Source organism: Variovorax guangxiensis, assembly GCF_003952165.1.
Classification (GTDB): Bacteria; Pseudomonadota; Gammaproteobacteria; order Burkholderiales; family Burkholderiaceae_C; genus Variovorax; species Variovorax guangxiensis.
Genome location: NZ_RXFT01000004.1, coordinates 1 through 55,954 on the forward strand (window position 1 = coordinate 1; position 55,954 = coordinate 55,954).

The following is a 55,954-nucleotide window of genomic DNA, read 5'->3' on the forward strand; positions in this document are numbered from 1 at the left end:
GCCTTGTCCTGCGTCTGCGAGAGCTGGCGCAGTTCTTCCGCGCTGAAGCCCGCACGCCCGCGCGCCTCGAAGTTGAAGGGCGGCTTGTGCCGCGGCGCGTCGTAGCGCGCCACGAGCCCGGGGTAGGCCGCTTCCGGGTCGACGCCCTCGCGCTCGCACAGCCAGCGGTACCAGTGGTTGCCGATGGCCACGTGGCCCACCTCGTCGCGCAGGATGATGTCGAGGATCTCCACCGCGCGCAGCGCATCGGGTGTGTTCACGCGCTTGAGCTTGCCCTGGATGAGCGGCGTGGCGTCGAGCCCGCGCGCCTCCAGCGTGCGCGGCACCAGCGCCATGCGGGCGAGCACGTCGTCCTTGGTCTTCTCGCACATGTTCCACAGGCCGTCGTGGCCGGGGAAGTCGCCGTAGCGCCAGCCCATGTCCTGCAGGTGCGCGTGCAGAAGGGTGAAGTGCAGCGCCTCTTCATGGGCCACGCGCAGCCAGTCGCGGTAGTAGGCCTCGGGCATGCCGTCGTAGCGCCAGACGGCGTCGAGCGCGAGGTTGATGGCGTTGAACTCGATGTGGCAGATCGAATGGATCAGCGCCGCGCGTCCCTCGGTGGTGAAGGGCGAGCGCTTCTGCACGGCGGTGGCGGCCACGCGCAGCGGGCGTTCGGGGCGGCCCGGCACGCCGAGATCGTCGCCGGGCGTGCGGATCGCCTGGGCTGCTATGGATTCGGTAGCGCCGTCCAGCGGGATGGCACGGGTGGCGGCCACCTTTTCATCGGGGTCTGTAAGGCGAAGCGCGGCCAGCGCGCTCAATCGGGGGTGCATCCCTACAATTCTAGGTTTTGACCTTGCAGGGACCGGAACAATGGCGCTCTACGAACTCGACGGCGTGGCACCCCAGGTGGGCGAAGGTGCATGGGTGGCCGACACCGCGGAGGTGATGGGCAACGTCAGGCTGGCGGAGAACGCCAACGTGTGGTTCGGCGCGGTGCTGCGCGGCGACACCGAGACGCTGAGCATCGGGCGCAACAGCAATATCCAGGACCTGTCGGTGCTGCACGCCGACATCGGCTGCCCCCTGACCGTGGGCGACAACGTGACCGTGGGCCACCAGGTGATGCTGCATGGCTGCACCATCGGCGACAACACGCTGGTCGGCATCCAGGCCGTGGTCTTGAATAACGCGAGGATCGGCCGCAACTCGATCGTTGGCGCCGGCAGCGTGGTGACCGAGGGCAAGGAGTTTCCCGACAACTCGCTCATCATGGGCTCGCCCGCCAAGGTGGTGCGCACCCTTGACGACGAGGCCGCCGCCAAGCTGCGCCAGGGCGCGGAAAACTACGTGGCCAACGCGCGGCGCTTCGCAAAGGGCCTGAAAAAGATCGCCTGACCATCCCGGTCGCAGGCACACACACAGAAAGAAGACGTTTTGAGCGAGCTGCACAAATTCCTGTTCGATGGCCTGCCGGTGCGCGGCATGATCGTGCGCCTGACGGACGCGTGGCAGGAGATCCTCGCGCGGCGCGCCTCCAATACCGCCACCGGCGCCTATCCGCAGCCGGTGGTCGAACTGCTCGGCGAGATGACGGCGGCTGCCACGCTGATGCAGGCCAACATCAAGTTCAACGGTGCGCTCATCCTGCAGATCTTCGGCGACGGCCCCGTCAAGGTGGCGGTGGCCGAGTCCAAGCCCGACCTGAGCCTGCGCGCGACCGCCAAGGTGATGGGCGAGCTGCCGGCCGACGCGCACCTGCCCGACATGGTCAACGTGAACAACAAGGGCCGCTGCGCCATCACGCTCGACCCCAAGGACAAGCTGCCGGGCACCACCCCCTACCAGGGCGTCGTGCCGCTCTTCGGCGACGACGGCGAGAAGCTCGGCAAGCTCAGCGACGTGCTTCAGCACTACATGCTGCAGAGCGAACAGCTCGACACCACGCTGGTGCTGGCCGCCGACGACAAGGTGGCCGCGGGCCTGCTGATCCAGCGCCTGCCGGTGAAAGGCGAAGGCAACCTCGAGGGCACCGCCGACAAGGATCACGATCAGGCCAACGAAGACCAGATCGGCCGTAACGAGGACTACAACCGCATCTCGATCCTCGCGTCGAGCCTCACGCGCGACGAACTGCTCACGCTCGACGTCGAGACCATCCTGCGCCGCCTGTTCTGGGAAGAGAAGCTGCTGCGCTTCGAGCCGCAGGCCGGCATGCTCGGACCGCGCTTCGCCTGCACATGCGGCCGCGAGCGCGTGGCGCAGATGATCCGCGGCCTCGGCGAGCAGGAGGCCGAGAGCATCCTCGCCGAGCGCGGCAACATCGAGGTGGGCTGCGACTTCTGTGGCAAGCAGTACCGCTTCGACGCTGTGGATGCGGCGCAGATATTCACGCCGGCGGGCGACAGGGCTCCGGGCAGTCAAGTGGTGCAGTAAGAACCTGAAGGCGGCCGCCGGGCCGCCGGGTTTCAGCGGGCGTCGTCGAACCCGCCGAACGAGATGTCCGGCGCGCTCGTGTTGTGCTTCGACGGCAGGCTGCGGCCAAAGCGCACCTGCGTGGCCTGGAGGCTCTTAACCTCCGGCAGCGGCAGCACCTGCTGCGCGGCACCGGGCGATGCCTGCCAGCGCACTTCGCTCACGTCGGCGTTGTCGGGCGTGACGTACATCGAGCGCAGCACCGCGAAGGGCTGGGCGCTCGCGGTGGGCTTCGACAGCGTCACGTCGAGCGCGGTGCGCGCGCGGCTGATCTCGTCGACCTTCACCGCGGCACTGCCGCCGTCGGTGAAGCGCACGTGGATGGCCAGCGGGCGCGGCACGATGCGGATCGACGCGATGTTCACCACCGGCCGCGCGGCGGCCTCGACCGGGCCGAGCAGGAAGGACGAGCCGTACACCCCGTCGCCGAAGCGCGGCTCGGGCAGCGGCTTGATGCGCCAGTAGCCATCCGACGGATAGAGCACGATGGCTTCGAGCGGCTTACCGTTCTCCTTCCTGAACACCTGCAGCAGATGAAAGCCGCGGTCCTTGCGCTTGCCCACCTGTACGGGCACGCGCTGCGGGCGCCAGAAGCTCGGCAGGGTCATGCCTACGATGCGCCACTGGGCGTTGTCCATCAGCACCACGGTGCGCTTGCGGAAGCGATAGGCCGGGTCGGTGGGATGCTCGCCGCCGTCGAAGTTGCAGCCCGAGAAGTCGGGCGCGGTGACGTCGTTGCCGATCTTGTCGAGGTAGTCGGGCTGCAGCGCCTCGATGCGCATGCGGCGGATGCCTTCGCCGCGCAGGGTCAGCGAGACGTTGTCTTCCTCGGCGCAGGCGGTGGTGGTGGTGCCGTTCTCGACGGTGGCCGCGACAGGTGCCGCGTGGACCGGGCCGGTGGCCGACAGCAGCAGGGTGGCCAGAGCGGAAGGAAGAAGCGCGATGCGCGCGGCGGTCGAAAGGGGCATCGGGTCTCCGGTAAGGGGAAAGGGAGGGCCGCTACTCGCGGCGTGCGATGAGATCGCTGAAGAGCCTATGTTCGCATTCCGGGTCGGAGCATTTCTCGCAAGGCCACGACCAGGAGGCGGGTTTCGCGTCGGACCTGGCGCGCGTGCGCGGCCGGCCCTCGTTGCCTGCGATGGAAACGAGGGCGTTCCACGCGTTGGCGAGCCGCTCGCCGCCGCTGCCGTGCACCACGGCATACGAGAGCTTCGCGCCCGCGAGCGCGGCGCGCACCAGCGTGTCGGTCGGCTGCTGCGCATGCGGTCCGTCGCGCATGTCGTCGGCCACCCAGGGCAGGTCGAGCGCGGTCAGCAGCGTGATGGCGTAGCGCCGCTGGGCGGCCAGCGCACGGTCGTAGAGGGAGGTGTCCGCGAAGAGCTGCTCGCTGTAGACGGCCGTCATGAGCGCGGTGGTGTCGGCCACCACCACGCCGGTGGCGGCTGCGAGCGCTATGCGGCGGGTCTGCTCGTCGGCGATGGCCTGCTGCTCGTCGGGGCGCGGCGTGCGGCCTTCGCGCTCGCACCATTCGCGCAGGTACTCGCTCACCAGGGTCGTTGGCACGTCTCGGTCCTGCAGGCGCTGCGCGATGGCGCGGGCCAGCTCGGTCTTGCCGGTGCTTTCGGCACCCACCAGGGCGATGACGCAGCCCGTCGGCAGCACGGGTGTCATGCGCGCACGGCCGCTGCGGCACTGGACGGCATACGCTGGCGCCAGGCAAGGTAGCCGGCCACGCTGAGCACGGCGAACACCGCATACAGGCCTACCGTGAGCCACAGGCCCTTGTGGATGAAGAGGCCCACGCTCACGACGTTCACCGCCAGCCAGATCAGCCAGTTCTCGATGAACTTGCGCCCGAGCAGGAACTGCCCGACCAGGCTCAGGCCGGTGGCGAAGCCGTCCCACCAGGGCACGTCGGTGTCGGTGAAGCGGCGCAGGAAGAGAGCGACCGCCGGCCATGCCAGAGCGCAGGCGAGCAGCGTGAGCGCGATGCCGCGCGATGAAAGGCGACTCACATGCAGCGCACTGCCGTCAGCGCGGTGCCCGCGCAGCCACTGCGTCCACCCCCAAAGGGCGACCAGCGCGAAGAAGATTTGGAGCGAGGCGTCGCCGTAGATGCGCGCCTTGGCGAACACCGCCACGTAGAGCAGCGAGCTGACGATGGCCAGCGGCCATCCCCAATGGATCTCGCGCATGTTGCAGCCCACCATGGCGAGCGCCAGCGTCGACGCGACGAGTTCGAGCCAGCTGACAGGAGAGCCCCAGAGCAGGAATGCGGGGGCCGAGAGAAGCTCGGTCATCAGCAGGCGGAAAGATGAAGAAGGGTCAGTGCGCGATTTGTACGAACACTTCGTTCGGTTTCACCATGCCGAGCTCGGCGCGCGCGCGCTCCTCGACCATCTCCAGCCCGTCCTTGAGGTCGTTGACCTCGGAGCTCAGGCGCTCGTTGTTCAGCGCGGCCTTGGCGTTGGCTTCCTTCTGGTCGGCCAGCTTGGTCCGCAGCTGGGCCACGTCGCGCACGCTGCCGCGCCCGTTCCACAGCTGCCACTGCAGGATGGCCAGCAGGAGCAGCAGGACGATCGGTGGAACGAGGCGGGCGCGCATGCCGCGTGGCGTCCGGCGTTACTTCAGGTTGTAGAACGCGCCGCGGCCGGGGTAGACGGCGATGTCGCCCAGGTCTTCCTCGATGCGCAGCAGCTGGTTGTACTTGGCGATGCGGTCCGAGCGCGAGAGCGAGCCGGTCTTGATCTGGCCGGCGTTGGTGCCCACGGCGATGTCGGCGATGGTGCTGTCTTCCGTTTCGCCCGAGCGGTGCGAGATGACGGCGGTGTAGCCAGCGCGCTTGGCCATCTCGATGGCGGCGAAGGTCTCGGTCAGCGTGCCGATCTGGTTGATCTTGATCAGGATCGAGTTGGCGATGCCCTTCTCGATGCCTTCCTGCAGGATCCTGGTGTTGGTGACGAAAAGGTCGTCGCCCACCAGCTGCACGCGCTTGCCCAGGCGTTCGGTGAGCAGCTTCCAGCCGTCCCAGTCGCCTTCGTGCATGCCGTCCTCGATGCTGATGATCGGGTACTTGTCGACCCAGGTCGCGAGCATGTCGGTCCAGCTCTCGGCCGTGAGCGAGAGGTTTTCGCCCGACAGCACGTACTTGCCGTCCTTGTAGAACTCGCTGGCCGCGCAGTCCAGGCCCAGGGCGATCTGTTCGCCGGCGGTGTAGCCGGCCTTGTCGATGGCTTCCAGGATCAGCTGGATGGCTGCTTCGTGGCTCTCGACGCTGGGAGCGAAGCCGCCTTCGTCGCCCACTGCCGTGCTGATGCCGCGGTCGCCCAGGATCTTCTTCAGTGCGTGGAACACTTCGGCGCCATAGCGCACGGCCTCGCGGAAGCTCTTGGCGCCCACGGGGATGATCATGAATTCCTGCAGGTCGAGGCTGTTGTTGGCGTGCGCGCCGCCGTTGATGACGTTCATCATCGGCACCGGCAGCTGCATGCCGCCCATGCCGCCGAAGTAGCGGTACAGCGGCAGGCCCGATTCTTCCGCAGCGGCGCGGGCCACGGCCATCGAGACGGCGAGGGTGGCGTTGGCGCCCAGGCGGCCCTTGTTGTCGGTGCCGTCGAGGTCGATCATCGTGCGATCGAGGAAGGCCTGTTCGCTGGCGTCCAGGCCGAGCACGGCTTCCGAGATCTCGGTGTTGATGTTCTCGACGGCCTTCAGCACGCCCTTGCCCAGGTAGCGGCTCTTGTCGCCGTCGCGCAGCTCGATGGCTTCGCGCGAGCCGGTCGATGCGCCCGAGGGCACGGCGGCGCGGCCCATGGTGCCCGACTCGAGCAGCACGTCGCATTCGACGGTGGGGTTGCCTCGGCTGTCGAGAATTTCGCGGCCGACGATGTCAACGATTGCACTCATCTTCTGTCTTTCTCTTTCTGGTCTCTTTGGGCGGATGAATAGATGGGGGAACGGGGCAGGAGATCAGAGGCCCTCGACGGCGATCATGTTCATGATCGCGGCGCCGGCACGCGCCTCGCGCGCCTTGAGGTACTCGGGCGTCTCGTAGAAGGCCCGGGCCTTCTCGAAGCTGGGGAACTTGAGGATGACGATGCGCGTGGGCTTCCAGTCGCCCTCCAGCGGCTGCACCTGGCCGCCGCGCACGCACACCTCGGCGCCGTGCGCCTGCATGGCGACGGTCGACCACTTCTTGTATTCCTCGTACTGCGTCGGGTTCGTGACCTCGACATGTGCGATGACGTAGCCGCTGCTCATTCGAATACCTCCGTGCTCCGCACTGCGGTGCGAGCTTGCTTGGGGCGGCCCGGCGCGGCGCTCATGCAACCGCCTTCAGCGTCTTGTTGGTGCTGCCCGAACCCTTTTCCTTGTGCTCGAGCGCAGCCTTGATGAAGGCGTTGAAGAGCGGGTGGCCGCCCCACGGGGTCGACTTGAACTCGGGGTGGAACTGCACGCCCATGAACCACGGGTGCACGTCCTGCGGCAGCTCGACGATCTCGGTGAGGTGCTCGCGCTGGGTGAGGGCGGAGATCACGAGGCCGGCCTTGCGCAGCTCGTCGAGGTAGTTCACGTTGGCTTCGTAGCGGTGGCGGTGGCGTTCGGTGACCACGTCGCCGTAGATGCTGTGGGCCAGCGTGCCCGGCGCCACGTCGGAGCTCTGCGCGCCCAGGCGCATGGTGCCGCCGAGGTCGGACTTCTCGTCGCGGATCTTCACGGTGCCATCGGCGTCCTTCCACTCGGTGATCAGCGCGATCACGGGGGTGGGCGTCTCGGGGTCGAACTCGGTGCTGTTGGCGTTCTTCAGGCCGGCCACGTGGCGGGCGTATTCGATAGTGGCCACCTGCATGCCCAGGCAGATGCCGAGGTAGGGCACCTTGCCCTCGCGGGCGAAGCGCGCGGCCGAGATCTTGCCTTCCACGCCGCGCTGGCCGAAGCCGCCGGGCACCAGGATGGCGTCGTACTTGGCCAGGCGCGAGACATCCTGCGGCGAGATGGTCTCGGAGTCGATGTAGTCGATCTTCACGCGGGCATGGTTCTTCATGCCGGCATGGCGCAGCGCCTCGTTGAGCGACTTGTAGCTGTCCGACAGGTCGACGTACTTGCCGACCATGGCGATCGAGACTTCCTTCTGCGGATGCTCGACCTCGTAGACCAGCTCGTCCCAGCGCTGCAGCTTGGCGGGCGGGGTGTTGATGCGCAGCTTGTCGCAGATCAGGCCGTCCAGGCCCTGCTCGTGCAGCATGCGGGGCACCTTGTAGATGGTGTCCACGTCCCACATGGAGATCACGCCCCATTCGGGCACGTTCGAGAAGAGCGAGATCTTGGCGCGCTCGTCGTCGGGGATCGGGCGGTCGGCGCGGCACAGCAGGGCGTCGGCCTGGATGCCGATCTCGCGCAGCTTCTGCGCCGTGTGCTGGGTGGGCTTGGTCTTGAGCTCGCCGGCGGCGGCGATCCAGGGCACGTAGCTCAGGTGCACGAAGGCCGAGTTGTTCGGGCCCATGCGCAGGCTCATCTGGCGAACGGCCTCCAGGAAGGGCAGCGACTCGATGTCGCCCACGGTGCCGCCGATCTCGACGATGGCCACGTCCACCTCGTGCGCCGTGCCGATGCCGGCGCCGCGCTTGATGTATTCCTGGATCTCATTGGTGATGTGCGGGATCACCTGCACCGTCTTGCCGAGGTAGTCGCCGCGGCGTTCCTTCTCGAGCACGGTCTTGTAGATCTGGCCGGTCGTGAAGTTGTTGGCCTTGCGCATCCGCGTGTTGATGAAGCGCTCGTAGTGGCCGAGGTCGAGGTCGGTCTCCGCGCCGTCATCGGTGACGAACACTTCACCATGCTGGAAGGGCGACATCGTGCCGGGGTCGACATTGATGTACGGATCGAGCTTGATGAGGGTGACTTGGAGGCCGCGCGATTCGAGGATCGCGGCGAGCGAGGCGGAGGCGATTCCCTTGCCAAGGGAAGAAACGACACCACCGGTGACGAAGACAAATTTGGTCATGCCAGTTCCGGACGCTGTGAATCCGGGCAGTGGGAAATTGCGATTATAGGTGTGCCCTTCGCGACACCTTTCGAGAAGGGCATCTTTCGTGGGGGCCGCCGCGCACGGCCGCCCGAAGCGGCCGGCCCGCCCCCGGTCGGGGGGGAGGCGAAGACACGAAGTGCGAAGCCTGGGGGTGAGCAACAATACAGCCCATGCAAGACCTCGCCGGCAAACACATCGTCCTGGGCCTCACCGGAGGCATCGCCTGCTACAAGTCGGCCGAGCTGTGCCGGCTGTTCGTCAAGGCGGGCGCGACCGTCCAGGTCGTGATGACCGAGGCAGCGGAGCAGTTCATCACCCCCGTCACCATGCAGGCGCTCTCGGGGCGAACCGTCTACACCTCGCAGTGGGACACCCGCGAGCCCAACAACATGCCGCACATCAACCTGAGCCGCGAGGCCGACGCGATCGTGCTGGCCCCCTGCAGCGCCGACTTCATCGCCCGGCTGGTGCAAGGCCGCTCCGACGACCTGCTGAGCCTGATGTGCCTGGCTCGCCCGATGGACCGCATCCCTCTGCTGATCGCCCCGGCCATGAATCGCGAGATGTGGGCCCATCCGGCCACGCAGCGCAACCTGATGCAGGTGGCGGCCGACGGCGCGACGGTGCTGGGCGTGGGCAACGGCTGGCAGGCCTGCGGCGAGACCGGCGACGGCCGCATGCTGGAACCGGCGCAGCTGCTGGAAGATGTCACCGCCTTCTTCAGCCCCAAGCTGCTGGCGGGGCAGAAGGTGCTGGTCACGGCCGGCCCGACCTTCGAGGCGCTGGACCCGATCCGCGGCATCACCAACCATTCGTCCGGCAAGATGGGCTTCGCCATTGCCCGGGCTGCCCGCGAGGCAGGCGCCGATGTCACGCTGGTGGCCGGGCCGGTGCACCTGCCCACGCCGCGCGGCGTGGCGCGCGTCGACGTGCTCTCGGCGCAGGACATGCTCGAAGCGACCACCCGTGCGGCCCAGAGTGCTAGCATTTTCGTAGCTACGGCAGCCGTCGCAGACTGGCGGCCGGCCACCCAGAGCAACCAGAAGATCAAGAAGGACGGCAGCGGCAGGACGCCGGTGCTGAACTTCACCGAGAACCCGGACATCCTCCTCGCCGTCGCGAAGAGCGAGCGGGCCCGGTCGAAGAAGCTCTTCTGCGTGGGCTTCGCCGCCGAGAGCGAGAACCTCGCCGAACACGCCAAGGCCAAGCGCGAGCGCAAGGGCATCCCGCTGCTGGTGGGCAACATCGGCCCGCTGACCTTCGGCCAGGACGACAACGCGCTGCTGCTGGTGGATGCCAACGGCGTGCGCGAGCTCCCGCGCGCCCCCAAGCTCACGCTGGCGCGCGAGCTCATGACCGAGATCGCAGCGCGTCTTCCCGACTGGAGGGTCTGATGAATCCCCAATGGAACACACCGCCGAATGGCGATTTCGCCCGCTATGTGGAGCGGCTGTCCGCGCAGGCGGCGCTGCCGAAGCGGACCGCCGCGGCGCCCGGCGAGCACGGGTTGGACATCGGCATGACGCCGACCTCCGGTCCGCAGGCGCAGGGGCCCGTCACCGCCGCGATGCAACGCGCCGAGCTCCCCAACGGCGAAGTGCCCAGGAAGCAGCCTGGCTCCTTCGATCCGGCGCTGCTCAAGGTGCTGGGCATCTTCGGCGCGGTGGTGTTCCTCGTGCTCTGGGCCGCGGGCGTGCCGTTCGGCGTGCTGATCGTCCTGGCGGCGCTGGCCGCCTGGTTCGGCAGGAAATTGAAGGGCCTGAAGCTCACACCCGGTGTCGCCAAGTGGCAGCAGGTGCTGGAAGAAGCGGCCCGAAAGCAAAGAGAACAGCAACAGAAGCAAGGCAATAACTAGTGAAAGTCGACGTCCGCATCCTCGATCCGCGCATGGTGGATCAACTGCCCGCATACGCCACCCCCGGAAGCGCCGGCCTCGACCTGCGAGCCTGCCTTGATGCCCCCATCACGCTGGAGCCCAACGGCTGGCAGCTGGTGGGCACCGGCATCGCCATCCATCTGGCCGACCCGGCCTATGCGGCGCTGATCCTTCCGCGCTCGGGGCTGGGCCACAAGCACGGCATCGTGCTGGGCAACCTCGTCGGCCTGATCGACAGCGACTACCAGGGCGAGCTGAAGATCAGCGCCTGGAACCGCAGCGACACGCCCTTCGTGCTGAACCCGATGGAGCGGCTGGCGCAGCTGGTGATCGTGCCGGTGGTGCAGGCGCAGTTTCGAGTGGTCACAGAATTTGCACCCACGCAACGAGGCGAGGGCGGCTACGGCTCTACCGGCAAACATTGAGCGAATCCTGAAGATCGGCTGAGTTTCCGGGCGGTAAAGAGCGGAACCGGCACGGGCCGTACGGCCTCGAAGGTTTCAGTGTGTGAACGGCGTCATCGCGGCCGATGCTGCGGCGTTAGTCAGGCACACGCAGGGTGCATGCATTCATCATCCTTGCATCGTTCTTTCCGAGGAGCCTCCAACATGAAGATCTCAATGCGCTTTGTTTCCGTCACGGCTTCCGTGCTGGCCGTGGCCACGCTCACGGCGTGCGTGGCACCGGCGCCGGTCTACCAGACCTCGCGCTATCCCTACCAGGCGCCTCCGCAGGCCATTCCCTACCAGGAAGCTTCCTACGTCGAGTACGGCCACGTGGCCAACATCGAGGTGCTGCGCAGCGAAACCGCCGGCACCGGCACCACGGGCGGCGGTGCCGTCGCCGGTGGCGTCATCGGCGGCGTGGTGGGCAACCAGTTCGGCCGGGGCAATGGCCGCGCCGCGGCGACCGCGCTGGGCATCGTGGGCGGCGCCCTGCTGGGCAACACCATCGAGGCACAGCAGAACGGTCCGCGCGTCTACGAGATGTACCGCGTCTCGGTGCAGACCGACCGCGGTGGCTATCGGGCCTTCGACGTGCAGAGCCCCGGCGACCTGCGCATCGGCGACCGCGTGCGCATCGACAACGGCCAGATCTCGCGGATGTAAGCCGCGCTGTTTCAGACGTGAAAAAGCCGGGCATCGCCCGGCTTTTTTCGTATGCGCAGCCTCCGGCCGGATTCGGCGCGTCAGTGCAGCGTCTGGTTGCCCGGCGCCATCGGCGCAATCTTGAAGAAGCCCGTGCCCGCCGTGCCGCGTCCCACTTCTTCCTCGGTGGCCTCGCGCACGGAACGCACGGTGATGTCGAGCCGGATCGCGATGCCCGCCAGCGGATGGTTGCCGTCGAGCACCAGGTGGTCGGGATAGATCTCGGCCACGGTGTAGATCGTGTCCTTCGGAATGTCGGCATTCACGCCCTTGGGCAGTGCGGAGCCGTCGAAGGTCATGCCTTCCTCGGTGCCTTCGGGGAAGAGCGAGCGGGGCTCCAGGAAGAGCAACTGGTCGTTGAAGTCGCCGAAGCCCTGTTCGGGCTCGATCTGCAGTTGCACCCGGGCGCCGGGTTCATGGCCCTGCAGGGCCGCTTCGATCACGTCGAAGAGATCGTCGCCGCCGACCAGGAATTCGACAGGCTCGTCGAGCACATCAAGCACGTCACCGAGCGTGTCTTTCATCGTCCAGGTCAGGCCGACCACGCATTGTTCAGAGATTTCCATTGCAGAATTCTCCCATGGAGATCAACAAACCGCTGCCCCTGCTGGGCGGCCTGAGCGCCGCGCAGTTCATGCGGCGGCATTGGCAGAAAAAACCCTTGCTCGTGCGGCAGGCGATACCCGCGATGGTGCCACCGATCGAGCGTTCCGAGTTGTTCGCCCTGGCCGAGCGTGAGGACGTCGAATCGCGCCTCATCCGCCACGGCAAGGCCGGCTGGTCGCTCAAGCACGGCCCCCTTGCCCGCCGCGCCCTGCCGTCGCTGAAGCAGCCGGCATGGACGCTGCTGGTGCAGGGCGTCGACCTGCACCACGAGGGCGTGCACGAGCTGATGCGGCAGTTCCGCTTCCTGCCCGACGCGCGCCTCGACGACCTCATGATCAGCTACGCAAGCGATACCGGTGGCGTCGGCGCGCACTTCGACAGCTACGACGTGTTCCTGCTGCAGGCGCACGGGCGCCGGCGCTGGTCCATCGGCAAACAGAGCGACCTGCGGCTGCAGCAGGGCCTGCCGCTGAAGATCCTCGAGAACTTCGAGCCCGAGCAGAGCTTCGTGCTCCAGCCCGGCGACATGCTCTACCTGCCTCCGCGATACGCCCACGACGGCGTGGCCGTGGGCGGCGACTGCATGACGTATTCCATCGGCCTGCGCTCGTCGGCCCTGGGCGAGCTGGGTGCCGACCTGCTGGCGCGCATGGCGCAGGCCTATGCGGAAGACCTGGAAGACGCGGGCCCGGCCGAACTCGCGCGGTACCGCGATCCGACGCAGCCCGCCGTCGATGCGCCCGCCGCGATGCCCGCGGCCCTGCAGGGTTTCGCGCGCAAGGCCATCGAGGCGGCGCTACGCGATGCCGATGCCATCGACCGTGCCCTTGGCGAGTCGCTCACCGAGCCCAAGGCCAACGTCTGGTTCGATGAAAGCGGTGAGGCGCCAGCGGCCATGCAGCACGTGAAGCTCGACCGCCGCACGCGCATGCTCTACGACGCGCGGCACATCTACATCAACGGCGAGAGCTTTCGCGCGGGCGGCGCCGATGCGACGCTGATGCGCAAGCTGGCCGACCGCCGCGAGCTCGGCGCTCGCGAACTCTCGCGAGCGAGCGAAGGCGCTCTTGCGCTGCTGGGCGAGTGGTGCGAAGCAGGGTGGCTCCATGCCGGATGAAGCGCCCGGCCCGTCATTGCCCGAGGGCCGCTTCGATGGCCGGGAGGCCTTCGACGTGCTCCTGCGCAACGCACTCTCGGCCGCGGCGCGCGAAGGCTGGAAGGAGGTCGTCTTCAGCGACCCCGATTTCGCCGACTGGCCCCTCGGCGAGCGCGCGACCATCGAGGCATTGCAGGCCTGGGCCGCGAGCGGCCGCCGCCTGATGCTGCTCGCGCAGCGCTACGACATTCTCGAACGCGGCCATGCGCGCTTCGTCGCATGGCGCCGCATGTGGGACCACATCATCGAATGCAGGGCCGCAGGCAAGGCATCGGGCATGGAAGTGCCGAGCGCCATCTGGACGCCCTCATGGTTCGCGCATCGCATCGACCCAGAACGAAGCAGGGGCGTGAGCGGCGCAGACGCACGCGCGCGCAGCGAATTGCGCGAGGCCATCGAAGAGTGCTGGCGCATGGGCCGGCCCGCGTTTCCGGCATCGACACTCGGCTTGTAAGCCAATGCCGCGAATGCGGCCGCGAGACATATTCAGGCGGATATGCGGGTCTAGAATTTTTTCGTTCCAGACCTTCATTGCCAAAGGAGATTCCATGAAGAAGTCATCGTCCGTCCTGATCGCCTCTCTGATTGCCGCTGCCGCGCTCGTCGCCTGCGGCAAGAAGGAGGATGCAGCGCCGGCTGTAGTGACGCCGCCTCCTGCGCCCGTGACTGAACCCGCACCCGCGCCCGCTGCTCCCGCTCCCGCGCCATCGGCCGATCCGGGCGCATCGTCCTCGTCGTCGACCGCTCCTTCTTCGGGCTCGCAGTCGGCGCTCGATGCCGCGAACGCAGCCACCGAGGCCGCGAAGAAGAATGAAGCGCCGAAGCAGTAAGCAGCAAGGACTGCATCAGCCATGAAAAAGCCGCCATGAGGCGGCTTTTTTTCTTAGGAGAGCGTGAGGGCCCTGACGCTCAGACGTCGAGCCAGGGCGAGCCTGCGCTGGCCGTGGCCGTCAGCATCTCCGACTCGTTGCCGCCCAGCGCCTCGGCCATGAGGCGCCGCACGATCTCGGGCCGGTTGTTCTGCTCGCTCAGGTGCGCCGCGACCACGTGCCGCATGCCGTCGTGCAGCAGCGCGCGTGCGATCTCGGCCGCGGCGGTGTTCGACAGGTGCCCGTAGTTGCCGCCTACGCGGTGCTTGAGGAAGGGCGGGTAGCTCGAGTTCGCGAGCAGCTCGCTGTCATGGTTGAACTCCAGCAGCAGCGAATGCACGCCGGCCAGCCGGGTCAGCACGTGCGTCGTTGCATGGCCCAGGTCGGTCAGCACGCCCAGCGTGCGATTGCCGTCGGTACAGCGCAATTGCAGCGGTTCGCGCGCATCGTGCGGAACGGTGAAGGGCTGCACGCAGAGGTCGCCGACCGTGAACTCGGCATCGTCGCGCGCAAGGTGCAGCAGGCCCTCGAAGTCGCGCCCGCCGGTGGCGAGCCACGTGCCTTCGCTCATCCAGACGGGAATGCGATTGCGCCGCGACAGTGAATGGGCGCAGCCGATGTGGTCGCCGTGCTCGTGGGTCACGAAGACCGCGTCGATGTCGCTGGCTGCAAGGCCTGCCTGGGCCAGGCGCAGGTCGAGCTGCTTGAGGCCGAAGCCGCAGTCGACGAGGAGGCGGGAGGTGCGGCCGGCGCTGGTCGTCTCGACCAGCGCGGCGTTGCCCGTGCTGCCGCTGCCGAGGCTTCGGAAGCGGAGCATGCGGGTTATCTCAGGTCGTCGGCGATGACCTTGACGATGCGCTCGGCGTTGACCGAGGTTTCGGGTGCGCCGGCTTCGTTGAGCACCGACACCGTGGTCGATTCGCCCTGGCTCTTGACCGAGATGCGGAACTTCGCGGGCGCCTCGGCCTTGCTCGAGCCACCGAACAGCTTGCCGAAGAAGCCGGGCTCCTTCTTGTCGGGGTTCGGCGGCACGTAGCGCACGTAGTAGACGCCGGCGCTGCGGTCGCGGTCTTCCACGGTGAAGCCGGTGCGATCGAGCGCGAGGCCGACGCGGCGCCATGCGCGGTCGAAGCCTTCGCTGATCTGCACGACCGGCTGGTTGCCGACCTTGGCGATGGTGGCGGTCTTGGGCGTCGCGGTGGTCGCGGCCAGGATCTTCGACTGCTCCTGCGACACGCCGAGCTTGACCATCAGGCGGCGCAGGAATTCGGTCTCGAGCTCAGGATCGCTGGGGCGCGGCTGCCACACGGTCTGGTCCTGGCGGGAGTTGTTGTAGACCTCCTGCATGCCGCGATGGCTGATGAAGATCTCGGTGCCGGTCGAGGTGCGCTCCAGGCGGGTGCGGAAGCGGTCGAGCTCGCCGGTGGAGTAGACCGAGTCGACCAGCTTGCCCAGCGTCCCGCGGATGATGTCCTGCGGCAGCTTGGCGCGGTTCTCGGCCCAGTCGGTTTCCATGATGCCCAGGTTGCGCTGGTCGGTGGTCAGCAGGAAGCCGTTTTCCTGCCAGAAGTCCTTCACCGGGTCCCAGAGCTGGTCGGGCGTGCGATTGACGACGATCCAGCGCTGCGTGCCCGAGCGCTCCATGCGCACGTCGCCGATGTTGGCCACCGCGGTGGGGACGCCGGGCGCGTTGGCGATGCCCGCCTGGTACGAGTTTGCGCTCACGGCGCCGCCGGGGATGGCGTAGCGGTTGTCGCGCGAAAGCTGGGAGAGATCGGGCGGGACTTCGAGCGTCGGGGCCTTGCCTGCGCTCTTGTAGTCGATCTTGTCGCTCTCGAGGACGGAGCAGGCGGCGAGGCTGGCAACGAGGGCCAGCAGTGCAAGTCGCGAAAGGTTCTTCAACGTCGTCTTCCTTGTTGGAATGGTTCGGTCAATCTAGGGGCCGCAGTGCCCGCCGCCATCTCTGAGCGCGGTTCGGGCAAAAGGTTGCTTAACCTTGCTGTGGCCAGGGGAAAGGCAGGTCCGGGACGTGCTGGAGAGGAGTGCTCAGCCCTTCAGCAGGCCGGTGGCGCGCAGGGCGCCTTCGACCGCGGGGCGGCTCGCTTCGCCGAGTTCGGTGAGCGGCAGGCGCAGCGCGCCGCCACACAGGCCGAGCCGTGCCATCGCCCACTTCAGCGGGATCGGGTTGGGCTCGACGAACAGGTTGCGGTGCAGCGGCATGAGCTCGAACTGGATCTGCATGGCGCGCTTCACGTCGCCCGCCAGCGCGGCGACGCACAGCTCGTGCATCTTGCGCGGCGCGATGTTGGCCGTGACGCTGATGTTGCCCTGGCCGCCGCAGAGCATGAGCGCGACCGCGGTCGGGTCGTCGCCGGAATAGACGGCGAAGTTCTTCGGCACTTCGCGGATGAGCCACTGGGCCCGCTCGATGTTGCCGGTGGCTTCCTTGATGCCGATGATGCCGGGCACCTGCGCCAGGCGCAGCACGGTGTCGTGCGCCATATCGGCGACGGTGCGGCCGGGCACGTTGTACAGCACGATGGGCAGGTCGCCCACGGCCTCGGCGATGGCCTTGAAGTGCTGGTACTGGCCCTCTTGCGTGGGCTTGTTGTAGTAAGGCACGACCTGGAGCTGCGAGTCGGCGCCCACGCCCTTGGCGAACTTGGCGAGCTCGATGGCTTCCTTGGTGGAGTTCGCGCCGCAGCCGGCCATCACGGGCACTCGGCCCTTGGCCTGCTCGACCGAGACGCGGATGATTTCGCAGTGCTCCTCGACATCGACCGTCGGCGATTCGCCGGTGGTGCCGACCACGCCCAGGCAGTCGGTGCCTTCTTCGATGTGCCAGTCGATGAGTCGCCGCAGGGCGGGGTAGTCGACACTGCCGTCGTCGTGCATCGGCGTGACGAGCGCGACGATGCTGCCTGTCAGTTGCTCCAAGGGGAATCTCTTTGTCGGTGGACGAAAGCGCCGATTCTACTTACTCCCGCGTCCCGCCAGACAGCGGCCCCGGGCCCCTTAGTTTCCCTTAAGGAGGCGGCGCGCCGGCAGACCGGAATCGGCCGCGGGCGGGCGAACGGCCGCGATGCGCTGCACGAAGCGCTCCGGCTGCGCGATGAACCCGTCCTCGTAGGCCACCACGCTCAGTCCGGCGCAGGCCGTCAGCAGTTCGCCCGGCTGCAGCAGGAAGTCGGGCCGCGAGGGCTTGCCGACGGTTTCGTTGCCCGTGGCGAAGGTCTCGTAGAGCAGCACGCCGCCCGGCGCCACAGCGGCAACGATGTCGGCCATGCGCGGGCGCCAGAGGTAGTTGGTGACGACCACGGCACCGAAGGCCCGGCCGGAGAAGGGCCAGGAGCCGGATTCGATGTCGGCCTCGACCACCTTGCCGAACGCGCTTGCCGCCTCGACAGCCTCGGGAGAGCGGTCGACGCCGGTGACCGCGTGCCCGCGTCCGGCGAACCACTTCATGTGCCGCCCGGCGCCGCAGGCCACGTCCAGCACCGACGCGCCGGTCGCAAGCAGGTGCGACCACCGGACGATCCATTCGGAAGGTGCACCCAGGCCGTGCACTGGCGCTATCTCTTTCATAGCGATCCGGCGCTCAGAAGCAGGACCAGATCTGGTCGACCAGCGTTACCAGAAAGTCCGGATGAACGTACAGCGCGAACACGCCGCCCAGCACCGCCAGCGCGGCGGCCAGCCAGCCTGCGTGGACGATGTGATGGCGCATCCGGGGAGTCATGGCCCTGTTTTACACGCAACCGGCTGCGGATCAGCCCGCGGCGCCTACCGGCTGCGGACCGCGCGGAATGGCGCTTTCCTTCACCGGCAGGTTGACCACCGCCGCGAACACGCCCAGCGCGATCGCGATGTACCAGACGATGTCGTAGCTGCCCGTGGTGTCGTACAGGTAGCCCCCGAGCCACACGCCCAGGAAGGAGCCGACCTGGTGGCTCAGGAACACGAAGCCGCTGAGCATCGAAAGATGCGCCACGCCGAAGATGCCCGCCACGATGGCGTTGGTGGCCGGTACCGTGGACAGCCACAGGAAGCCCATCGCCGCGGAGAAGAAGTACACGCTCATCGGCGAGATCGGCGCCATCAGGAAGAGCGCTATCGATACCGCCCGCGCGAAGTAGATGGCCGCCAGGATCTTCCGCTTGGCCAGCTTCTGCCCCAGCAGCCCCACCGTGTAGGTGCCGAACACGTTGAACAGGCCGATCAGCGCCAGCGCGTAGCCCGCCACCTCGGCCGGCAGGCTGCGGTCGCGCAGGTAGGTCGGCATGTGGATGCCGATGAAGGCGAGCTGGAAGCCGCAGACGAAATAGCCCGCCATCAGCAGGCCGAAGCTCGGGTAGCGAAAGGCCTCGCCCACCGCCTGCATCACCGACTGCTCGCGGTGGCCGGCCAGCGCCGCCGTCTTCGGCTCGCGCAGCCCGAAGGCCAGGGGAACGATCACCAGCGCCAATACCGCCACCACCGCGAGCGCGGTCTGCCAGCCCAGGCTGCCGATCAGCCGGCCCTCGATGGGCGCCATCAGGAACTGCCCGAACGAGCCGGCGGCGGCCGCCACACCCATGGCCCAGGAGCGCCGTTCGGCCGGAATCTGCCGCCCGATCACGCCGTAGATCACCGCGTAGGTGGAGCCCGCCTGCGCCGCGCCGATCAGGATGCCCGCGCTCAGCGTGAAGAGCAGCGGCGTCGGCGAATGCGCCATGCCGAACAGCCCCAGCGCATAGAGGAGCGAGCCGCCGATCAGCACCCGGAACGCGCCGAACCTGTCGGCCAGCATGCCCGCGAACACGCCGAAGATGCCCCACGAGAGGTTCTGCACCGCCAGCGCGAACGAGAAGGTCTGCCGGCTCCAGTCCTGCGCCTGCGTGATCGGCTGCAGCCACAGGCCGAAGCCATGGCGTATGCCCATCGACAGCGTGACGATCATCGCCCCGCAGAAAAGTACTTGCTTGACCGAGAGGGCGGGGGCGGCTGGGGATTGCATGACTTCGAATGTAACTATTCGCCTGCTCGAGCAGGTGGCACGCCGGCCAAAGCCATTGATGATTTATCGGGCGCATTTCGATGCGGTGGACGCATCAAAGCCGCTGCTGTATGGGCATCCAGTTGTTTGAACCGCGACTGACTACAATCCGCCCCCATGGCGACTCCCCCCAAGACTTCCCCCAGCTCATCGTCCGCCTCCTCCGGCTATTCGGAAGGCTCCATCCGCGTGCTCAAGGGCCTCGAGCCCGTCAAGCAGCGCCCGGGCATGTACACCCGCACCGACAACCCGCTGCACATCATCCAGGAAGTGCTCGACAACGCCGCCGACGAGGCGCTGGCGGGTCACGGCAAGAAGATCAAGGTCACGCTGCACACCGACGGCTCGGTCAGTGTTGAAGACGACGGCCGGGGCATTCCCTTCGGCCTGCATCCGGAAGAGAAGGCGCCCGTGGTCGAGCTGGTCTACACCCGGCTGCATGCCGGCGGCAAGTTCGACAAGGGCTCGGGCGGCGCCTACAGCTTCTCGGGCGGCCTGCATGGCGTGGGCGTGTCGGTGACCAACGCGCTGTCGAAGCGGCTCGAAGTGGCCACGCACCGCGAGGGCTCGGTCGCGAAGCTGGCCTTCAGCGGCGGCGACGTGATCGAGGCGCTGGAGGTCCGCAAGCTCGAATCCGGCGAGCGCAAGCAGGGCACCACGGTTCGCGCCTGGCCCGACGCCAAGTACTTCGAGACCGCCGCACTGCCCATGGGCGAACTCACCCACCTGCTGCGCAGCAAGGCCGTGCTGATGCCCGGCGTGAGCGTCACGCTCGTCAACGAGAAGACCAAGGAAACGCAGCAGTGGCTCTACAAGGGCGGCCTGAGCGACTACCTGATGCAGACGCTCAGCAGCGACCCGGTCATTCCGCTGTTCGAGGGCAGCGGCCATGCCGACAAGAACGCCGACAACTTCGCCGAAGGCGAGGGTGCCGACTGGGCCGTCGCCTTCACCGAGGAAGGCCAGCCGGTGCGCGAGAGCTACGTCAACCTGATTCCCACCAGCGCCGGCGGCACGCACGAAAGCGGCCTGCGCGACGGCCTGTTCAACGCGGTGAAGAGCTTCATCGAGCTGCACTCGCTGCTGCCCAAGGGTGTGAAGCTGTTGCCCGAGGACGTGTTCGCGCGCGCCTCGTACGTGCTGAGCGCCAAGGTGCTCGACCCGCAGTTCCAGGGCCAGATCAAGGAGCGCCTGAATTCGCGCGACGCGGTGCGCCTCGTGTCCAGCTTCGTGCGCCCCGCGCTGGAGCTGTGGCTCAACCAGCACGTCGACTACGGCCGCAAGCTGGCCGAACTGGCCATCAAGGCCGCCCAGACCCGCCAGCGCGCCGGCCAGAAGGTCGAGAAGCGCAAGGGTTCCGGTGTGGCCGTGTTGCCCGGCAAGCTGACCGATTGCGAGAGCAAGGACACCAGCCACAACGAAGTCTTCCTGGTGGAGGGCGACTCCGCCGGCGGCAGCGCCAAGATGGGCCGCGACAAGGAAAGCCAGGCCATCCTGCCGCTGCGCGGCAAGGTGCTCAACACCTGGGAGGTGGAGCGCGACCGGCTCTTCGCCAACACCGAAATCCACGACATCTCGGTCGCCATCGGCGTCGACCCGCACGGCCCCGGCGATTCGCCCGACCTCAGCGGCCTGCGCTACGGCAAGATCTGCATCCTGAGCGACGCCGACGTGGACGGCTCCCACATCCAGGTGCTGCTGCTCACGCTTTTCTTCCGGCACTTTCCGAAACTCATCGAAGCCGGCCATGTGTATGTCGCGAAGCCGCCATTGTTCCGGGTCGACGCCCCCGCGCGCGGCAAGAAACCGGCCTCCAAGGTCTATGCTCTGGACGAAGGCGAACTGACCGCCACGCTCGACAAGCTCCGCAAGGACGGCGTGCGCGAGGGCGCCTGGAGCATCAGCCGCTTCAAGGGCCTGGGCGAAATGAGCGCGGAACAATTGTGGGAAACCACGCTCAATCCTGACACCCGGCGCCTGATGCAGGTCCAATTGGGCCGCTTCGATTTCACGTCCACCCAGGGCGAAATCACCAAGCTGATGGGCAAGGGCGAAGCGGCGGCGCGGCGCGAGCTCATGGAGTTGCGCGCCGATGACGTCGATATCGACGTCTGATTTTTCCTTCTCCTCCACTAGCACGCATGTCGGTTTTGAAGCGCTTGTTGCCATTGGTCGTCCTGCTGTTTTGCATGCAGCAAGCGCCGGCGCACGCCACCGACATCTACGGCTACATCGACGCCAAGGGCAACGCGCACTTCGCCTCCGAGAAGCTCGACGAGCGCTACCAGATCTTCTTCCGCGGCGGCCAGAGCTTCGACACCGCCAACGGCATCGCCCCGCTGGGCCGCGGCGTGGGCAAGCTCGACGGCAAGGTGCCGCCGGCCTCGCAGAGCCTGCTGGCCATGTTCGAGGCCTCGCCCAGCTACAAGACCGCCAAGTCGGCGCTGCGCGACGCGGCGAGCAAGCACGCGATCGACTACGAACTGCTGCAGGCACTGGTCGCCACCGAGTCGGGCTTCGATGCGCAGGCCGTTTCGCCCAAGGGCGCGATGGGCCTGATGCAGCTGATGCCGGCCACGGCTCAGCGCTATGGCGTGTCGGCGGACAAGCGCGCGACCATCGAGAAGAAGCTGTTCGACCCGCGCATCAACATCGCCGCCGGCTCGCGCTACCTGCGGGACCTGATCGCGATGTTCCCGGGGCAGATCGAGCTCGCGCTGGCCGCCTACAACGCCGGCGAGGGCGCGGTGCAGCGGGCGGGCAACAAGATCCCGAACTACAAGGAAACGCAGAACTACGTGCAGACCGTGCTGCAGCTGTACGCGTACCTCAAGCCTTCGGTGGCTTCGGGCAGTGGCAGCGGCGCCGTGCGAGGCGGCAAGACGCCGGGACGCATCCGCATGGAACTGACCGTGCCGCAGGGCGGCGCGCTCGGCCGCGGCAACATGCCGTCGGATGGCCCGCGCAACATGCCGGCCATGCCCGACATCCCCGAGCCATCGGCAGTGCCTACGGGCGCGGCCGATGCGCCACCGGGCACGCCGCTGTCCTGATCGGCAGGAGGAGGGAGGAGGCCATGGATCGTCGAAGCTTCGTTCTCGCGACCGCCGCCGGCATGGTGACGGGCGGCGCACGCGCGCAGCATCCGGCCACGCACGACACGCTGCCGCCCGTGCCTTCCTCGGCCGAGCCCTATGCGCGCCTGCAGGGCGGCGTGCCGCACCACATGACGCCCGAGCAGGAGGCCCAGCGCTTCACCGACAGCCCCGCGCCGCCCGGGCCGCAGGGCCGCTGGGAGCCGCGCGCCGCACTGCCGATCCCGCGCAGCGAGATGGCCTGGGCCACCGCGGCGATGGGGCGCATGCACGTGGTCGGCGGCTATGGCGAAGGCAAGGTCAACCGCGACTACCACCACATCTACGACCCCAAGGCCGACCGCTGGCTCGATGGCGCGCCGCTGCCGCGCGGTGCCAACCACGTTGCTGTGACCGCCGACGGCGGCCGCGTCTACGCGCTGGGCGGTTTCGTCGAGCAGAACCGGCGCTCCGACACCAACGCCTACGTCTACGACATCGCCGCCAACCGCTGGAGCGCCATCGCGCCGCTGCCGCGTCCGCGTGGCGCCGCAGCCGCCGTGATGCTCGACGGCGCGCTGCACCTGATCGGCGGCGCGTCCGAGCCCGCCGCGGAGCGCGCCAGCGTGGGTTGGCACGAGGTCTACGACCCGAAGGCCGATCGCTGGTCGACTCGTAAACCGCTGCCCGGCGCGCGCGACCACGTGGGCTGCGTGTCGCACGGCGGCCGGATCCACGTGATCGGCGGGCGCTTCAACACCTTCGAATACAACACCGACCTGCACCACGTCTACCTGCCCGCGCGCGACACCTGGGAGCTGCGCTCGCCGCTGCCCACCGCGCGCTCGGGCCACGGGCTCGTGGTGTACCGCGGCCGCTTCTTCGCCATGGGCGGAGAGGGCGGCATCCTCGTCGACGGCGTACCGCGCCAGGCGAAGGTGTTCGGCCAGATGGAAAGCTACAACCCCGTCGACGACACCTGGCAGCGACACGCCCCGATGACCACGCCGCGCCACGCCGTGGGAGCGGCCGTCGTCGGCGACTGGATCTACGTGGCCGGCGGCGGCGCGGTGCTCGGCGGCGCCGTACAGTCCGCGGTCCACGAGGCCTTTACGCTCGGCTGAACGCGCAGCCGGCAACAACAAAAGTTTTTCTCACCAGCTCTTTCATGGATTCCCAACCTCCGCTCGATCTCCAGGGTCCCACCGACGGCGACACGACCCTGACCCTCGCCGACTACGCCCAGACCGCCTACCTCGAATACGCGCTCAGCGTGGTCAAGGGCCGCGCGCTGCCCGATGTGTCCGACGGCCAGAAGCCGGTGCAGCGCCGCATCCTGTATTCGATGTCGCGCATGGGCCTGGGCTTCGGCGGCACCAACGGCACCGTGGGCGCCAAGCCCGTGAAGAGCGCGCGAGTGGTCGGCGACGTGCTCGGCCGCTTCCACCCGCACAGCGACCAGGCCGCGTACGACGCGCTGGTGCGCATGGCGCAAGACTTTTCGCAGCGCTACCCGCTGGTCGACGGCCAGGGCAACTTCGGCAGCCGCGACGGTGACGGCGCAGCCGCCATGCGCTACACCGAAGCGCGCCTGGCGCGCATCACCAGCCTGCTGCTCGACGAGATCGACGAAGGCACGGTCGACTTCATTCCCAACTACGACGGCAGCACCGAAGAACCGCGACTGCTGCCCGCGCGGCTGCCGTTCACGCTGCTCAATGGCGCGAGCGGCATCGCGGTCGGCCTGGCCACCGAAATCCCGAGCCACAACCTGCGCGAGATCGCCGACGCCTGCGTGGCACTGATCAAGTCGAACGGCAAGCTCAGCGAGGAAGAACTCTTCGCCATCGTGCCCGGCCCCGACTATCCGGGCGGCGCCCAGATCATCAGCAGCCCGGCCGACATCGCCGACGCCTACCGTACCGGCCGCGGCTCGCTCAAGGTGCGCGCGCGCTGGAAGATCGAGGAGCTGGCGCGCGGCCAGTGGCAGCTGGTGGTCAACGAGCTGCCGCCGGGCGTGAGCTCGCAGCGTGTGCTGGAAGAAATCGAGGAAATCACCAACCCCAAGGTCAAGGCCGGCAAGAAGGCGCTGAGTGCGGAGCAGACGCAGCTAAAGGCCTCGATGCTGTCGGTGCTCGACGTGGTGCGCGACGAATCGAGCAAGGACGCCCCCGTGCGCCTGGTGTTCGAGCCCAAGACCTCGCGCATCAGCCAGGAGGAGTTCATTACCACGCTGCTCGCACAGACCTCGCTGGAAACCTCTTCGCCGATCAACCTCACGATGGTCGGCATCGACGGCAAGCCCACGCAGAAGTCGCTGCGCCAGATGCTCAACGAGTGGATCGCCTTCCGCGAGATCACCGTCGAGAAGCGCTCGCGCTTCCGCCTGGGCAAGGTGCAGGACCGCATCCACATCCTCGAAGGCCGGCAGCTGGTGCTGCTGAACATCGATGAGGTGATCGCGATCATCCGCGCGGCGGAAGACCCGAAGGCGGCGCTGATCGCTCGCTTCAATCTCAGCGAACGCCAGGCCGAGGACATCCTTGAAATCCGGCTGCGCCAGCTCGCGCGGCTCGAGGCCATCAAGATCGAACAGGAACTGGCTGGCCTGCGCGACGAGCAGAAGAAGCTCGAAGACATCCTCGCCAGCCCCGCCGCGCTGCGCCGCCTGCTGGTGAAGGAAATCGAAGCCGACGCCAAGAGTTTCGAAGACCCGCGCCGCACGCTGATCCAGGCCGAGAAGCGCGCCGTGGCCGAGGTGAAGGTCGTCGACGAGCCCGTCACCGTGATCGTGTCGCAGAAGGGCTGGGTCCGTGCGCAGAAGGGCTGGGCCAGCGAGAAGGCGGCCGGCGCTGCGAACGGCTCGGCGCCCGAATACAGCTTCAAGTCGGGCGACTCGCTCTACGGCGCCTTCGAGTGCCGCAGCGTCGACACGCTGCTGGTCTTCGGCAGCGCCAAGGACAAGAGCGTGCGCGTCTACACCGTGTCCGTGGCCTCGCTGCCCGGCGGTCGCGGCGATGGCCAGCCAGTGACCACGCTCATCGACCTGGATGCCGGCACGCACGTCACGCACTTCTTCGCGGGGCCGGTCGGCGCGAGCCTGCTGCTGGCCAACACCGGTGGCTACGGCTTTATCGCCACGGTCGAGAACATGATGTCGCGCCAGCGCGGCGGCAAGGCCTTCGTCGACGTGGGCGAGGGCGAGCAGCTGTGCCGGCCGTCGCTGGTGGGCGGCGCGAGCGGCGCCGAGCCGATGCCTGCGGCCACGCACGTGGCCTGCGCCTCGACCGGCGGACGCATCCTGACCTTCGACATCGCCGAGCTCAAGAGTCTGCCCAAGGGCGGCCGCGGCCTCACGCTGATCGACCTGGAAGCCAAGGACACCCTGGCCGGCGCCGCCGCCTACACGCGCAGCGTGAAGATCGAAGGCATCGGCCGAGGCGGCAAGGAGCGCGAGGAAACGCTGGAGATCCGCACGCTCAACAACGCACGCGGCAGCCGCGCGCGCAAGGGCAAGGCGGCCGACCTGGGCTTCAAGCCAACCAGCATCGTGCGGGTGCAATAGCCATGGGCGGCATCGACATCAGCGTCATCGGCATCTTCATCGCCGTGGTCACCGGCATCGGCAGCTACGTGCTGGGCCGGCGCATGCGCGAGAAGCGCATGCTGAAGAAGCGCGAGAAGGATCGCGTCGCCGCGCAGGCCAACGAGACGCGTCAGGTGCGGCGCGCGCGTGAGCGCAAGGAGCGCGGCGACTGAATTGAGCGGGAGGGCGGGGCCGGTCAGCGCAGACCGACCCACCACCGCGTGTTGGTCCGCGCGGCGCCCACCGTCACCACCTCGCCGATCACCGGCGTGGCCAGCTCGATCTTCCTGGCCTCCGTAAGGGCCGCGATGCGGTCCAGCGGGTCGTGCCAGTTATGGAAGGCGAGGTCGAAGGTGCTGTTGTGCACCGAGAAGAACACCTTGCCGCGCAGGTCCTCGAAGGCCTGCACGCTCTGTTCGGGCGTCATGTGCACGGCGGGCCACATGCTGTCGTAGGCGCCGTTTTCCATCAGCGCGATGTCGAAGCCGCCGAAGCGCTCGCCGATCTGCTTGAAGCCCGGGAAGTAGCCCGAGTCGCCGCTGTAGAAGATGCGCTGGTCGCCGCTTTGCACCACCCATGAGGCCCACAGCGTGCGGTCGCGGTCGCCCAGGGTGCGGCCCGAGAAGTGCTGCGCAGGCGTGGCGCTGAGCTTCACGCCGTCGTGCTCGGCCGACTGCCACCAGTCGAGTTCGGTCACGCGGTCGGCCGGCACGCCCATCGCCAGCAGCCGCGAGCGCACGCCCAGCGGCACGAAGTAGCGCTTCACGTCCTTGGCGAGGTATTCGATGGTCGCCACGTCGAGGTGGTCGTAGTGGTCGTGCGAGAGGATCACGCCTTCGATGGGAGGCAGATCCTCCAGCGCAATCGGCGTCTTGTGAAAGCGCTTCGGCCCGGCCCACTGCACGGGCGAGGCGCGGTCGCTGAACACCGGGTCGATCAGCCAGTACTTGTCCTGCAGCTTCAGCAGGTGCGACGAATGGCCCAGGCGCACCACGTGGTTGGTCTGGGTGTCGAGCGCGTCGAGGGTGGGCTTGTCCAGCGGCTTCACGGGGATGGGATCGACCGGCACCGTGTCGACCTTGCTGCCCACGATGAAGCGCGACCAGATGCGCCATGCGCTGGCCTGCGCGGGCAGGTCGGGGTTGGCCATGTTGTGGAAGCCGCCGTCCTTGAATTGCGGCGAATTCTCGTAGCGCGTCTCGCCGCCGCCAGCGGCGCTGCAGCCCGCCACGAAGGCGCAGCCGGCTGCGGCGAGCGCGGTGCCGCGGCGCAGGAGTTGGGGCAGGTAGGAGCCTTGCGAGCCGGGGTCTTCAGCCATGGGGGAGCCTTCTGGATTGTGTTTGTGGGATGGATGGAGACTATCGAAGGCGCATGTTTCAATGGTTTCAGCGATAGAAACATTCGGGCAGGAGGGGCATTCGGGGCTCTATGCCATGCGCCGTATGGCGGGCGCGGCGCGAGCCCGGCACACTGCCGGACTTCATCGGTTTCACCGGAGTTGAGGAGGCTGAAGATCCATGAGCACCAACCGCTACCCCATCATCTACGTGCGCGGCTACGCCATGACCGAGTCGGAGCGCGACGAGACCGCGGCCGATCCGTTCTGCGGCTTCAACATCGGCTCTACCGTGTATCGCGCCACCGTGAAGAAGGAAGCGCCGGCGCAGAAGTTCGTTTTCGAATCGCCGATGGTGCGGCTGCTGGCCGACTTCCAGTACCAGAGCGTTTACCAGAACGGCCTGGACATCCTCGACCCCGACTGGAAGCCCTCGCCCGACGCGAACGGCAACGACGTGGACGGCATTCCCTCGGCCTCGGTCATCATCTACCGCTACTACGACTCGGGCTCCGAACTGCTGGGCGACGGCAAGGCGAAGGACGTCAAGATCTATGCGCAGGGCCTGAGCCAGCTGATCCTGCGCGTGCGTGACCTCGTGGTGCAGCGCGAGGGCCCCTCGGGCTTCACGCCCGACGACTTCCGCTGCTATCTCGTCGCGCACTCCATGGGCGGGCTGGTGGTGCGCGCCTTCCTGCAGAACCCCGCGCTCGGCGACGCCAAGGCGCGCGCCTGCGTCGACAAGGTGTTCACCTACGCCACGCCACACAACGGCATCGACATGGGCGGCATCAACGTGCCAGCCTGGCTCACGGTGAACGAGATGAACACCTTCAACCGCGACAAGATGTCCGAGTTCCTGGCCACGGCGCCGGTCAATGGCCGCATGGACTACCTGCCGGCAGCGGCCTTTCCGCCCGAGCGCTTCTTCTGCATGGTCGGCACGAACCGCGGCGACTACGAGACCGCCAAGGGCCTCTCGCGCATGTTCGCGGGCCACGGCAGCGACGGGCTCGTGCGCATCGAGAACGCATCGCTCTGGGCCGTCGACGACGCCGGCAAGACGCAGCCGGTGGCCACTGCCTACACCTACCGCTCGCACTCGGGCTACTTCGGCATCGTCAATTCCGAGGAGGCCTACCAGAACCTCACGCGCTTCCTGTTCGGCGATGTGCGCGTCGACCTGTGGTTCGACGTCGACGGCGTCACGCTGCCGCCCGACCTGCCAAAGGACGCCGACGTCGATGCGCTGTATCAGGTCGAACTGCTGGCCGCGCCTCGCGGCAAGCGCTGGTACCTGAGCCGCCGCATCGCCGAGGAAGACTCGCCCGCCTGCCGCACGCACAAGGAGCTCACCGACCCAGCCAAGGCCGACCGCCGCTCCATCTACCTCTCGACCGTGTTCCTCGCCAACCGGGCCCGCGTGAAGCAGGACAGGCCCACGCTGGCCTACGCGATGACGCTGGGCGTGCGCGTGCCCGACTACCAGGTCAACAACAAGTTCTGGCTCGACGGCCACTACGAAGGCAGCTCGCTCTTTCGCGACACGCTGATCATCGAGATCGCGCCGCCCCAGCCCGACGACGCGGCGCAGAACTGGAACGTCAAGTACGGCTGGCAGACCGACACCGCCGGCCGTGCCTCGCTGCCCATGAGCCCGAAGCAACTGGCGAGCGGCAAGCTGCAGTTCGTGGTGCCGCTGTCGAGCCTCGGGGCGGCGCCTGCCGCGCCCGGCATCAGCGGCAAGGTGCGGCTGGAGGTGAGCGCCTGGGAATAAGGCGTTCGGCAGTAGGGCGCCGGTCAGGCGGGGCCGGGCACAATCGCGCGGTCAAGAACCCGCCGATTCCGCAGCCCATGAAAACTGCCGTTCTCGTCATCGATGTCCAGCGTGGCCTTTGCGACGACCCGCCGCGCCCCCATGAGGCCCACGAGGTGATGCAGCGCATCAACGCGCTCACCGAACGCGCCCGCGCTGCCGGCGTGCCCGTGGCCTTCATCCAGCACGAGAACGCGATCGACCTCGAATTCGACTCGGAGCGCTGGCAGCTTGCGAGCGCGTTGAACACCGACTCGCGCGACGCGCGCATCCGCAAGACCACGCCCGATTCCTTCCTGCGCACGCCGCTGGAAGCCTGGCTCTCCGGGCACGGCGTGAAACGCGTGGTGGTCTGCGGCTACTCGTCGGAGTTCTGCGTCGACACAACAGTGCGCCGCGCCGCCGCGCTGGGCTACCACGTGGTGCTCGCGGCCGATGCGCACACCTCGCACGACAAGCCGCACGCCACCGGCGCGAAGATCCGCGAGCATCACAACGCCACGCTGTCGGACATCACGAGCTTCGGCGTGCCGATCCGCGCAATCGCCAGCGCGGAAGTCGCGTTAGGCGACTGAAGAACACAGCCTGCACGAAGCGCACGGGGCACGTGCGCGTTGCCTGAACGCTCACGCGCTGCGTGACACGGCAACCTTGTGCAGCAGCTCGATCAGGATCATTTGCTCGCCCTTGGAGAGGTTGCCGAGCGCCAGTTGCTCGCCTTCGATGACCGACCGCGTCGCGCTGCTCGCAAGGGTGGCGCCGGTCGGGGTGGTGCGAAGGTGCTGGGCCCTGCGGTCCGTTGCGTGCGGCGTGCGGCGGATCAACTCTCTCCTCTCCAGCCGCTCGAGCCATGCCGCGATGTTGGGCGCGGTGACCGCGAGCGCCTTCGCCAGGCGGGCGGCCGACACGTCGGGGTTTTCGTGAATGAGGCACAGCACCGTGAACTCGACCGGGCGCAGGTCGAAAGGCGTCCCCACTCGCTCGGCGAACACAGCGCCGGTGACGATCGTCGCCTGTGCGAGCTGATAGCCGAGCACGTGATGCAAAGACGCCTCGACTAGCCGGCCGGCGGGTGTGGCATCTACCGGATTGCTTCTGTTCTTGGGCATTCCGGGCATTGTCGTTCTCCCTCCAGGTGATTCACTGCCTGATCTAACTGGATCGGGATGGCGTCTTGGGAGTGAAAACTGCTTAATGGAAAACCATAACTGGTTATCTTTGATAGTTAAGTAGATTAACTATAGGCGCCGCATCCAGGCGTCGAAGGAGACATTCTTGAAGACCCCCGCATCCCTGATCTTTGTCGCTTCATTGCTGACCGCCTGTGGCGGAGGAAGTGGTGGCGGCGGCTTCGTCGGCGCGTTCCCGACGACCGGCACTTCGACAGTCACCCCGCCTGCCGGCAATGGCAATCCCGTGACGCCTCCTCCCGACAATCCGGCGCCGCCCGTCGAGACGCTGCCGGTGCTCGGCGCGGCCACCGGCGCGACGCTCGGCGATTGCGCCTCGCTCGCCGGCTTCACCTTTGCCAACACGACCATCTCCGCAGCCAATTCGATCGCAGCCGGCACCTTGAGCGTCGCGGGCAAGCCGGTGGGGGCGCATTGCCAGGTGCGCGGATCGATGTATCAGCGCACGAGCCCGGTCGATGGCCAGAGCTATGCGATCGGCTTCGAGATGCGTTTGCCGGTGAACTGGAACGGGCGGTATTTCTATCAAGCCAACGGAGGGCTCGACGGCAGCATCGGCACCGCCACCGGGCCGGTCGGCGGTGGCGGCGTACTGGACAACGCGCTGAACAAGGGCTTCGCCGTGATCAGCTCCGACGCGGGGCACGCGGCGCCCACGCCGTTCTTCGGCATCGATCCGCAGGCCCGCCTCGACTACGGCTACCAGGCGGTCGGCAAGCTCACGCCGATGGCGAAGGCGTTGATCGCATCGGCCTACGGAAAGGGCCCGGACCGCTCCTACATCGGCGGCTGCTCCAACGGCGGGCGCCACACCATGGTCGCCATGTCGCGCTATGCGGACGACTACGACGGCTTCCTGGTGGGCGACCCCGGCTTCCGGCTCCCCCTTGCCGCCTCAGCCAACATCGTCGGCGCCCAGAACTACAACGCCCTGGCAACCACCCCGGGCGATCCGGGCACGGGCTTCACGCTCGCCGAACGCACCCTGGTCTCCAATGCAGTCTTGGCCAAGTGCGATGCCCTCGACGGCACGACCGACGGCCTCGTGCAGGACACCGGCGCATGCCAGGCGGCGTTCTCCATCGATCGCGACGTTCCCACCTGCAGCGGCTCGCGCGATGGCACATGCCTCTCGGCCGACCAGAAGCTTCGCATCGGGCAGCTCTTCGCGGGTGCGCTCGACGGCGGCGGAAAGAAGATCTATGCGAGCTTTCCCTTCGATGCAGGCCTGAACACCACCGGCTGGTCATCGTGGAAGTTCTCGAATTCATTGAACCTCGACTCGGGCGCGGTCGCCTTCGTCTGGCAGGTGCCGCCCGAGAACCCGTCCGGCTTCAACGGCCCCAACTTCACGCTCACGGCCAACATCGATTCGATCCTCTCCAAGATCACCGCGACCGATGGGCTCTACACCGAGAACTCGCTTTCGTTCATGACGCCGCCGAACCCCACCGATCTGAGCCGCTTGAAGAAGCGCGGCGCCAAGGTCATGGCCTACCACGGGACGAGCGATCCCATCTTCTCGAGCGACGACACGCAGCACTGGTATGACCAGCTGGCCGCGGCCAATGGCGGCGATGCATCCAACTTCGCACGCTTCTATCGGGTGCCCGGAATGAACCACTGCGCCGGCGGCCCGACCACCGACCAGTTCGACATGCTCGCGCCGCTCGTCAACTGGGTGGAGAAGGGCGAGGCCGCCGATTCCGTCGTCGCTTCGGCGCGCGGTGCAGGCAACGTGGGTGGCGTGAACGGGGATGTGCCTGCGGCCTGGTCGCCAACCCGCACACGGCCCCTCTGCGCCTACCCGAAGGTTGCGCGCTACAAGGGCACGGGCGACATCGAGAAGGCGGAGAGTTTCAGCTGCCAATGAAAGGCTTTGAGGCTGGCTTGAACTCCAGCCTGTCGTTCGACCGCGTGGCGATGCAGTGCGAATCTTGTAGATCGTGAGCCACGCCGTTGCGACGAACACCGGGCCGAACCACTCGGTCGTGAGCGAACTGCGTGGCTATACTGCGCCCGTCACGCCGAGCAAGGCGTGATCGGGTTTAGCAGCCCGAAGCAATCTCTGCGACGCAAGCCGCAGTTTCCCCGCAGGACCTGCGGCTTTGTCATTCGTGCTTCCGGTTTTGGCGGCTCGGATGGGAGGGCTCGCGCCCTGCCGGTTTCTCGCAAGAGGTTGCCCGGTCTGCTAACCCGTCCGAGCTGCCGCCTCGTTTAGCAGCGAGTGCGGCGGTTTCTGCAAATCGCAACCTCTGGAGGTCGTCAGTGACCAAGTCTGCTCGCGTGCTCAAGCACGCGCCGAAAACCGATGCCGCTTCAACGCCGAAGTCGGTTCATTCTCATTCAGATGCCGAGTCGGCTGCCCTGCAAGCAGGCGACGACGTCGAGGGCATTCGCCAGGTGCACAGCGCCTACGTGTGCCTCGAAAAGCTCGTCGTTCCGATGCAAGTGAACGAGCGCGAGGAGATCTATCCCACGCGATCCGAATTCGGTGCTCTCTTCCGCCTGGTCAATGAGGAGCTGCATCGGCGAATCGAAGCTGCTGACAGCACGATCGCTTCCTTGCGCGATGCTCTGGGGAAATCAGTCAATCCGCCCCAGGTCGCCAAACTTTCGCCAGCGCCGCCAGCTTGCCCCTGAACCCCAGCCTGTCGTTCGACAGCGCATCGATGAAGTCCGACAGCCGCTGCGACTTCACCATCGTGTAGATGGTGAGCCAGGTCGTCGCCACGAACACCACGCCGAACCACACGGCCTTTCGCCACAGCGGCGCCTCGGCCTCGGCCAGCAGGTTCATGCCGAGGAAGCCGGTGGTGATGGTGCCGATGAGGCCGAAGAGGGTGACCACGGTGAGCCGCACCACCGTGGCGGCCTGGCGGCGCAGGCTGTCGGCGTCGAGGTACGTGTTCATGTCGGCGATGCGTGCCTTGACCTCGTCGTAGAGCGGATCGAGCCCGAGGTGCGTGGCGCACATGTGGGAGAGGGCGCGCACCTGCGCCTGCTCGGAGATCTCGTGGAACCAGTAGCGGTGTGTGAAGCGCAGGAAGCGCTCGAAGCTCGCGCGGATGGCGCGCTTGAACTGCTTCACGCTCGGCGTGCTGCGAATGTCCAGCCGCTTGAGCGCTTCCACCAGCTGGTCGGAGAACATCAGCAGCGAGGCCTTCTGGAAGTGCGCTATGAGGAACAGCAGGAAGTGCTGGTGCCTGAACTGCGCGAGCACGCCGCGGTCGCGGCAGCAGAAGAACTCGGAGCGCGCGTCGCCCACCACGATGAGCGCGTGGCCGTTGCACAGGTAGCGCGTGTTGGGCGCGGCGCCCGCGTTCACCCAGAAGCGGTCGTAGCAGTACTTGTGCTCGAAGTCGGCGAGATGGTGCTCCGCGTAGGGCAGGTGGGCGTCGGAGGAGCCCGCACCCGTGACGAGCGCGAGCCGCACGAAGTCGTCGCGCGTGAGGCGGCGCGGGTCGTCGAGCGACAGATAGGCCATGACCGGCATGCGGTAGTACTCGATCTGTCGGTAGCGCAGCACGCCCGCGTCTTCGGAATGGTCGCTCACCAGCGGCTGCATCAGGTAGGCCCAGTGCGCCGCGATGCGCGGCGCGCGGTGCTGGGCGACGTGCGAGAGGAAGGCCTCGCGCTGCTGCGCGTCGGAGCTCGTGAGCACGCGGCCGTCGGCGCCCAGCCACTCGACGCTGGCCATGCAGTGCAGCGCGGAGCCGTCGGCCTCCCAGCCCGAGGGGTAGGCGCGGCCGAAGCGGTAGAGGATGTCCTGCGCCTGCGCGAGGCTCAGGTGGTCCGCGCCGACTTCGAGATTCAGCATCACCACGTCGATGTCGAAGAAGAAGTACAGGTCGCAATGGATCACGTCGAGCGTGACCGGCGCATCGCCCGGCTTCGACACGAGGCGCACGGCGGCCACGTCGTGGCGGCGGAAGATGCGCATCGGCGAATCGCCGTCGCCGGTCGTACCGCCGCCGCGCGAGCGGCCTTCGCCGTACAGGAAGCGCTGCACGTACGGCAGGAAGCTCACGAACTCGTTGTAGTGCCGCTCATGGAAGCGGCTGCTGTCGCCCGTGTATTCGTCGACTTCCTCGCGCCAGGGCGATGCGTCGCCCATTTCGCGCAGCACATGCCAGGGCGCGTGATGGTGGCCGACATGCGGTGCCGGCATCAGCCGCAGGGGCCACAGCAGCGCCTGCCTGAAGTGCCGCACGGCGGGCGTAGCCGTGCCTGTGGGGAGCTCATTCGCCTCTGCGGGCGTGTCGGCCGTGGGTGGGTTCAGCATGGAATTGAAGTAGGCAGAAGGTGGGACAAAACGACCACCTAGGGGAATCCCTATGAAATCCTGAAACCGGTTTCATATAAGCTGCAAGCATTGCTTTTCAGGGTCTGCGCGCGTCCGCGCCGCGCAGCTTCAGGGGCCGCCCACCATGAACTACCAGTTTCAATTCGACGCCGTCTTCGCCGCCTGGCCGCTGCTGCTCAAGGGCACGTGGATCACGATCCAGCTCTCGCTGGTCGCCACGGTGCTGGGGCTGGTGGTGGCCATCTTCTGCGCCTGGGGCAAGACCTCGGGGCCGGGCTGGCTGCGCTTCATCATCAATGCCTACATCGAGGTGATCCGCAACACGCCTTTCCTCGTGCAGCTGTTCTTTTTCTTCTTCGCGCTGCCGGCCATTGGCCTGCGCTGGTCGCCGCAGACGGCCGCGCTGGTGGCCATGGTGGTGAACCTGGGCGCCTACGCCACGGAAATCATCCGCGCGGGCATCGAGTCGATTCCCAAGGGGCAGATCGAGGCGGGCAGGGCGCTGAACCTCAAGCCCTGGGAAATCTTCCGCTTCGTCATCATCAAGCCCGCGCTCAAGGCCATCTACCCGGCGCTCACGAGCCAGTTCATCCTGCTGATGCTGAGCTCGGCGGTGGTGTCGGTCATCTCGGCCGACGACCTGACCTCGGTGGCCGCCAACCTGCAGTCGCAGACCTTCCGCAGCTTCGAGATCTACATCGTCGTGGCCGCCATCTACCTCGCGCTGGCGCTGGCCTTCTCGGCCATGTTCAAGCTGATCTACAAGCGCACGCTCAACTACCCGGACCGCCGGTAAACCTCCAGACGACGGACGGAGCACAACACCATGCGCACCTTCGGCTTTCCCGAATTCCTGTTCATCCTCGAAGCGGCCAAGTGGACGCTCGCGCTCTCGGCCATCGCCTTCGTGGGCGGCGCGATCCTGGGCCTGGCGCTGGCGCTGATGCGCACGTCGGAATCGACGTGGGCGCGCGGCGCTTCGACCACCTTCATCCAGATCTTCCAGGGCACGCCGCTGCTGCTGCAGCTGTTCCTGGTGTTCTTCGGCGCGCCGGTGCTGGGGCTGGACATCAACCCGTGGATCGCCGCAGGCGTGGCGCTCATCCTCAACAGCGGCGCCTTCCTCGGCGAGATCTGGCGCGGCTGCATCCAGGCCATTCCGCGCGGCCAGTGGGAGGCGGCGCAGGCCCTGAACCTCAGGTACTTCGACCGCATGCGCGACGTGGTGCTGCCGCAGGCCCTCAAGATCGCGCTCGCGCCCACGGTGGGCTACCTGGTGCAGATCATCAAGGGCACCTCGCTGGCGGCCATCATCGGTTTCGTGGAGGTCACGCGCGCGGGGCAGATCGTCAACAACGCCACCTTCCAGCCGCTCATCGTGTTCTCGGTGGTGGCGGCGATCTACTTCGTGATCTGCTGGCCGCTGTCGCTGCTGGCCGCGAGCATGGAGCGCAAGCGCGCCCGGGCCCTGGCCCGCTGAACCCCTTTCGCTTTCTTGGTTTTCCGTTTTTCGTTCTTCGTTTCTCTTTCTTCCTCAGGAGACATCCCATGACCCGTATCACTTCGCGCCGCGTCGCGCTCGCAGCCCTCGGTCTCGGCGCCGCCCTCACCGTGTTCGCTCCCTTCGCCTCGGCGCAGAGCGTGGCCGACATCAAGAAGAAGGGCGAGATCACCATCGGCATGCTGGTCGACTTTCCGCCCTACGGCACCACCGACGCGAAGAACCAGCCCGACGGCTACGACGCCGACGTGGCCAAGCTGCTGGCCAAGGACTGGGGCGTGAAGGCCAACATCGTTCCCGTGACCGGCCCCAACCGCATTCCCTTCCTGCTGACCAACAAGGTCGACCTGCTGGTGGCCTCGCTGGCCATCACGCCCGAGCGCGCCAAGCAGGTGCAGTTCTCGCAGCCTTACGCGGCCGCCACCATCGTGCTGTACGGCGCGACCAAGACTCCCATCAAGGCCGCAGGCGACCTGAAGGGCCTGCGCGTGGGCGTGGCCCGCGCGTCCACGCAGGACGTGGCCGTGACCAAGGCCGCCCCCGAAGGCACCGAGATCCGCCGCTTCGACGACGACGCTTCGGCCATGCAGGCGCTGATCTCCGGCCAGGTCGACGCCATCGGCTGCTCGGTGACCGTCGCCGCGCAGATCGCCAAGCGCGTGCCCGCCAACACCTTCGAAAACAAGTTCACGCTGGTGCAGCAATCGATGGGCATCGCGATGCGCCCCGGCCAGGAAGAGCTGCACAAGGCGGTGAACGACTTCGTGCAGAAGAACACCGCCAACGGCGAGCTGAACAAGCTCTACCAGAAGTGGCTGCAGGCTGATCTGCCGAAGATGCAGTAACACGGAAGCGGGGGCAGAACGCAGAAGAAATACAAAAGCTACGCAAAGGTCGCAGAAAAGACCAAGACAGATTTCTTGTTTTCTCTTTTGCGACCTCTGCGAAACCTTCGCGATTTCTGCGTTCGGCCAAGTCCGATTTCTTGAATCCAACAGAGTGAACACCCCATGAGCGATCCCATCATCCGCATGGAAGCCGTCAACAAGTGGTACGGCGAATTCCAGGTGCTGACCGGCATCGACCTGAGCGTGCGCCAGGGCGAGCGCATCGTGATCTGCGGGCCCTCGGGCTCGGGCAAGTCCACGCTGATCCGCTGCATCAACCGGCTGGAGACGGTGCAGAAGGGCCGCATCGTGGTCGACGGCATCGACCTCACGGCCGGCGGCAAGAACGTCGATGCCGTGCGTGCCGAAGTCGGCATGGTGTTCCAGCAGTTCAACCTGTTCCCGCACCTCACCATCCTCGAGAACTGCACGCTCGCGCCGATGCGTTCGCGCGGCATGACGAAGGCACAAGCTGAAGAGGTGGCGATGAAGTACCTCAAGCGCGTGCGCATTCCGGAGCAGGCCAACAAGTACCCCAGCCAGCTCTCGGGCGGCCAGCAGCAGCGCGTGGCGATTGCGCGGGCGCTGTGCATGGCGCCCAAGATCATGCTGTTCGACGAGCCCACCTCCGCGCTCGACCCCGAGATGGTCAAGGAAGTGCTCGACACCATGATCGCGCTGGCCGAAGACGGCATGACCATGCTGTGCGTGACACACGAAATGGGCTTTGCCCGCAGCGTGGCCGACCGCGTGATCTTCATGGCCGAAGGAAAGATCGTCGAGCAGGCGCCGCCGCAGGAGTTCTTCGGCAACCCCAGGGACGAGCGCACGCGCCAGTTCCTCGGCCAGATCCTCAGCTCGCACCAAAACCACTGACCTGCCCACTGATGTCCTTCGAGGTTCTCGTTTCCCTGTCGTCCTTCGGCGCGGCCGAGGTGGGGCGGCACGGCCAGCTCTGGTGCTCGCAGCTCTCTCGCGCGGCCGGCGCCGACTCGGTGGAAGTGCGCGGCGAGATGCTGCGCGACGCCGATGCGGAACTGCCCGCGTTGAATGGCCTTGCTTCGGTCTACTCCAGCCCCGAGGGGCTTTGGGCCGAAGGCGGCTGGCTCGACAGCGCCGCGCTCAAGCGCGGCATTGCCGCCGCCACGCGCGTGGGCGCGAAGCGGCTGAAGATGTCCATCGGCGACTTCCGGCCTTCGTCGCACGGCTCGCTGTGGGGCCTGAAGGTGGAGCTTGCCGAAACCCGCGTCGAACTGCTGATCGAGAACGACCAGACCGTGCGCGCCGGCACGCTGCCCGCGCTGCAGGCCTTCTTCGACGCGGCCGACCGCGCCGGCCTCACGCTGGGCATGACCTTCGACATGGGCAACTGGCACTGGCTCGGCGAATGCCCGCTGCAGGCCGCGCAGGCGCTGGGCCATCGCGTGCGCTACGTGCATTGCAAGGGTGCGCAGCGCCTGCCGCACAAATGGGTGGCGGTGCCGCTGGGCGATTCGGTCGCGCCGTGGCGCTCGGTGCTGCGCGCGCTGCCGGCCGACGTGCCGCACGCCATCGAATACCCTCTGGTGGGCGACGACCTGCTGGCCGTCACCCGCTCCCAGGTCGACTTCATCCGCGCCGCGCGCGCATAGAGACGAAACACACATGACAGAACCCGCCGCATTCGACGTCGCGCTCTTCGGCGAGGCCATGCTGCTGCTGGTGGCCGACCGGCCCGGTCCGCTGGAGGACGCGCAGTCCTTCCACAAGCGCACCGCCGGCGCCGAGACCAACGTGGCCATCGGCCTCTCGCGCCTGGGCCTGAAGGTGGGCTGGGCCAGCCGGCTCGGCACCGACTCCATGGGCCGCGCGCTGCTGGCCGCGATGCGCGCCGAGGGCATCGACTGCTCGCACGTGATCACCGACCCGACGCAGCGCACCGGCTTCCAGTTCAAGGGCCGCGTCACCGACGGCAGCGACCCGCCGATCGAGTACCACCGCAAGGGCTCGGCCGCGAGCCACATGGGCCCGGCCGATGTCGACGAGGCATGGCTGCGCTCGGCGCGCCACCTGCACGCCACCGGCGTGTTCGCCGCGATTTCCGACACCAGCCTTCAGGCCGCGCTCAAGAGCATGGACGTGATGCGCGCCGCCGGCCGCACCATCTCCTTCGACACCAACCTGCGCCCCACGCTGTGGTCGTCCACCGAGACCATGCGTCACTGGGTCAACGAACTCGCCTCGCGCGCCGACTGGGTGCTGCCAGGCATCGAAGAAGGCCTGCTGCTCACCGGCCACAGCAAGCCGGAAGACGTGGCGAAGTTCTATCGCGAGCGCGGCGCCAGGCTGGTGGTGGTGAAGCTCGGCGCCGAGGGCGCCTACTACGACAGCGACGTGGCCGGCACCGGCCGCGTAGACGGCTTTCCGGTGAAGGAAGTGATCGACACCGTGGGCGCCGGCGACGGCTTCGCGGCAGGCGTGGTGAGCGCACTGCTCGAAGGCCGCAGCGTGCCCGACGCCGTGCGCCGCGGTGCATGGATCGGCGCGCGCGCCGTGCAGGTACTGGGCGACACCGAAGGCCTGCCGACGCGGGCTCAACTCGAGGAAGCGGGGCTTTGAACGCCATGACGAAGAAGAACGTGCTTGTCTTCCGGCCCTTGCCCGAAGACCAACTGGCTCGCCTGCAGGCCGTGCACAACGTCACCGTGGCCGATCCGCGCAAGGAGCCCGAGGCTTTCGCCGCCGCGCTGCGCAACGCGCATGGGCTGATCGGCTCCAGCCACCCGGTCGATGCCGCGCTGCTCGACGCGGCGCCGCAGCTCGAAGTGATTTCCAGCGTGTCGGTCGGCGTAGACAACTACCCGCTGGCCGAGCTGCACAAGCGCGGCATCGTGCTGTGCCACACGCCCGACGTGCTCACCGAGACGGTGGCCGACACGGTGTTCGCGATCCTCATGGCCACGCAGCGCCGCGTGGTCGAGCTCTCGACCATGGTGCGCGAAGGCCGCTGGATCAAGAACATCGGCGAGGAACTCTTCGGCACCGACGTGCACGGCAAGACACTGGGCATCCTCGGCTTCGGCCGCATCGGGCAGGCCGTGGCGCGCCGCGCGGCGCTGGGCTTCGGCATGCCGGTGCTGTACCACTCGCGCCGTCCGGTCGACCTGGCTGCGCAGGCGCCAGAGCTGCAGGGCCGCGCCACGCACACGCCGCTGGACGACCTGCTCGCGCGTTCCGACATCGTGCTCGCGATGCTGCCGCTGACCGAGGCCACGCGCGGCATGATCGACGCGGACTTCTTCGCGCGCATGAAGCCCGGCGCCTCCTTCATCAACGGCGGCCGTGGCGCCACCGTGAACGAAGAGGCGCTGCTGCATGCGCTCGACCACGGCACGCTGCGCGCCGCCGGCCTGGACGTGTTCGCGAAGGAGCCGCTGCCCGCCGATTCGCCGCTGCGCACGCATCCGCGCGTGACGCCGCTGCCGCACATCGGCTCGGCCACGCACGAGACGCGGCATGCGATGGCGGAGCTGGCGACGACGAACCTGCTGCAGGTGCTGGCCGGCGAGAAGCCGACGGCGCCGTACGACACCGCAGCAGCATGAGTTCAGCCTGGCTTTACTCCCTCCCCCTCTGGGGGAGGGCAGGGGTGGGGGCAAGCGGTGCATCCATTGGACGCTCTGCCTGCCCCCATCCTGACCTTCCCCCAGAGGGGGAAGGGGCAAGACCATGAAACCCACAGGCCGCGCCACCATCGCCGACGTCGCCGAAGCCGCCGGCGTCTCCAAGGCCACCGTCTCGCGCTTCCTCAACCATCGCGAGCGCCTGCTGAGCCCCGACATCGCCGCTCGCGTCGAAGTCGCCATCGCCAAGCTCGGCTACTCGCCCAGCCCGATGGCGCAGGCGCTGAGCCATGGCCGCTCACGGCTGGTCGGCCTGATCGTGGCCGACATCACCAACCCATATTCCGTCGCGGTGCTGCGCGGCGCCGAGAAGGCCTGCCAGGACGCCGGCTACCTCGTGATGCTGTTCAACCTCGGCAACGAGAGCGAACGCGAGCGCGAGGCCATCGACGCGCTGGCGGGCTACCAGGTCGACGGCTTCATCCTCAACACGCTGGGGCGCGGCAGCAACGTGGTCGACGCGGTCACGCTGCACGGCAAGCCGGCGGTGCTGGTGGACCGCCGGCATGCGGGCATGCACACCGACTTCGTCTCGCTCGACAACGATTCCGCGATGGCCGCCACCTGCGGCCACCTGGTCGAAGGCGGCTATCGCGAGCTGCTCTACGTCACCGAGCCGCAGAAGGGCGTGAGCTCGCGGCGCGAACGCACGGCCGCCTTCGGCGCCTGCGTGGCCGCGCACGAGCCGCGCGTGGCGGGCGAGGTGTTCGAGAGCGTGGAAGGCGAGACCGATGCGCTCGACGAGGCACTGCGCGCCCTGCGCCAGCGTGCGAAGCGCGGCCGCCGCGCGGCGGTGGTCGCGGGCAATGCGGTGGTCACGCTGCGCATCGCACAGGCGATGGCGCGGCTGGGCTGGCAGTTCGGTGCCGACCTCGGCTTCGTGGGTTTCGACGATCCCGAATGGGCTTCGCTCATCGGGCCCGGCCTGAGCACCGTGGCGCAGCCCACCGACGCCATCGGCCGCGCGGCCGCTACATGCCTGATCGAACGCTTGCGTGGGCTGGATGCGCCTGCGCGCCAGCTGTTGCTGCCTGGAGAACTGGTCGTTCGAGGTTCGTCGCGGGCCGTCTAGCATCGAGTTCGGCGCGGTCGAAGGTGAGCGGGCCGCGCATCCACTCGGCGGCACGCTCGGCGATCATGACGGTCGGCGCATTGGTGTTGCCGCCGATCAGCGTCGGCATCACCGATGCATCGACCACGCGCAGGTTCGCGATGCCATGCACGCGCAGTTTCGCATCGACCACCGCCATCGCGTCGGTGCCCATCTTGCAGGTGCCCACGGGGTGGTAGATGGTGTCGGCGCGCGAGCGGATGTGCGAGAGCAGCTCTTCGTCGGTGTTCGCGCCGGCCGTGTAGAGCTCGGCCTGCCGGTACTTCTGCAATGCCGGTGTATGCAGGATCTCGCGCATCTTCTTCACGCCCGCGAGCAGCCGCGCGACGTCGTCCTCGTGCGAGAGGAATTTCGGATCGATGCGCGGCGCCGTCGCCGGATCGGCATCGTTCAGCCGCACGTCGCCGCGGCCCTTGGGCCGCAGCACGCACGCATGGCATGAGAAGCCGAAGCCGCCGTGCAGTTTGCGCGCGTGGTCGTCGACCAGCGCGATCACGAAGTGCAGCTGCAGGTCGGGCTTGTCGAGGTCGGGAGATGTCCTGATGAAGGCGCCGGCCTCGGCGTAGGGCGTGGCGATCAGGCCCTTCCCGCTGCGCCTCCATTCGGGAATTGCCTTCGCGAAGTTCAGCAGTCCCATCGGGCCGAGCCCGGGCAGGTTCTTCTCCTTCGTGCGACAGGAGAGGATGAAGTCGACGTGGTCCTGCAGGTTGCGTCCCACGCCCGGCAGCGCATGGCGCACCGCGATGCCGTGCCGCACCAGCTCTTCCGGATCGCCGATGCCCGAGAGCATCAGCAGCTGCGGCGAGTTGAAGGCCCCGCCGCACAGCACCACCTCGCGGCGCGCGAAGAGGGTGTCGGTCTCGCCGTCGCGGCGTATCTCGACGCCGGTGGCGCGGCGCTCGTCGAGCAGCACGCGCTGTGCCTGCACGCCGGTCATCACCGTGAGGTTGGAGCGCGCGCTCATCACCGGATGCAGGTAGGCGGCCGCCGCCGAGCAGCGTTCGCCGTTCTTCGCGCCGCCGTGGAACTGCGTGACCTGGTAGAGGCCGGCACCTTCCTGCCGCACGCCGTCGTTGAAGTCGTCGTTGCGCGGAATGCCGCACTCCATGGCGGCGCGCACGAAGGCGTTGCTGATCTCGCGCGGCGACTGCTGGTCGGCAACCTGCAGCGGACCGCTCGCGCCGTGCATGGCGCTCTCGCCGCGCTGGTTGCCCTCCGAGCGCTTGAAGAAGGGCAGCACGTCGTCGAAGGACCAGCCGATGCAGCCCGCGCGCTCCCAGTCGTCGTAGTCGTCGGGATGGCCGCGCACGTAGAGCATGGCGTTGATGGCGCTGGAGCCGCCCAGGCAGCGTCCGCGCGGCTGGTAGCCGCGCCGGCCGTTCAGGCCGGGTTGCGGCACGGTCCGGTAGGCGTAGTTGTTGATGCGAGGGCGCCCCGAGATCATGGCCGCCGCGCCGGCCGGCGCCCGCACCAGGATGCCGCGGCCGTCGCCGCCTGCCTCGACCAGGCAGACCTGTACAGCGGGGTCTTCGCTGAGCCGTCCGGCCAGCGTGGCGCCGCCGGAGCCGCCACCCACGATCACGTAGTCGAACTCCATGATGTGCCGTCCTCTGTGTTGTCTCGGGTACCGGTCTTTGCCGGACGTGCGGCTTTATAACCCTCCATCGGGCCGTGCGCGGATTTCTCCCGCCATTCTCGAAAGGCCGATCACGGTTGGGCGCGCGCACCCCGGGAGCCATGCAGCGGTTCGCATACGGCCAAGCCGACCCTTTCGCCGTCACCCCCAGGCATTGCCGCCACCACCTTTTGACAGCCGCTTTTACCGGCGCTTCACCTGCCGGACAAATTGCGGGGCAGGCTTCATGGCTCAATCGCTCCCATGCATATCCCGTCGGACGTCACCGTCTTCACGCAGGTGCGCTTCTGGTTGCTGGTGCTGTGCTCGCTGATCTTCCCGGCGGCGATCTTCGTCATGCTCTTCGTGCGGCGCGAGTTCTCGAAGAAGACCGTGCTCGCCTTCGGGCTGCTGCTGATCGTGCTGGCGGGCGTGGACATCTTCGTGCTGCGCGCTCTGTCGCATCAGGCCCGGCTCACGCCGTCGCTGGCCGACGACCTCGTCTTCTCGTCGGAGCTTTCGGTCGCGCTCTACATCTTTCCGGCCGCCTTCGGCACCTTCGGGCTGAACATGGTGTCGCATGTGCTCATGCACTACCTGAAGCAGAAGGAGGCGCGGTTCGAGGCGCATCGGCGGCTCGCGCAGCCTGGGGGAGCCGTGAGGGCAGCGCGGCGTGGCAATCGCCCTGGACCGTTGGGCATGCGGCGAACGCGGCCGGCGGTCGCCTCGAAGCGCCGGCGGCCGGGAGCGCGCCTGGTCGCCGCCCGGCAGGACACCTGAGCCTCCTCGGTGGCCTCGAAACAGAAAAGCCCGGCAGACTGAACCGCCGGGCTTCATCGAAAGGGTAAGGCCGAAGGCCGGTCAGCCCACTTCCGCGATCAGCTCGATCTCCACGCACGCGCCCAGCGGAATCTGCGCCACGCCGAAGGCGCTGCGCGCATGCGCGCCCTTCTCGGGGCCGAAGACTTCGGCGAAGAACTCGCTCGCGCCGTTGGTCACAAGGTGCTGCTCGGTGAAGGTGCCGACCGAGTTGACCAGGCTCATCACCTTGACGATGCGCTTGACCTTGTTCAGGTCGCCCACGGCCGCGTGCAGCGTGCCCAGCAGGTCGATGGCGATGGCGCGGGCGGCCTGCTTGCCTTCTTCGGTGCCGATGTTGGCGCCGAGCTGGCCGGTCCAGACCTTGCCGTCCTTCTTGGCGATGTGGCCCGACAGGAACACGAGGTTGCCGGTCTGCACGAAGGGCACGTACGCGGCAGCGGGTGCGGCGACGGGCGGAAGAGTGATGCCGAGGCTGGAAAGTTTGTCGTAAACGCTCATGGAGACTCCTTGTCTTGGGAAGGCGATTGTGTCCGTGTTTGCGGCAGGCCATCGACCACTTCCCCCACCGGCTGCACGGTCACGCCGACCCTCAGCGTGTGCCTTGCGCCGCCATGCAGTACGCCGCGCATCGGCGAGACGTCGGAGTAGTCGCGGCCGATGGCGAGGGTGACGTAGTCCTCCCCGGGTTGGCGGCCGTTGGTGGGGTCGAAGTCGACCCAGTCGCCGGGGCTGCCGCCGGTGCCGTCGTCCTCGCCGGGCAGGTACACCGACACCCATGCGTGGGAGGCGTCGGCGCCCACCAGCCGGGGCTGGCCGGGGGGCGGCTGCGTGAGCAGGTAGCCGCTGACGTAGCGCGCTGGCAGGCCCATGGTGCGGAAGCACGCGATCATGATGTGGGCGAAGTCCTGGCACACGCCCTTGCGCTGCGCGAGGGCCTCGACGGCGGGGGTGTTGATCTCGGTGCTGTCGGCGTCGTAGGCGAAGTCGGCGTACATACGCTCGGTGAGGTCCATCGCCACGTCGAAGGCGGGTCGGCCGGGCACGAAGCTGGCGCGCGCATAGGCCACGAAGTCGTCGTGGCGCGGCACGTAGGGCGAGGGAAAGACGAACTCCGAAGCCGCGTCGAAGGTGGCGTCCTTGCGGAAGCGGAAGCGCTCGCGCACCGATTCCCACGGCAGCTCGCGCGCCACGGCGGGCGAGAGCTCGGGAACCGAAGTCTCGACCACGCTCTCGGCCGTGACCACCAGCCGGTCGTGCGTGGCCTCCAGAGCGAAGAAGGCGCGCGTGTTGCCGTACAGGTCGGCCTGCTCGCTGCGCTGGGCCGGCGCCGGCTCGATGGAGAGCTTGTGGCTCACGAGCTTCTGCGAGCCGGTGGCCAGCGGCTTCAGGTGCGCGAGATGCTGCGCCGTCTCGACCGGCGGCGAGTACTCGTAGCGCGTTTCGTGGGTGACGTGGAGCAGCATGGTGGCCGGCGCCGATTGCGTGGACCGCCCGCTTACTTCGACTCGGAGCCGAAGTACGAGGCGTAGATCTTCGCGTAGGTGCCGTCGGCGCGGATGCCTTCGAGGCCCTGGTTGATCCTGGCGAGCAGCTCGGCGTTGCCCTTCTTCACGGCAATGCCGTACTTCTCGACCGGGAAGCTGGTGTCGCTCACCGTCTTGAAGCCGCCGGCGGTGTTGTTGGCGAGGTAGTGCACCACCACGCCGTTGTCGGCCACCACGGCCTGCACTCCGCCGGCTTCGAGTTCCTTGAGCGCCAGCGGCGTCGATTCGAAGCGCTTGATGGCGGTGTTCGACTTGCCCAGCAGCTTGCCCACGACCTCGTCGCCGGTGGTGCCGTTCTGCACGCCGACCTTCAGCGTCTTGATGTCCTCGAACCTGGCGATGGGCGCGTCGTTGCGCACGGCGATGAGCTGGCGCGCGTCGAAGTACGACTGCGAGAAGTCCATCGTCTGGCGGCGCTCGTCGGTGATGGTGATGGCCGACACCAGCAGGTCGCGGTCGCCCTGGGCCAGCGAATTGAAGATGCCTTCCCATGGCGTGTTGACGAACTTCACCTCGAAGCCGGCCTTCTGCGCGACCGCCTTCACCACCTCGATGTCGAAGCCAACGATCTCGCCCCTGTCGTTCTGCGACTCGAAGGGCGTGTAGGCGGCATCGGTGCCGACCACGAGCACGCGCGCGGGGGCTGGTGCCGCCGGTGTGCCGGCGGCCGGGGCCGATGCCGGCTCCTGCTTGCCGCAGCCGGTGATGGCGAGGGCCGCGAGGAGGCCTGCGGCGGTGAGTGCGAAGCGGCGATTGATGGTGATGCCTGACATGGGGTGCCTCCTTGGAACTGTCTTGAACTGCTTGTCTTGTTGTATGGGAAATCAGGCGCCTACCGAGCGCAGCGACTCTGAAGTCAGCGTGAAGTAGCGCGTGCCGATGGCGTCGGACACATGGTAGGCCGCCGTCTCGCAGCTGGCGAGCAGCTTTACGAGCTCGGGATAGTCGGCGTCGGGGCCGGTGGCACAAAGGTGCTCCAGCGTCCAGCTGGCCGGATCGGGCAGCTCGTACGACAGCGCCGTCAGCTTGCCCGGCGCGCTGCCGGCCAGCCGCGCGATGCGCCCGCGCAGGGTCTGCGTGACCCAGGCCAGCGAGCGCGGGTTCTCGGCGTCGAGCACCAGCAGGTCGACCATGGTGGCGACGTCGCGGCGCTGCTGGTAGCGCGCGTGGAAGGTGATGGTGCTGTCGAAGAGCGCCACCATGGCTTCGAAGCCGCTCACCTCGTGCACCGCGCCGTTGTCGAAGCCGGCCTCCAGCGCATTCGCCAGGAAGCCCAGCCGCTCGATGTGGCGGCCGATGGACAAGAGGCGCCACGCGTCGTCGCGCGTCATGCGGTCCGTCTGCGCGCCGGTCATGGCAGCGAGCGCGTTGCTGGCGGATTCGAGGGCGCGCAGCGCGGCGCTGGCGGCGAAGCTGCCTTCGTCGGCCTGTTCGGCGGCGCGGCGCAGGAAGTCGGCCTCGGTGCGCACGATCTGGTTCCAGGTGTCCTGCGAGAGGCGCTCGCGCACCGCGGCCGCCGCCTGCCGGATGCAGCGCAGGCTGAAGCCCACGCTGCCGCCGCGGGCCACGTCGCCCAGCTCGGCGATGAGCGCACGCTCGAACACGCGGCGCGACTGCGGCGCGCTCGGCACTTCGGCCGGCACCAGCGCATTGCGCAGCGCCATGCGGTGCAGCCAGTCGAGCAGCGGACGCGAGGACTGGTCTTCGCTGCCCAGCAGGCTCAGCGTGAGGCGCGCCAGGCGCACCGCGTTCTCGGCGCGCTCGGTGTAGCGGCCCAGCCAGAACATGTTCTCGGCCGCGCGGCTGGTGACCGGCGCGCGGTGCCGCGCGAGCGATGCCGGCGTGCTGTGCGGCTGCAGCAGCGTGGTGCGGTCGACCTCGCCGTGCGTCTGGACCCACACGTCGGCACTGCTGCCGCCGCGCTGCATCGACGCGAACTGCGCATCGGGCTCGGTGAGCCGTGCCAGCCCGCCGGGCAGCACGCGCCACGATTGCGCGCCGTCGCTCACCGCGAACACGCGCAGCATCACCGCGCGCGGCGCGATATGGCCCGGGCCCATGTCGTTCGCCCAGGTGGGCATCTGCGACAGCGCCATGTAGCCCTGCACGGTGTGGACGTCGCCCTCGCGCACGATGCGGCCGGCCCACTCGTCGAGCTCGCGCCGGCCGAGCTGGCTGCCGAGCACCGCGTCGAAGCTCGCGCGACCGTCGAAGCCGGGGTATGTGGGCTTGATGGCGCTGTCGCCCAGCTGCGGCAGCACCGATTCGAGCGCCGCGCGCTCGCCGCACCACCAGGTGGGCAGGGCGGGCAGCATGAGCTTCTCGTCGATCAGCCGGCGTGCCAGCCCCGGCAGAAAGCCCAGCAGCGCGGGCGATTCGAGAAATGCCGAGCCCGGCATGTTCGCCACCAGCACGTTGCCGGCGCGGATCGCCTGCAACAGGCCGGGCACGCCGAGCGTGGAGTCGGGGCGCAGCTCCAGCGGGTCGAGGAACTGGTCGTCCAGCCGCTTGATGAGGCCGTGCACCGGGCGCAGGCCCTGCAGCGTCTTCAGGTAGAGCCGCTGGTCGCGCACCGTGAGGTCGCTGCCCTCGACCAGCGTGACGCCGAGGTAGCGCGCGAGGTAGGCGTGCTCGAAGTAGGTCTCGTTGTACGGCCCCGGCGTGAGCAGCGCGATGTGCGGCGGCACGCCGGCCGGGCACATGCGCTGCAGGCCTTCCATCATGGCGCTGTAGGTGGCGGCCAGGCGCTGCACGTGCAGGGCCTCGAAGGCCTGGGGAAACTGCCGCGTGATGGCGAGGCGGTTCTCGAGCAGGTAGCCCAGGCCCGAGGGCGCCTGCGTGCGCTGGGAGACCACCCACCAGTTGCCGTCGGGGCCGCGCGCCAGGTCGAAGGCGGCGATGTGCAGCCAGGTGTCGCCCGGCGGCTTCACGCCGTGCAGCGCGCGCAGGTAGCCGGGGTGGCCGCGCACCAGCGCCGGGGGAATGAGGCCCTCGGCCAGCAACTGCTGCGGGCCGTAGGCGTCGGCCATCACACGGTCGAGCACGCGCACGCGCTGCAGCACGCCGGCCTCGATCTGGCTCCAGCTTTCGGGCGAGACGATCAGCGGGAACAGGTCGAGCGACCACGGCCGCTGCGGGCCGTTGGCGTCGGCGTACACGTTGTAGGTAACGCCGTTGTCGCGGATCTGCCGCTCCAGGCTGGCCGCGCGCCGGGGCAGGTCGTTGAAGCCGCCCGGGCCGAGCTGTCCGAAGAAGGCGTTCCAGGCGGGGGTGAGCGGGGGCTGCTCCGGGGACTCAGGGGGCGTGGCCTGCGGCGCGGCCGGCGGCTGCGTCGCCGCGTCGTGCAGCTGCGGCGCAGGGGCGGGCGCCGCGGCCGGCCGGGAAGGGGCTGCCGGCGTGGCCAGCCCGCGCATTTCGTCGAAATGGCCGGGCAGGGCGGGCGGGGCGAGCGCCGACGCCAGGGCGGCCGGAAACTCCAGTGCCTGGGCGTCGAACAGGGATTCGTTCAAAGGTTCCACAGGGGGTGGATTGTCACACCGCCGTCACGGGGGAGCCGTTCGGGCAGTGTGCGGAATATCCCGGTCAACGCCGCAGATCGAGCGTGAACGGGAATTCGCGGCTGCCCGGCAGCTCGATGGTGGCCGGCGGCGTGCGCAGCAGGCCGGGGGTGTGGCCGGTGCGGGTGAAGCGCGAATGGCGGCGGCTTTCGGCCTCGTAGGCATTGACCGGGAAGGTTTCGTAGTTGCGCCCGCCCGGGTGGGCCACGAAGTACTGGCAGCCGCCCAGCGAGCGCTTCATCCAGGTGTCGACGAGGTCGAAGGTCAGCGGCGCGTGGGCCTTGATGCTCGGGTGCAGCGACGAAGGCGGGTTCCAGGCCTTGTAGCGCACGCCCGCCACGAACTCGCCGGCCACGCCGGTGGGCTGCAGCGGCAGCACCTTGCCGTTGACGGTGACGACGTGGCGGCTCTCGTTCAGGCCGGTCACGCGCACCTCGATGCGCTCCAGCGACGAATCCACATAGCGCACGGTGCCGCCGATCGCGCCTTCCTCGCCCATCACGTGCCAGGGCTCGAGCGCATTGCGCAGCGAGAGCTCCACGCCCATCGCCTGCATCTGGCCCACCAGCGGGAAGCGGAACTCGAAGTGCGGCGCGAACCAGTCGGGGTCGAAGGCGAAGCCGGCCTGGCGCATCTCGCTGATGACGTCGTCGAAGTCCATCTTCACGAACGTCGGCAGCAGGAAGCGGTCGTGCAGTTCGGTGCCCCAGCGGGTGACGGGCGCCTTGTAGGGCTCGTCCCAGAAGCGGGCCACCAGCGCGCGGATCAGCAGCTGCTGCGCGATGCTCATGCGCGCATGCGGCGGCATCTCGAAGGCGCGCAGTTCCAAGAGGCCGAGGCGGCCGGTGCTGGAGTCGGGCGAGTAGAGCTTGTCGATGCAGAACTCGCTGCGGTGCGTGTTGCCCGTGACGTCGATCAGGATGTTGCGCAGCGTGCGGTCGACCAGCCAAGCCGGCATGTTCTGGCCGTAGATCTCGCGGTTCTTGGCGATTTCCTTCAGCGCGATCTCGAGCTCGTAGACCTGGTCGTTGCGCGCCTCGTCCACGCGCGGCGCCTGGCTCGTCGGGCCGATGAACATGCCCGAGAACAGGTAGCTCAGCGAGGGGTGGTTGTGCCAGTACAGCAGCAGGCTGGCCAGCAGCTCGGGCCGGCGCAGGAAGGGGCTGTCGGCCGGCGTGGCGCCGCCCATCACGAAGTGGTTGCCGCCGCCGGTGCCGGTGTGGCGGCCGTCGGTCATGAACTTCTCGGCCGACAGGCGGGTTTCGAAGGCGGCGTTGTAGAGGAATTCGGTGTGGTCGACCAGTTCCTTCCAGTTGTGGGCCGGATGGATGTTGACCTCGATCACGCCCGGGTCGGGCGTGACCTGCAGCAGCTTCAGGCGCGGATCGCGCGGCGGCGGATAGCCTTCCATCACGATGCGCACGCCCAGGTCGCGCGCTGTGGCCTCCACCGCGGCCACGAGGTCGAGATAGTCCTCCAGGCGGGCCAGCGGCGGCATGAAAACGTAGAGCACGCCCGAGGCGCTGCCCTTCTTCTCGGCGGCGGGGCCGTTGGCGCGGCGCGGGTCGCGCACTTCGACGCACAGCGCGGTGCGGGTGATCCAGTGGGCGGATTCGCCGCGCAGGGGCTGGCGGGTCACGCTGGGATCTGCGGAGCTGGCGGCGTCGTTGTCGTCCTCGCCATGCCCGTCGCCGTCGCTCGCGGCGCCCGGCGTCTGCATGCGCAGCGCAGAGGGCACGACGGGCGGCGTGCCGAAGGCGTAGGGCACGGCGCCGAGGTCGGCTCCCGGTCCGCCGGTGTCACCGGTGCCCACGGCGTAGCGCGCCCGGTAGTCGGCCCCGCTCGGCAGCGCGCCGCGCGGCGCGTTCGGGTCGCGCTCGATCATGTACGGGTAGTCGCCCTTGCTGGCCCAGGGCTGCGAGTCGAGCGGCAGGCGGTAGCCCATGGGCGAGTCGCCCGGAATGAGGTAGAGCCGGTCGTCGCGCAGGAACCAGGGGCCGGTCTTCCAGGCGGGGCCTTCGAGCGAAGGGGCGTCGCGGTTCGCGTTGCCGGGCTCCAGCGGCAGCATGTAGCCGATCACCGCATCGAGCTTCTGGGTGAACACGCGGCGCAGGCGCATGCGCTCAAGCTCGTCGTCGAGCCTGGAGTCGAAGGGGTCGACGTTCACCGGCAGGCGGCGTTCGCGCCAGAGGTAGTAGTAGATGTCCTCGTAACCCGGCTGGATGTAGCGCTCGGTCAGGCCCAGCTTCTGCGCCAGCAGGTTGGTGAAGCGGCGCGCGTCCTCGCTGGTGTAGTGCGTGGGAAAGCGCTCGTCGGCGAACAGGTCGGGGTCGTGCCACAGCGGCTGGCCGTCGGCGCGCCAGAAGATCGACAGCGCCCAGCGCGGCAGCTGTTCGCCCGGGTACCACTTGCCCTGGCCGAAGTGCAGGAAGCCGCCCTTGCCGTATTCGGCGCGCAGCTTGTGCACGAGCTCGGTGGCGTAGCCGCGCTTGGTCGGGCCGAGCGCGTCGGTGTTCCATTCGGGCGCGTCGCGGTCGGTGGTGGCCACGTAGGTGGGCTCGCCGCCCATGGTCAGGCGCACGTCGCCGGCCTTCAGGCGGGCATCGACCGCCTCGCCCAGCGCGAGCACGTCGGCCCACTGGTCTTCGGTGTAGGGCTTGGTGACGCGCGGCGATTCGTAGATGCGCGTGACCTTCATGTCGTGGCCGAACTCGACCTCCGATTCGTCCACGCCGCCCTCGATCGGCGCGGCGCTCGAAGGCGTGGGCGTGCAGGCCAGCGGAATGTGGCCTTCGCCCGCCAGCAGGCCCGAGGTGGCGTCGAGGCCGATCCAGCCGGCGCCGGGGAGGAACACCTCGCACCAGGCGTGCAGGTCGGTGAAGTCGACCGTGGTGCCGCTGGGGCCGTCGAGCGCCTTCACGTCGGGCGTGAGCTGGATGAGGTAGCCCGAGACGAAGCGCGCGGCCAGCCCGCAGTGGCGCAGCAGTTGCACCAGCAGCCAGCCCGAGTCGCGGCAGGAGCCGCTGCCGTTGGCGAGCGTTTCTTCCGGCGTCTGCACGCCGGGCTCCATGCGGATGAGGTAGTTGACGTCCTTCTGGACCTGCTGGTTCAGGCCGACCAGGAAGTCGATGGTGCGCTGTTCCTTGCGGTCGATCTTGTCGAGGTAGGCCTGCAGCAGCGGCGTGACCGGCTCGGCCACGAGATAGGGGGCGAGTTCCTCGGCCTGCGAGGGCTTGTACTTGAAGGGGAAGTTCTCGGCCTGCGGCTCCAGGAAGAAGTCGAAGGGGTTGTAGACCGCCATCTCGACCACGAGGTCGACGGTGACCTTGAATTCGCGCGTCTTCTCGGGAAACACGAGCCGCGCCTGGTAGTTGGCGAACGGGTCCTGCATCCAGTTGACGAAGTGCTCGGCCGGCTCGACCCGCAGCGAATACGAGATGACGTTGCTGCGGCAATGCGGCGCGGGCCGCAAGCGCACGACCTGGGGGCCCAGCTGCACCAGCCGGTCGTACTTGTAGTGGGTGACGTGGTGGAGAGCGGCGTGAATGGACATGCGTTTTTGTGTGCAGTGCTGGCAGATTGCATCGGGAGAAGATGTCTCTGGTGAGACGCATACTAGCCGAGATGCCAAAGCAATTAACGCGCCACTGAGCGTGATTCGGGGAGGGTTTGCATCATGGAATCGGGAGTTGTCCGATGACGCGGTTTCGCGCGTCAGGCCAGGCTGTGGGCGGCGTTGGCGGGTTCGCGGCGCTGGGTGGTTCGCTGCTGGGAGCGGCCTTGCAGCTGCAGCAGCCGATGCTGTGGCCAGCATGGGTCTATGCCGGTTTGCTGTGTATAGGCACGGCCGGAATGTGGTGGCGCCGACTGCCGGGGAGGGCGTTGCTGTTGGGCGCCCTGGCATGTGGAGCGATGGCCGGCGCGGGGCTCGCCGGATGGCGTGCGGTGGCCTATGCGAAGGGCGCACTCGACCCGTCGCTCGAAGGCCGCGACCTGCGCGTCACGGGCGTCGTGTCGGAGATGCCACAGCGCAACGAGGCCGGCACGCGCTTCGTCGTGGATGTCGAATCCGCGCAATGGACAGACGCCGACACGCGGGGCCGGCCGGCCGTACCCGATCGCATCGCTCTCGGCTGGTATGCGGACGGCTCCAGCCCCTGGGGGCATACCTCGCCAGCCAGCACCGTTGCCGCTTCCCCGCATGCCGGCGAACGCTGGAGCCTGACGGTGCGCCTGAAAGCGCCGCACGGCAACCGCAACCCGCACGGCTTCGACGGCGAACTCCGGATGTGGGAGCAGGGCCTGCATGCCAGCGGCCATGTGCGAGCCGGCGCGCGCGACGCGGCGCCCGTGCTGCTCGGCCCCACCTGGCTGCATCCCATCGAGCGTGCCCGTGAAGCGGTGCGCGACGCCATCTTCGAGCGCGTGCCCGACCGCGCCCGCGCGGGCGTGATCGCGGCCCTGGTCACCGGCGACCAGAACGCCATCGACCGCGCGGGCTGGGACGTGTTCCGTGCCACGGGCGTGGCGCACCTGATGTCGATCTCTGGCCTGCACGTCACGATGTTTGCCTGGCTCGCCGCGCATGTGGTCGGCCTGCTCTGGCGCCGCAGCGCCCGGCTGATGCTGCGCCTGCCCGCCCAGCAGGCGGCGCTGGTCGGGGGCGTGCTGCTGGCCGCGCTCTATGCGCTCTTCAGCGGCTGGGGCGTGCCGTCGCAGCGCACGGTCTGGATGCTCGCGACGGTCGCGCTGCTGCGCCTGACCGGGCGGCGCTGGCCCTGGCCGAACGTGTGGCTGCTGACCGCGGCCGTCGTGGTCGCGCTCGATCCTTGGGCGCTGATGCAGGCGGGCTTCTGGCTGAGCTTCGTCGCGGTGGGCGTGCTCTTCGCGACGGACGCCGGAATGCCGGGCGAGCAGCAGGCCGGCGCGGCTGCTCGCCTGCTGCGCTTCTTCCGCGAGCAGTGGACCATCACGCTGGCGATCACGCCGCTGAGCCTGCTGCTGTTCCAGCAGGTGTCGCTGATCGGGCTGCTCGCCAACGCGGTGGCGATTCCGTGGGTCACGCTCGTGATCACGCCGCTGGCGATGCTCGGCGTGGCGGTGCCCCCCTTGTGGGACGTGGCCGCATGGGCCGTGCATGCGCTGGCGCTCCTGCTGCAATGGCTGGCCGGCCTGCCGCATGCCACGCTGTCGATGGCGGCGCCTCCGCTGTGGATGGCCGCCTGCGGCGTGGGCGGCGGCGTGCTGCTGGCAATGCGGCTGCCATGGTCGCTGCGCAGCCTCGGCGTACCCTTGCTCCTGCCGGTGCTGCTGTGGCAGGCACCGCGGTCTGCGGTGGGCGAGTTCGAGCTGCTCGCCGCCGACATCGGCCAGGGCAACGCGGTGCTCGTGCGCACCGCCACGCACAGCCTGCTCTACGACGCCGGCCCGCGCTACAGCCTCGAAAGCGACGCGGGCGATCGCGTGCTGGTGCCGCTGCTGCGCGCGTACGGAGAGCGTCTCGATACGCTGGTGGTGAGCCATCGCGATGCCGACCATATCGGCGGCGCGCCCGCGGTGCTCGCGATGCAGCCCGGGGCCGCGCTGCTGAGTTCCATCGAGGCCACGCACCCGCTGCAGGCGATGCGCATGGCGAGGCGCTGCGAGGCGGGGCAGTCGTGGAGCTGGGACGGCGTGCGCTTCGATGTGCTGCATCCCTTCGAGAGCGACTACCGCAGCTTCGGCAAGCCCAATGCAGTGTCGTGCGTGCTGCGCATCGACAACGGACGCGCGTCGGCGCTGCTGGCGGGCGACATCGAGCGGCTGCAGGAGATAGCGCTGCTCATTCGCACGCCGCAGCTGTTGCGTGCGGACGTGCTGCTGGCGCCGCATCACGGGAGCAAGACTTCGTCGGGCGCGGCGTTCCTCGATGCAGTGCAGCCGCGCATCGCTTTCGTCCAGGCGGGGTATCGCAACCGTTTCGGCCATCCGGCGCGGGAGGTGGTGGCGCGGTACCGTGAACGAGATGTGCGGCTGATCGAGAACACCCGCTGCGGCGCCGCGCATTGGAGCAGCGCGAGGCCTGCCGAGGTGGGCTGCGAGCGCGAACGCCGGGCGCGCTACTGGCAGCACCGGCAGCCGGAGGAGGCTGGCCGTCCGGAGCCTTGAAATCGTGAACTAATTGTCAAAAGTAGCCCAAAAGACCTCTTGTAAATGAATCCCCGGCGGCGTTCCATGCGTTGTATCGTTTCGCTACAACTCAGAACAAGGGGGCAGCATGAACAAGCACAACCGTCGGATTTCTCGCTGGGGCCCGTCTTCCGGGCGCGCTTCATGACGACCGGCGTTCCGGCCATCACCAGCGCGAGCCTCGCCGGCGGCTCCGGCGCGCGTCTCAAGATGCATCGCGAGGGTCCGGTGCTCGTCCTGACGCTGAGCAATCCCGAGGCGCGCAACGCGATCAATCCCTCGGTCTACCGGACGGCCGCCAAGGTGATACGCACCACCGCCGGCTTTCGCACGGTGCGCGCCATCGTGCTGCGCGGGGAGGGCGATCACTTCAGCGGCGGCGGCGACCTGCGGCGCCTCGCCCGGCAGCGCAAGCTGCCGCCCGCCGAGCAGCACGGCCACATCGACGCACTGCACGAATGGCTCATGGCGATCGAGGAGGCACCGCAGCCCGTCATCGCCGCGGTCGAGGGAGCCGCGATGGGCGGCGGCTTCTCGCTTTGCCTGGCCTGCGACCTGATCGTGGCCGCCGAGGACGCGAAGTTCGCGATGTCGTACATCAACGTCG

At 68.0% G+C, this 55,954-nt stretch carries 53 protein-coding genes (1 of these 53 cut by a window edge); 29 read left to right on the top strand and 24 right to left on the bottom strand.

All coding sequences use genetic code 11. From position 1 onward, the window contains the following. Positions 1–812 (bottom strand): ferritin-like domain-containing protein (locus EJP67_RS10890; protein WP_133373061.1); only part of this gene is annotated, 812 nt, incomplete at its 3' end. A 40-nt stretch (positions 813–852) separates the two neighbouring features. On the opposite strand from EJP67_RS10890, the gene EJP67_RS10895 reads away from it, so the two are divergent. Further along, positions 853–1,377 (top strand): gamma carbonic anhydrase family protein, encoded by a 525-nt coding sequence (locus EJP67_RS10895; protein WP_126021734.1) that lies wholly within the window; start codon positions 853–855, stop codon positions 1,375–1,377. Between the two features lie 39 nt (positions 1,378–1,416). Beyond that, the gene (hslO, locus tag EJP67_RS10900; protein ID WP_126021735.1) at positions 1,417–2,415 is read left to right on the top strand and encodes an Hsp33 family molecular chaperone HslO; all 999 of its coding nucleotides are present in this window, start codon (positions 1,417–1,419) and stop codon (positions 2,413–2,415) included. A gap of 32 nt (positions 2,416–2,447) precedes the next feature. Here hslO and EJP67_RS10905 read toward each other — a convergent pair whose 3' ends face one another. The 7 genes from EJP67_RS10905 to EJP67_RS10935 form a co-directional block, all read right to left on the bottom strand. Then, the gene (locus EJP67_RS10905; RefSeq protein WP_126021736.1) at positions 2,448–3,422 is read right to left on the bottom strand and encodes a hypothetical protein; all 975 of its coding nucleotides are present in this window, start codon (positions 3,420–3,422) and stop codon (positions 2,448–2,450) included. Positions 3,423–3,453: 31 nt separating this feature from the next. Continuing rightward, on the bottom strand, positions 3,454–4,125 hold the full coding sequence (locus tag EJP67_RS10910; protein ID WP_126021737.1) for an AAA family ATPase: 672 nt from the start codon (positions 4,123–4,125) through the stop codon (positions 3,454–3,456). Further along, a complete protein-coding gene (pnuC, locus tag EJP67_RS10915) occupies positions 4,122–4,754 on the bottom strand; it encodes a nicotinamide riboside transporter PnuC (protein WP_126021738.1) in 633 nt (210 codons plus the stop codon). The genes EJP67_RS10910 and pnuC overlap by 4 nt, the downstream gene beginning before the upstream one ends. Positions 4,755–4,779: 25 nt before the next feature. Beyond that, entirely contained in the window at positions 4,780–5,058 is a 279-nt protein-coding gene (gene ftsB, locus EJP67_RS10920) for a cell division protein FtsB (protein ID WP_093203189.1), read from the bottom strand. An 18-nt stretch (positions 5,059–5,076) separates the two neighbouring features. Beyond that, positions 5,077–6,360, bottom strand: a complete 1,284-nt coding sequence (gene eno, locus EJP67_RS10925) for a phosphopyruvate hydratase (protein WP_126021739.1) — start codon at positions 6,358–6,360, stop codon at positions 5,077–5,079. 63 nt (positions 6,361–6,423) lie between these two features. Continuing rightward, entirely contained in the window at positions 6,424–6,714 is a 291-nt protein-coding gene (locus tag EJP67_RS10930; protein ID WP_126021740.1) for a DUF1330 domain-containing protein, read from the bottom strand. Between the two features lie 61 nt (positions 6,715–6,775). Further along, a complete protein-coding gene (locus EJP67_RS10935; protein WP_126021741.1) occupies positions 6,776–8,458 on the bottom strand; it encodes a CTP synthase in 1,683 nt (560 codons plus the stop codon). 194 nt (positions 8,459–8,652) lie between these two features. Between EJP67_RS10935 and coaBC the strand changes: the two genes are divergently transcribed. The 4 genes from coaBC to EJP67_RS10955 all read left to right on the top strand — a co-directional run bounded on the left by coaBC (position 8,653) and on the right by EJP67_RS10955 (position 11,467). Next, on the top strand, positions 8,653–9,876 hold the full coding sequence (coaBC, locus tag EJP67_RS10940) for a bifunctional phosphopantothenoylcysteine decarboxylase/phosphopantothenate--cysteine ligase CoaBC (RefSeq protein ID WP_126021742.1): 1,224 nt from the start codon (positions 8,653–8,655) through the stop codon (positions 9,874–9,876). Then, complete coding sequence (locus EJP67_RS10945; RefSeq protein ID WP_126021743.1) at positions 9,876–10,337, top strand: hypothetical protein; 462 nt, start codon at positions 9,876–9,878, stop codon at positions 10,335–10,337. Before coaBC ends, EJP67_RS10945 begins: the two co-directional genes overlap by 1 nt. Next, positions 10,337–10,783 (top strand): dUTP diphosphatase, encoded by a 447-nt coding sequence (dut, locus tag EJP67_RS10950; RefSeq protein ID WP_019655978.1) that lies wholly within the window; start codon positions 10,337–10,339, stop codon positions 10,781–10,783. Before EJP67_RS10945 ends, dut begins: the two co-directional genes overlap by 1 nt. Before the next feature lie 183 nt (positions 10,784–10,966). After that, a complete protein-coding gene (locus tag EJP67_RS10955) occupies positions 10,967–11,467 on the top strand; it encodes a glycine zipper 2TM domain-containing protein (protein ID WP_126021744.1) in 501 nt (166 codons plus the stop codon). 80 nt (positions 11,468–11,547) lie between these two features. On the opposite strand, the gene EJP67_RS10960 is transcribed toward EJP67_RS10955, so the two are convergent. Then, a complete protein-coding gene (locus EJP67_RS10960; RefSeq protein ID WP_126021745.1) occupies positions 11,548–12,072 on the bottom strand; it encodes an FKBP-type peptidyl-prolyl cis-trans isomerase in 525 nt (174 codons plus the stop codon). A 14-nt stretch (positions 12,073–12,086) separates the two neighbouring features. On the opposite strand from EJP67_RS10960, the gene EJP67_RS10965 reads away from it, so the two are divergent. The 3 genes from EJP67_RS10965 (at position 12,087) to EJP67_RS10975 (ending at position 14,098) form a co-directional block, all read left to right on the top strand. Beyond that, positions 12,087–13,229 (top strand): cupin domain-containing protein, encoded by a 1,143-nt coding sequence (locus EJP67_RS10965; protein WP_126021746.1) that lies wholly within the window; start codon positions 12,087–12,089, stop codon positions 13,227–13,229. Further along, complete coding sequence (locus EJP67_RS10970; protein WP_126021747.1) at positions 13,219–13,722, top strand: hypothetical protein; 504 nt, start codon at positions 13,219–13,221, stop codon at positions 13,720–13,722. Before EJP67_RS10965 ends, EJP67_RS10970 begins: the two co-directional genes overlap by 11 nt. 94 nt (positions 13,723–13,816) lie before the next feature. Continuing rightward, positions 13,817–14,098: a hypothetical protein gene (locus tag EJP67_RS10975; protein WP_019655983.1), complete on the top strand. Its 282-nt coding sequence runs from the start codon at positions 13,817–13,819 to the stop codon at positions 14,096–14,098. Between the two features lie 79 nt (positions 14,099–14,177). Here EJP67_RS10975 and EJP67_RS10980 read toward each other — a convergent pair whose 3' ends face one another. The 6 genes from EJP67_RS10980 to EJP67_RS11000 all read right to left on the bottom strand — a co-directional run bounded on the left by EJP67_RS10980 (position 14,178) and on the right by EJP67_RS11000 (position 19,133). After that, complete coding sequence (locus EJP67_RS10980; protein WP_126021748.1) at positions 14,178–14,954, bottom strand: MBL fold metallo-hydrolase; 777 nt, start codon at positions 14,952–14,954, stop codon at positions 14,178–14,180. Between the two features lie 5 nt (positions 14,955–14,959). Beyond that, entirely contained in the window at positions 14,960–16,039 is a 1,080-nt protein-coding gene (bamC, locus tag EJP67_RS10985; protein WP_126021749.1) for an outer membrane protein assembly factor BamC, read from the bottom strand. Between the two features lie 144 nt (positions 16,040–16,183). Continuing rightward, a complete protein-coding gene (gene dapA / locus EJP67_RS10990) occupies positions 16,184–17,074 on the bottom strand; it encodes a 4-hydroxy-tetrahydrodipicolinate synthase (protein ID WP_126021750.1) in 891 nt (296 codons plus the stop codon). 78 nt (positions 17,075–17,152) lie between these two features. Then, entirely contained in the window at positions 17,153–17,722 is a 570-nt protein-coding gene (locus EJP67_RS10995) for a class I SAM-dependent methyltransferase (protein WP_126021751.1), read from the bottom strand. Positions 17,723–17,735: 13 nt separating this feature from the next. Next, complete coding sequence (locus EJP67_RS33595) at positions 17,736–17,876, bottom strand: hypothetical protein (protein ID WP_165909614.1); 141 nt, start codon at positions 17,874–17,876, stop codon at positions 17,736–17,738. Positions 17,877–17,906: 30 nt separating this feature from the next. Next, positions 17,907–19,133, bottom strand: coding sequence for an MFS transporter (locus EJP67_RS11000; RefSeq protein ID WP_126021752.1), 1,227 nt, complete (start codon positions 19,131–19,133; stop codon positions 17,907–17,909). 156 nt (positions 19,134–19,289) lie between these two features. Here EJP67_RS11000 and EJP67_RS11005 point away from each other — a divergent pair, with 156 nt between their 5' ends. Genes EJP67_RS11005 through EJP67_RS11025 form a run of 5 tightly spaced genes read left to right on the top strand, consistent with a single transcriptional unit; the run spans position 19,290 to position 26,005 of the window. Further along, positions 19,290–21,287, top strand: a complete 1,998-nt coding sequence (locus EJP67_RS11005; RefSeq protein WP_126021753.1) for a DNA topoisomerase IV subunit B — start codon at positions 19,290–19,292, stop codon at positions 21,285–21,287. Positions 21,288–21,313: 26 nt separating this feature from the next. Continuing rightward, positions 21,314–22,225, top strand: coding sequence for a lytic transglycosylase domain-containing protein (locus EJP67_RS11010; RefSeq protein WP_126021754.1), 912 nt, complete (start codon positions 21,314–21,316; stop codon positions 22,223–22,225). 23 nt (positions 22,226–22,248) lie between these two features. Further along, entirely contained in the window at positions 22,249–23,370 is a 1,122-nt protein-coding gene (locus EJP67_RS11015) for a Kelch repeat-containing protein (RefSeq protein WP_126021755.1), read from the top strand. A gap of 44 nt (positions 23,371–23,414) precedes the next feature. Then, the gene (gene parC / locus EJP67_RS11020; protein WP_126021756.1) at positions 23,415–25,811 is read left to right on the top strand and encodes a DNA topoisomerase IV subunit A; all 2,397 of its coding nucleotides are present in this window, start codon (positions 23,415–23,417) and stop codon (positions 25,809–25,811) included. Between the two features lie 2 nt (positions 25,812–25,813). Then, positions 25,814–26,005: a hypothetical protein gene (locus EJP67_RS11025; RefSeq protein ID WP_126021757.1), complete on the top strand. Its 192-nt coding sequence runs from the start codon at positions 25,814–25,816 to the stop codon at positions 26,003–26,005. A gap of 23 nt (positions 26,006–26,028) precedes the next feature. Here the strand turns inward: EJP67_RS11025 and EJP67_RS11030 are convergent, their stop codons facing one another. Continuing rightward, the gene (locus tag EJP67_RS11030; protein WP_126021758.1) at positions 26,029–27,150 is read right to left on the bottom strand and encodes an MBL fold metallo-hydrolase; all 1,122 of its coding nucleotides are present in this window, start codon (positions 27,148–27,150) and stop codon (positions 26,029–26,031) included. Positions 27,151–27,349: 199 nt separating this feature from the next. Between EJP67_RS11030 and EJP67_RS11035 the strand changes: the two genes are divergently transcribed. Continuing rightward, positions 27,350–28,945: an esterase/lipase family protein gene (locus EJP67_RS11035; RefSeq protein WP_126021759.1), complete on the top strand. Its 1,596-nt coding sequence runs from the start codon at positions 27,350–27,352 to the stop codon at positions 28,943–28,945. Positions 28,946–29,022: 77 nt separating this feature from the next. Beyond that, the gene (locus EJP67_RS11040) at positions 29,023–29,559 is read left to right on the top strand and encodes a cysteine hydrolase family protein (protein WP_126021760.1); all 537 of its coding nucleotides are present in this window, start codon (positions 29,023–29,025) and stop codon (positions 29,557–29,559) included. Between the two features lie 51 nt (positions 29,560–29,610). Here the strand turns inward: EJP67_RS11040 and EJP67_RS11045 are convergent, their stop codons facing one another. After that, positions 29,611–30,102 carry a MarR family winged helix-turn-helix transcriptional regulator gene (locus EJP67_RS11045; protein WP_126021761.1) on the bottom strand — a complete coding sequence of 164 codons (492 nt, stop codon included), beginning with the start codon at positions 30,100–30,102 and terminating at the stop codon, positions 29,611–29,613. Between the two features lie 298 nt (positions 30,103–30,400). Here EJP67_RS11045 and EJP67_RS11050 point away from each other — a divergent pair, with 298 nt between their 5' ends. Both EJP67_RS11050 and EJP67_RS33930 read left to right on the top strand, forming a co-directional pair. Continuing rightward, positions 30,401–32,047, top strand: a complete 1,647-nt coding sequence (locus tag EJP67_RS11050; RefSeq protein ID WP_240650634.1) for a tannase/feruloyl esterase family alpha/beta hydrolase — start codon at positions 30,401–30,403, stop codon at positions 32,045–32,047. Between the two features lie 395 nt (positions 32,048–32,442). Further along, positions 32,443–32,817 carry a hypothetical protein gene (locus EJP67_RS33930; RefSeq protein WP_240650603.1) on the top strand — a complete coding sequence of 125 codons (375 nt, stop codon included), beginning with the start codon at positions 32,443–32,445 and terminating at the stop codon, positions 32,815–32,817. Here EJP67_RS33930 and EJP67_RS11060 read toward each other — a convergent pair. Beyond that, the gene (locus tag EJP67_RS11060; protein ID WP_126021762.1) at positions 32,765–34,459 is read right to left on the bottom strand and encodes a magnesium transporter CorA family protein; all 1,695 of its coding nucleotides are present in this window, start codon (positions 34,457–34,459) and stop codon (positions 32,765–32,767) included. The two genes, EJP67_RS33930 and EJP67_RS11060, sit on opposite strands and share 53 nt — an antisense overlap. Before the next feature lie 145 nt (positions 34,460–34,604). On the opposite strand from EJP67_RS11060, the gene EJP67_RS11065 reads away from it, so the two are divergent. The 8 genes from EJP67_RS11065 (at position 34,605) to EJP67_RS11100 (ending at position 41,602) form a co-directional block, all read left to right on the top strand. Next, a complete protein-coding gene (locus EJP67_RS11065; protein WP_126021763.1) occupies positions 34,605–35,276 on the top strand; it encodes an amino acid ABC transporter permease in 672 nt (223 codons plus the stop codon). 30 nt (positions 35,277–35,306) lie between these two features. Further along, on the top strand, positions 35,307–35,960 hold the full coding sequence (locus tag EJP67_RS11070; protein WP_126021764.1) for an amino acid ABC transporter permease: 654 nt from the start codon (positions 35,307–35,309) through the stop codon (positions 35,958–35,960). Positions 35,961–36,028: 68 nt separating this feature from the next. Then, positions 36,029–36,826, top strand: a complete 798-nt coding sequence (locus EJP67_RS11075; RefSeq protein ID WP_126021765.1) for a transporter substrate-binding domain-containing protein — start codon at positions 36,029–36,031, stop codon at positions 36,824–36,826. Between the two features lie 165 nt (positions 36,827–36,991). Continuing rightward, positions 36,992–37,744 (top strand): amino acid ABC transporter ATP-binding protein, encoded by a 753-nt coding sequence (locus EJP67_RS11080; protein ID WP_126021766.1) that lies wholly within the window; start codon positions 36,992–36,994, stop codon positions 37,742–37,744. Positions 37,745–37,755: 11 nt separating this feature from the next. Further along, on the top strand, positions 37,756–38,499 hold the full coding sequence (locus EJP67_RS11085) for a sugar phosphate isomerase/epimerase family protein (protein WP_126021767.1): 744 nt from the start codon (positions 37,756–37,758) through the stop codon (positions 38,497–38,499). Between the two features lie 13 nt (positions 38,500–38,512). Beyond that, complete coding sequence (locus EJP67_RS11090; protein WP_126021768.1) at positions 38,513–39,466, top strand: sugar kinase; 954 nt, start codon at positions 38,513–38,515, stop codon at positions 39,464–39,466. A 5-nt stretch (positions 39,467–39,471) separates the two neighbouring features. Further along, on the top strand, positions 39,472–40,452 hold the full coding sequence (locus EJP67_RS11095) for a 2-hydroxyacid dehydrogenase (RefSeq protein WP_126021769.1): 981 nt from the start codon (positions 39,472–39,474) through the stop codon (positions 40,450–40,452). A gap of 124 nt (positions 40,453–40,576) precedes the next feature. Beyond that, on the top strand, positions 40,577–41,602 hold the full coding sequence (locus EJP67_RS11100; RefSeq protein ID WP_126021770.1) for a LacI family DNA-binding transcriptional regulator: 1,026 nt from the start codon (positions 40,577–40,579) through the stop codon (positions 41,600–41,602). Here the strand turns inward: EJP67_RS11100 and EJP67_RS11105 are convergent. Next, positions 41,502–43,238 carry a GMC family oxidoreductase gene (locus tag EJP67_RS11105; RefSeq protein ID WP_126021771.1) on the bottom strand — a complete coding sequence of 579 codons (1,737 nt, stop codon included), beginning with the start codon at positions 43,236–43,238 and terminating at the stop codon, positions 41,502–41,504. The two genes, EJP67_RS11100 and EJP67_RS11105, sit on opposite strands and share 101 nt — an antisense overlap. Positions 43,239–43,520: 282 nt before the next feature. Between EJP67_RS11105 and EJP67_RS11110 the strand changes: the two genes are divergently transcribed. Then, complete coding sequence (locus tag EJP67_RS11110; RefSeq protein WP_126021772.1) at positions 43,521–44,036, top strand: hypothetical protein; 516 nt, start codon at positions 43,521–43,523, stop codon at positions 44,034–44,036. Between the two features lie 81 nt (positions 44,037–44,117). Here EJP67_RS11110 and EJP67_RS11115 read toward each other — a convergent pair whose 3' ends face one another. The 5 genes from EJP67_RS11115 to EJP67_RS11135 all read right to left on the bottom strand — a co-directional run bounded on the left by EJP67_RS11115 (position 44,118) and on the right by EJP67_RS11135 (position 52,732). Then, positions 44,118–44,576, bottom strand: coding sequence for a RidA family protein (locus tag EJP67_RS11115; protein ID WP_126021773.1), 459 nt, complete (start codon positions 44,574–44,576; stop codon positions 44,118–44,120). After that, on the bottom strand, positions 44,573–45,541 hold the full coding sequence (locus tag EJP67_RS11120) for a transglutaminase family protein (protein ID WP_126021774.1): 969 nt from the start codon (positions 45,539–45,541) through the stop codon (positions 44,573–44,575). Before EJP67_RS11120 ends, EJP67_RS11115 begins: the two co-directional genes overlap by 4 nt. A 32-nt stretch (positions 45,542–45,573) precedes the next feature. After that, the gene (locus tag EJP67_RS11125; RefSeq protein ID WP_126021775.1) at positions 45,574–46,395 is read right to left on the bottom strand and encodes a basic amino acid ABC transporter substrate-binding protein; all 822 of its coding nucleotides are present in this window, start codon (positions 46,393–46,395) and stop codon (positions 45,574–45,576) included. Positions 46,396–46,446: 51 nt separating this feature from the next. After that, a complete protein-coding gene (locus EJP67_RS11130) occupies positions 46,447–49,140 on the bottom strand; it encodes a circularly permuted type 2 ATP-grasp protein (RefSeq protein ID WP_126021776.1) in 2,694 nt (897 codons plus the stop codon). Between the two features lie 64 nt (positions 49,141–49,204). Further along, a complete protein-coding gene (locus EJP67_RS11135) occupies positions 49,205–52,732 on the bottom strand; it encodes a transglutaminase family protein (RefSeq protein ID WP_126021777.1) in 3,528 nt (1,175 codons plus the stop codon). Between the two features lie 143 nt (positions 52,733–52,875). On the opposite strand from EJP67_RS11135, the gene EJP67_RS11140 reads away from it, so the two are divergent. Together EJP67_RS11140 and EJP67_RS11145 are read left to right on the top strand one after the other, a co-directional pair. Next, the gene (locus EJP67_RS11140; RefSeq protein ID WP_126021778.1) at positions 52,876–55,326 is read left to right on the top strand and encodes a DNA internalization-related competence protein ComEC/Rec2; all 2,451 of its coding nucleotides are present in this window, start codon (positions 52,876–52,878) and stop codon (positions 55,324–55,326) included. A 165-nt stretch (positions 55,327–55,491) separates the two neighbouring features. Continuing rightward, positions 55,492–55,954: the 5' portion of an oxepin-CoA hydrolase, alternative type gene (locus tag EJP67_RS11145; protein ID WP_126021779.1), read on the top strand. Its footprint extends 386 nt past the window's final position; the window shows 463 of its 849 coding nt (coding positions 1–463); it begins with the start codon at positions 55,492–55,494; its stop codon lies beyond the right edge, outside the window.

Coding starts and splice junctions, on each gene's coding strand:
- EJP67_RS11075 (WP_126021765.1), top strand. CDS start 36,029: ATGACCCGTATCACTTCGCGCCGCGTCGCGCTCGCAGCCCTCGGTCTC.
- parC (WP_126021756.1), top strand. CDS start 23,415: ATGGATTCCCAACCTCCGCTCGATCTCCAGGGTCCCACCGACGGCGAC.
- EJP67_RS11030 (WP_126021758.1), bottom strand. CDS start 27,150: ATGGCTGAAGACCCCGGCTCGCAAGGCTCCTACCTGCCCCAACTCCTG.
- EJP67_RS11025 (WP_126021757.1), top strand. CDS start 25,814: ATGGGCGGCATCGACATCAGCGTCATCGGCATCTTCATCGCCGTGGTC.
- EJP67_RS11070 (WP_126021764.1), top strand. CDS start 35,307: ATGCGCACCTTCGGCTTTCCCGAATTCCTGTTCATCCTCGAAGCGGCC.
- EJP67_RS10970 (WP_126021747.1), top strand. CDS start 13,219: ATGCCGGATGAAGCGCCCGGCCCGTCATTGCCCGAGGGCCGCTTCGAT.
- EJP67_RS11115 (WP_126021773.1), bottom strand. CDS start 44,576: ATGAGCGTTTACGACAAACTTTCCAGCCTCGGCATCACTCTTCCGCCC.
- EJP67_RS11140 (WP_126021778.1), top strand. CDS start 52,876: ATGACGCGGTTTCGCGCGTCAGGCCAGGCTGTGGGCGGCGTTGGCGGG.
- EJP67_RS11125 (WP_126021775.1), bottom strand. CDS start 46,395: ATGTCAGGCATCACCATCAATCGCCGCTTCGCACTCACCGCCGCAGGC.
- EJP67_RS11010 (WP_126021754.1), top strand. CDS start 21,314: ATGTCGGTTTTGAAGCGCTTGTTGCCATTGGTCGTCCTGCTGTTTTGC.
- ftsB (WP_093203189.1), bottom strand. CDS start 5,058: ATGCGCGCCCGCCTCGTTCCACCGATCGTCCTGCTGCTCCTGCTGGCC.
- EJP67_RS11095 (WP_126021769.1), top strand. CDS start 39,472: ATGACGAAGAAGAACGTGCTTGTCTTCCGGCCCTTGCCCGAAGACCAA.
- EJP67_RS11015 (WP_126021755.1), top strand. CDS start 22,249: ATGGATCGTCGAAGCTTCGTTCTCGCGACCGCCGCCGGCATGGTGACG.
- EJP67_RS11105 (WP_126021771.1), bottom strand. CDS start 43,238: ATGGAGTTCGACTACGTGATCGTGGGTGGCGGCTCCGGCGGCGCCACG.
- eno (WP_126021739.1), bottom strand. CDS start 6,360: ATGAGTGCAATCGTTGACATCGTCGGCCGCGAAATTCTCGACAGCCGA.
- EJP67_RS11080 (WP_126021766.1), top strand. CDS start 36,992: ATGAGCGATCCCATCATCCGCATGGAAGCCGTCAACAAGTGGTACGGC.
- EJP67_RS11045 (WP_126021761.1), bottom strand. CDS start 30,102: ATGCCCGGAATGCCCAAGAACAGAAGCAATCCGGTAGATGCCACACCC.
- EJP67_RS11110 (WP_126021772.1), top strand. CDS start 43,521: ATGCATATCCCGTCGGACGTCACCGTCTTCACGCAGGTGCGCTTCTGG.
- EJP67_RS10930 (WP_126021740.1), bottom strand. CDS start 6,714: ATGAGCAGCGGCTACGTCATCGCACATGTCGAGGTCACGAACCCGACG.
- EJP67_RS11090 (WP_126021768.1), top strand. CDS start 38,513: ATGACAGAACCCGCCGCATTCGACGTCGCGCTCTTCGGCGAGGCCATG.
- EJP67_RS11005 (WP_126021753.1), top strand. CDS start 19,290: ATGGCGACTCCCCCCAAGACTTCCCCCAGCTCATCGTCCGCCTCCTCC.
- EJP67_RS10965 (WP_126021746.1), top strand. CDS start 12,087: ATGGAGATCAACAAACCGCTGCCCCTGCTGGGCGGCCTGAGCGCCGCG.
- EJP67_RS33595 (WP_165909614.1), bottom strand. CDS start 17,876: ATGACTCCCCGGATGCGCCATCACATCGTCCACGCAGGCTGGCTGGCC.
- EJP67_RS11065 (WP_126021763.1), top strand. CDS start 34,605: ATGAACTACCAGTTTCAATTCGACGCCGTCTTCGCCGCCTGGCCGCTG.
- EJP67_RS11120 (WP_126021774.1), bottom strand. CDS start 45,541: ATGCTGCTCCACGTCACCCACGAAACGCGCTACGAGTACTCGCCGCCG.
- EJP67_RS10995 (WP_126021751.1), bottom strand. CDS start 17,722: ATGAAAGAGATAGCGCCAGTGCACGGCCTGGGTGCACCTTCCGAATGG.
- EJP67_RS11085 (WP_126021767.1), top strand. CDS start 37,756: ATGTCCTTCGAGGTTCTCGTTTCCCTGTCGTCCTTCGGCGCGGCCGAG.
- EJP67_RS10955 (WP_126021744.1), top strand. CDS start 10,967: ATGAAGATCTCAATGCGCTTTGTTTCCGTCACGGCTTCCGTGCTGGCC.
- pnuC (WP_126021738.1), bottom strand. CDS start 4,754: ATGACCGAGCTTCTCTCGGCCCCCGCATTCCTGCTCTGGGGCTCTCCT.
- EJP67_RS11135 (WP_126021777.1), bottom strand. CDS start 52,732: ATGTCCATTCACGCCGCTCTCCACCACGTCACCCACTACAAGTACGAC.
- EJP67_RS11060 (WP_126021762.1), bottom strand. CDS start 34,459: ATGCTGAACCCACCCACGGCCGACACGCCCGCAGAGGCGAATGAGCTC.
- EJP67_RS11040 (WP_126021760.1), top strand. CDS start 29,023: ATGAAAACTGCCGTTCTCGTCATCGATGTCCAGCGTGGCCTTTGCGAC.
- EJP67_RS10895 (WP_126021734.1), top strand. CDS start 853: ATGGCGCTCTACGAACTCGACGGCGTGGCACCCCAGGTGGGCGAAGGT.
- EJP67_RS11100 (WP_126021770.1), top strand. CDS start 40,577: ATGAAACCCACAGGCCGCGCCACCATCGCCGACGTCGCCGAAGCCGCC.
- EJP67_RS10980 (WP_126021748.1), bottom strand. CDS start 14,954: ATGCTCCGCTTCCGAAGCCTCGGCAGCGGCAGCACGGGCAACGCCGCG.
- EJP67_RS10945 (WP_126021743.1), top strand. CDS start 9,876: ATGAATCCCCAATGGAACACACCGCCGAATGGCGATTTCGCCCGCTAT.
- EJP67_RS10905 (WP_126021736.1), bottom strand. CDS start 3,422: ATGCCCCTTTCGACCGCCGCGCGCATCGCGCTTCTTCCTTCCGCTCTG.
- EJP67_RS10910 (WP_126021737.1), bottom strand. CDS start 4,125: ATGACACCCGTGCTGCCGACGGGCTGCGTCATCGCCCTGGTGGGTGCC.
- EJP67_RS10975 (WP_019655983.1), top strand. CDS start 13,817: ATGAAGAAGTCATCGTCCGTCCTGATCGCCTCTCTGATTGCCGCTGCC.
- EJP67_RS10960 (WP_126021745.1), bottom strand. CDS start 12,072: ATGGAAATCTCTGAACAATGCGTGGTCGGCCTGACCTGGACGATGAAA.
- EJP67_RS11035 (WP_126021759.1), top strand. CDS start 27,350: ATGAGCACCAACCGCTACCCCATCATCTACGTGCGCGGCTACGCCATG.
- EJP67_RS10935 (WP_126021741.1), bottom strand. CDS start 8,458: ATGACCAAATTTGTCTTCGTCACCGGTGGTGTCGTTTCTTCCCTTGGC.
- EJP67_RS11000 (WP_126021752.1), bottom strand. CDS start 19,133: ATGCAATCCCCAGCCGCCCCCGCCCTCTCGGTCAAGCAAGTACTTTTC.
- coaBC (WP_126021742.1), top strand. CDS start 8,653: ATGCAAGACCTCGCCGGCAAACACATCGTCCTGGGCCTCACCGGAGGC.